General features: G+C 68.0%; 49 protein-coding genes, 1 pseudogene and 1 other annotated feature (2 of these 51 running past the window's edge). Of the genes and pseudogenes, 30 read left to right on the top strand and 20 right to left on the bottom strand.

Annotation, left to right across the window (positions count from 1 at the left end; translation table 11 throughout):
* The 5 genes in view from KGD83_RS16385 to KGD83_RS16365 are tightly spaced (at most 42 nt apart) and all read right to left on the bottom strand, a layout consistent with a single transcriptional unit that may run on beyond the window.
* On the bottom strand, window positions 1-611 hold the beginning of the coding sequence (locus KGD83_RS16385; protein WP_212640026.1) for an AMP-binding protein. Its footprint begins 1,699 nt before the window's first position; 611 of the gene's 2,310 nt are visible here — the first part of the coding sequence; the start codon lies at window positions 609-611; the stop codon falls past the left edge of the window.
* Window positions 612-630: 19 nt separating this feature from the next.
* Complete coding sequence (locus KGD83_RS16380; protein ID WP_212640025.1) at window positions 631-1,731, bottom strand: radical SAM protein; 1,101 nt, start codon at window positions 1,729-1,731, stop codon at window positions 631-633.
* Window positions 1,732-1,773: 42 nt separating this feature from the next.
* Complete coding sequence (locus KGD83_RS16375; protein WP_212640024.1) at window positions 1,774-2,514, bottom strand: PIG-L deacetylase family protein; 741 nt, start codon at window positions 2,512-2,514, stop codon at window positions 1,774-1,776.
* Window positions 2,511-3,422: a glycosyltransferase family 2 protein gene (locus KGD83_RS16370; RefSeq protein WP_212640023.1), complete on the bottom strand. Its 912-nt coding sequence runs from the start codon at window positions 3,420-3,422 to the stop codon at window positions 2,511-2,513. Before KGD83_RS16370 ends, KGD83_RS16375 begins: the two co-directional genes overlap by 4 nt.
* Window positions 3,419-4,579 carry a DegT/DnrJ/EryC1/StrS aminotransferase family protein gene (locus KGD83_RS16365; protein WP_249351899.1) on the bottom strand — a complete coding sequence of 387 codons (1,161 nt, stop codon included), beginning with the start codon at window positions 4,577-4,579 and terminating at the stop codon, window positions 3,419-3,421. The genes KGD83_RS16370 and KGD83_RS16365 overlap by 4 nt, the downstream gene beginning before the upstream one ends.
* 400 nt (window positions 4,580-4,979) lie before the next feature.
* Here KGD83_RS16365 and KGD83_RS16360 point away from each other — a divergent pair, with 400 nt between their 5' ends.
* The 7 genes from KGD83_RS16360 to KGD83_RS16330 are packed head-to-tail and all read left to right on the top strand — an operon-like array spanning window position 4,980 to window position 12,460.
* Window positions 4,980-6,509, top strand: a complete 1,530-nt coding sequence (locus KGD83_RS16360) for an alkaline phosphatase family protein (protein WP_212640022.1) — start codon at window positions 4,980-4,982, stop codon at window positions 6,507-6,509.
* A gap of 44 nt (window positions 6,510-6,553) precedes the next feature.
* Window positions 6,554-6,802, top strand: coding sequence for a phosphopantetheine-binding protein (locus KGD83_RS16355; RefSeq protein WP_212640021.1), 249 nt, complete (start codon window positions 6,554-6,556; stop codon window positions 6,800-6,802).
* A 44-nt stretch (window positions 6,803-6,846) separates the two neighbouring features.
* On the top strand, window positions 6,847-8,187 hold the full coding sequence (locus tag KGD83_RS16350; RefSeq protein ID WP_212640020.1) for an alkaline phosphatase family protein: 1,341 nt from the start codon (window positions 6,847-6,849) through the stop codon (window positions 8,185-8,187).
* Between the two features lie 35 nt (window positions 8,188-8,222).
* Entirely contained in the window at window positions 8,223-9,608 is a 1,386-nt protein-coding gene (locus KGD83_RS16345; protein WP_212640019.1) for an alkaline phosphatase family protein, read from the top strand.
* Window positions 9,605-11,443: a B12-binding domain-containing radical SAM protein gene (locus KGD83_RS16340; RefSeq protein ID WP_212640018.1), complete on the top strand. Its 1,839-nt coding sequence runs from the start codon at window positions 9,605-9,607 to the stop codon at window positions 11,441-11,443. The genes KGD83_RS16345 and KGD83_RS16340 overlap by 4 nt, the downstream gene beginning before the upstream one ends.
* Window positions 11,430-12,230: a DUF4346 domain-containing protein gene (locus tag KGD83_RS16335; protein WP_212640017.1), complete on the top strand. Its 801-nt coding sequence runs from the start codon at window positions 11,430-11,432 to the stop codon at window positions 12,228-12,230. The genes KGD83_RS16340 and KGD83_RS16335 overlap by 14 nt, the downstream gene beginning before the upstream one ends.
* A complete protein-coding gene (locus KGD83_RS16330; protein WP_212640016.1) occupies window positions 12,227-12,460 on the top strand; it encodes a hypothetical protein in 234 nt (77 codons plus the stop codon). Before KGD83_RS16335 ends, KGD83_RS16330 begins: the two co-directional genes overlap by 4 nt.
* 11 nt (window positions 12,461-12,471) lie before the next feature.
* Here the strand turns inward: KGD83_RS16330 and KGD83_RS16325 are convergent, their stop codons facing one another.
* The gene (locus KGD83_RS16325) at window positions 12,472-12,978 is read right to left on the bottom strand and encodes a hypothetical protein (RefSeq protein ID WP_212640015.1); all 507 of its coding nucleotides are present in this window, start codon (window positions 12,976-12,978) and stop codon (window positions 12,472-12,474) included.
* 96 nt (window positions 12,979-13,074) lie between these two features.
* Between KGD83_RS16325 and KGD83_RS16320 the strand changes: the two genes are divergently transcribed.
* The 3 genes from KGD83_RS16320 to KGD83_RS16310 all read left to right on the top strand — a co-directional run bounded on the left by KGD83_RS16320 (window position 13,075) and on the right by KGD83_RS16310 (window position 18,020).
* Window positions 13,075-14,466: an alkaline phosphatase family protein gene (locus KGD83_RS16320; protein WP_212640014.1), complete on the top strand. Its 1,392-nt coding sequence runs from the start codon at window positions 13,075-13,077 to the stop codon at window positions 14,464-14,466.
* Between the two features lie 38 nt (window positions 14,467-14,504).
* Entirely contained in the window at window positions 14,505-16,094 is a 1,590-nt protein-coding gene (locus tag KGD83_RS16315; RefSeq protein WP_212640013.1) for an MFS transporter, read from the top strand.
* A 243-nt stretch (window positions 16,095-16,337) separates the two neighbouring features.
* A complete protein-coding gene (locus tag KGD83_RS16310) occupies window positions 16,338-18,020 on the top strand; it encodes a carbamoyltransferase family protein (protein WP_212640012.1) in 1,683 nt (560 codons plus the stop codon).
* A gap of 29 nt (window positions 18,021-18,049) precedes the next feature.
* Here KGD83_RS16310 and KGD83_RS16305 read toward each other — a convergent pair whose 3' ends face one another.
* Together KGD83_RS16305 and KGD83_RS29295 are read right to left on the bottom strand one after the other, a co-directional pair.
* Window positions 18,050-19,093, bottom strand: coding sequence for a ParB/RepB/Spo0J family partition protein (locus tag KGD83_RS16305; protein ID WP_212640011.1), 1,044 nt, complete (start codon window positions 19,091-19,093; stop codon window positions 18,050-18,052).
* Between the two features lie 401 nt (window positions 19,094-19,494).
* Window positions 19,495-20,394: pseudogene (locus tag KGD83_RS29295) on the bottom strand (IS30 family transposase); the annotation flags it as partial.
* A gap of 77 nt (window positions 20,395-20,471) precedes the next feature.
* On the opposite strand from KGD83_RS29295, the gene KGD83_RS16290 reads away from it, so the two are divergent.
* Window positions 20,472-21,113 carry a transposase family protein gene (locus KGD83_RS16290; protein ID WP_212640008.1) on the top strand — a complete coding sequence of 214 codons (642 nt, stop codon included), beginning with the start codon at window positions 20,472-20,474 and terminating at the stop codon, window positions 21,111-21,113.
* On the opposite strand, the gene KGD83_RS16285 is transcribed toward KGD83_RS16290, so the two are convergent.
* A protein-coding gene (locus tag KGD83_RS16285; protein WP_249351898.1) for an IS3 family transposase occupies window positions 21,075-22,309 on the bottom strand; the annotation gives its coding sequence in 2 pieces (ribosomal slippage) (window positions 21,075-22,030 and window positions 22,030-22,309; 1,236 coding nt in all). The two genes, KGD83_RS16290 and KGD83_RS16285, sit on opposite strands and share 39 nt — an antisense overlap.
* Window positions 21,918-22,031 (bottom strand) — a sequence feature (AL1L pseudoknot). It overlaps the preceding gene by 114 nt.
* 88 nt (window positions 22,310-22,397) lie before the next feature.
* On the opposite strand from KGD83_RS16285, the gene KGD83_RS16280 reads away from it, so the two are divergent.
* The 3 genes from KGD83_RS16280 (at window position 22,398) to KGD83_RS16270 (ending at window position 25,186) form a co-directional block, all read left to right on the top strand.
* Complete coding sequence (locus tag KGD83_RS16280) at window positions 22,398-22,700, top strand: hypothetical protein (RefSeq protein WP_212640007.1); 303 nt, start codon at window positions 22,398-22,400, stop codon at window positions 22,698-22,700.
* A gap of 56 nt (window positions 22,701-22,756) precedes the next feature.
* Window positions 22,757-24,418 (top strand): RHS repeat-associated core domain-containing protein, encoded by a 1,662-nt coding sequence (locus KGD83_RS16275; RefSeq protein WP_249351897.1) that lies wholly within the window; start codon window positions 22,757-22,759, stop codon window positions 24,416-24,418.
* 423 nt (window positions 24,419-24,841) lie between these two features.
* Window positions 24,842-25,186, top strand: a complete 345-nt coding sequence (locus KGD83_RS16270; protein WP_249351896.1) for an RHS repeat-associated core domain-containing protein — start codon at window positions 24,842-24,844, stop codon at window positions 25,184-25,186.
* A 450-nt stretch (window positions 25,187-25,636) separates the two neighbouring features.
* On the opposite strand, the gene KGD83_RS16265 is transcribed toward KGD83_RS16270, so the two are convergent.
* Window positions 25,637-25,789: a hypothetical protein gene (locus KGD83_RS16265; protein WP_157983434.1), complete on the bottom strand. Its 153-nt coding sequence runs from the start codon at window positions 25,787-25,789 to the stop codon at window positions 25,637-25,639.
* Window positions 25,790-25,832: 43 nt separating this feature from the next.
* On the opposite strand from KGD83_RS16265, the gene KGD83_RS16260 reads away from it, so the two are divergent.
* Entirely contained in the window at window positions 25,833-26,123 is a 291-nt protein-coding gene (locus KGD83_RS16260) for a hypothetical protein (RefSeq protein WP_157983433.1), read from the top strand.
* Window positions 26,120-27,130, top strand: a complete 1,011-nt coding sequence (locus KGD83_RS16255; protein WP_212640006.1) for a D-alanine--D-alanine ligase family protein — start codon at window positions 26,120-26,122, stop codon at window positions 27,128-27,130. Before KGD83_RS16260 ends, KGD83_RS16255 begins: the two co-directional genes overlap by 4 nt.
* A 107-nt stretch (window positions 27,131-27,237) precedes the next feature.
* Here the strand turns inward: KGD83_RS16255 and KGD83_RS16250 are convergent, their stop codons facing one another.
* The gene (locus tag KGD83_RS16250) at window positions 27,238-27,543 is read right to left on the bottom strand and encodes a transposase (RefSeq protein ID WP_212640005.1); all 306 of its coding nucleotides are present in this window, start codon (window positions 27,541-27,543) and stop codon (window positions 27,238-27,240) included.
* Window positions 27,544-28,323: 780 nt separating this feature from the next.
* On the bottom strand, window positions 28,324-28,545 hold the full coding sequence (locus KGD83_RS16245; protein ID WP_212640004.1) for a hypothetical protein: 222 nt from the start codon (window positions 28,543-28,545) through the stop codon (window positions 28,324-28,326).
* 220 nt (window positions 28,546-28,765) lie between these two features.
* Here KGD83_RS16245 and KGD83_RS16240 point away from each other — a divergent pair, with 220 nt between their 5' ends.
* Entirely contained in the window at window positions 28,766-29,485 is a 720-nt protein-coding gene (locus KGD83_RS16240) for a hypothetical protein (RefSeq protein ID WP_212640003.1), read from the top strand.
* Window positions 29,486-29,732: 247 nt separating this feature from the next.
* Here KGD83_RS16240 and KGD83_RS16235 read toward each other — a convergent pair whose 3' ends face one another.
* The 3 genes from KGD83_RS16235 to KGD83_RS16225 are packed head-to-tail and all read right to left on the bottom strand — an operon-like array spanning window position 29,733 to window position 36,846.
* Window positions 29,733-32,354 (bottom strand): RNaseH domain-containing protein, encoded by a 2,622-nt coding sequence (locus KGD83_RS16235; RefSeq protein WP_212640002.1) that lies wholly within the window; start codon window positions 32,352-32,354, stop codon window positions 29,733-29,735.
* Between the two features lie 11 nt (window positions 32,355-32,365).
* On the bottom strand, window positions 32,366-35,653 hold the full coding sequence (locus tag KGD83_RS16230) for a hypothetical protein (RefSeq protein ID WP_212640001.1): 3,288 nt from the start codon (window positions 35,651-35,653) through the stop codon (window positions 32,366-32,368).
* A complete protein-coding gene (locus KGD83_RS16225; protein WP_212640000.1) occupies window positions 35,650-36,846 on the bottom strand; it encodes a restriction endonuclease-related protein in 1,197 nt (398 codons plus the stop codon). Before KGD83_RS16225 ends, KGD83_RS16230 begins: the two co-directional genes overlap by 4 nt.
* A 455-nt stretch (window positions 36,847-37,301) precedes the next feature.
* Between KGD83_RS16225 and KGD83_RS16220 the strand changes: the two genes are divergently transcribed.
* Window positions 37,302-38,603, top strand: coding sequence for a GNAT family N-acetyltransferase (locus tag KGD83_RS16220; RefSeq protein ID WP_212639999.1), 1,302 nt, complete (start codon window positions 37,302-37,304; stop codon window positions 38,601-38,603).
* 147 nt (window positions 38,604-38,750) lie between these two features.
* On the opposite strand, the gene KGD83_RS16215 is transcribed toward KGD83_RS16220, so the two are convergent.
* Together KGD83_RS16215 and KGD83_RS16210 are read right to left on the bottom strand one after the other, a co-directional pair.
* Window positions 38,751-38,936, bottom strand: a complete 186-nt coding sequence (locus KGD83_RS16215; RefSeq protein ID WP_212639998.1) for a DUF397 domain-containing protein — start codon at window positions 38,934-38,936, stop codon at window positions 38,751-38,753.
* Complete coding sequence (locus KGD83_RS16210) at window positions 38,936-39,808, bottom strand: helix-turn-helix domain-containing protein (protein WP_248771578.1); 873 nt, start codon at window positions 39,806-39,808, stop codon at window positions 38,936-38,938. Before KGD83_RS16210 ends, KGD83_RS16215 begins: the two co-directional genes overlap by 1 nt.
* A 483-nt stretch (window positions 39,809-40,291) precedes the next feature.
* Between KGD83_RS16210 and KGD83_RS16205 the strand changes: the two genes are divergently transcribed.
* The 6 genes from KGD83_RS16205 (at window position 40,292) to KGD83_RS16180 (ending at window position 45,075) form a co-directional block, all read left to right on the top strand.
* Window positions 40,292-40,603, top strand: a complete 312-nt coding sequence (locus KGD83_RS16205; RefSeq protein WP_249351895.1) for an ATP-binding protein — start codon at window positions 40,292-40,294, stop codon at window positions 40,601-40,603.
* 285 nt (window positions 40,604-40,888) lie between these two features.
* Entirely contained in the window at window positions 40,889-41,101 is a 213-nt protein-coding gene (locus KGD83_RS16200; protein ID WP_212644456.1) for a BldC family transcriptional regulator, read from the top strand.
* Window positions 41,102-41,133: 32 nt separating this feature from the next.
* A complete protein-coding gene (locus KGD83_RS16195; protein ID WP_212639996.1) occupies window positions 41,134-42,291 on the top strand; it encodes a glycosyltransferase in 1,158 nt (385 codons plus the stop codon).
* A complete protein-coding gene (locus KGD83_RS16190) occupies window positions 42,288-42,986 on the top strand; it encodes a hypothetical protein (protein WP_212639995.1) in 699 nt (232 codons plus the stop codon). The genes KGD83_RS16195 and KGD83_RS16190 overlap by 4 nt, the downstream gene beginning before the upstream one ends.
* Window positions 42,983-44,197, top strand: coding sequence for a glycosyltransferase (locus tag KGD83_RS16185; RefSeq protein ID WP_212639994.1), 1,215 nt, complete (start codon window positions 42,983-42,985; stop codon window positions 44,195-44,197). The genes KGD83_RS16190 and KGD83_RS16185 overlap by 4 nt, the downstream gene beginning before the upstream one ends.
* Window positions 44,182-45,075 (top strand): glycosyltransferase family 2 protein, encoded by an 894-nt coding sequence (locus tag KGD83_RS16180; protein ID WP_212639993.1) that lies wholly within the window; start codon window positions 44,182-44,184, stop codon window positions 45,073-45,075. Before KGD83_RS16185 ends, KGD83_RS16180 begins: the two co-directional genes overlap by 16 nt.
* Here the strand turns inward: KGD83_RS16180 and KGD83_RS16175 are convergent.
* Window positions 45,029-45,550 carry an AAA family ATPase gene (locus KGD83_RS16175; RefSeq protein WP_249351894.1) on the bottom strand — a complete coding sequence of 174 codons (522 nt, stop codon included), beginning with the start codon at window positions 45,548-45,550 and terminating at the stop codon, window positions 45,029-45,031. The genes KGD83_RS16180 and KGD83_RS16175 overlap by 47 nt on opposite strands.
* A gap of 24 nt (window positions 45,551-45,574) precedes the next feature.
* On the opposite strand from KGD83_RS16175, the gene KGD83_RS16170 reads away from it, so the two are divergent.
* Window positions 45,575-46,471 (top strand): FkbM family methyltransferase, encoded by an 897-nt coding sequence (locus KGD83_RS16170; protein WP_212639992.1) that lies wholly within the window; start codon window positions 45,575-45,577, stop codon window positions 46,469-46,471.
* Window positions 46,472-49,154: 2,683 nt separating this feature from the next.
* Window positions 49,155-50,633: a tyrosine-type recombinase/integrase gene (locus tag KGD83_RS16165; RefSeq protein WP_212644454.1), complete on the top strand. Its 1,479-nt coding sequence runs from the start codon at window positions 49,155-49,157 to the stop codon at window positions 50,631-50,633.
* A 134-nt stretch (window positions 50,634-50,767) separates the two neighbouring features.
* On the opposite strand, the gene fxsT is transcribed toward KGD83_RS16165, so the two are convergent.
* Together fxsT and KGD83_RS16155 are read right to left on the bottom strand one after the other, a co-directional pair.
* Entirely contained in the window at window positions 50,768-53,371 is a 2,604-nt protein-coding gene (fxsT, locus tag KGD83_RS16160) for an FxSxx-COOH system tetratricopeptide repeat protein (RefSeq protein ID WP_212639991.1), read from the bottom strand.
* The gene (locus tag KGD83_RS16155) at window positions 53,368-53,778 is read right to left on the bottom strand and encodes a hypothetical protein (RefSeq protein ID WP_212639990.1); all 411 of its coding nucleotides are present in this window, start codon (window positions 53,776-53,778) and stop codon (window positions 53,368-53,370) included. Before KGD83_RS16155 ends, fxsT begins: the two co-directional genes overlap by 4 nt.
* 572 nt (window positions 53,779-54,350) lie before the next feature.
* Here KGD83_RS16155 and KGD83_RS16150 point away from each other — a divergent pair.
* The 4 genes from KGD83_RS16150 to KGD83_RS16135 all read left to right on the top strand — a co-directional run.
* Window positions 54,351-54,572, top strand: coding sequence for a hypothetical protein (locus KGD83_RS16150; protein ID WP_212639989.1), 222 nt, complete (start codon window positions 54,351-54,353; stop codon window positions 54,570-54,572).
* A gap of 237 nt (window positions 54,573-54,809) precedes the next feature.
* A complete protein-coding gene (locus KGD83_RS16145; RefSeq protein WP_249351893.1) occupies window positions 54,810-55,136 on the top strand; it encodes a cell envelope biogenesis protein TolA in 327 nt (108 codons plus the stop codon).
* Window positions 55,133-55,468, top strand: coding sequence for a DUF6507 family protein (locus KGD83_RS16140; protein WP_212639988.1), 336 nt, complete (start codon window positions 55,133-55,135; stop codon window positions 55,466-55,468). Before KGD83_RS16145 ends, KGD83_RS16140 begins: the two co-directional genes overlap by 4 nt.
* A 57-nt stretch (window positions 55,469-55,525) precedes the next feature.
* Window positions 55,526-57,671: the 5' portion of a hypothetical protein gene (locus tag KGD83_RS16135; protein WP_212639987.1), read on the top strand. 410 nt of this gene lie beyond the right edge of the window; the window shows 2,146 of its 2,556 coding nt (coding positions 1-2,146); it begins with the start codon at window positions 55,526-55,528; its stop codon lies beyond the right edge, outside the window.

Below are 57,671 nucleotides of genomic sequence, written 5' to 3'. Positions count from 1 at the left end.
TCCGCGGTCGCGCCCAACGCGGTCGGCGGCACGGGCACGACGGCGGAGCCGGAGAGCAGCGCGCCGAACAGCCACCCCAAGGCGTAGGAATGGCTCAACGGCAACGGGATCAGGACCCGGTCGTCCGGCCCGACACCGACGCCGTCCCGGTAGCGCAGACCCTCGGCGACCAGGTCGGACTCGGCGCGGCGCACGAGCGAGGGTCGGCCGGTCGAGCCGGACGTGGCCAGCACGAGCGTGGGTTCCCCGGCCACGGCGTCCCGGGGCGAGGACGCGCCACGGGCGGGGGAGACCGCGCCGGTGGCGGGTTCGAGCCAGCCCTGCCCGCCGGCGTCGCCCAGCAGCCGGTCCGCCTCGGCCGCGGGGGCGTCGGCGCCCACCAACAACGGGTGGGCTCCGGCCTCCACCAGGCCGAGCAGACCGATCACCCACGACGGCCCGTTCTCGGCCCGCAGGCCGATCACCCGGCCCGCCACGTCCCCGGCGCGTTCGCCGACACGCCCGACGGCCTCCAGCAGCGCCCCGGTGGAGAGCACCGTGCCGTCGGCGCCGCGCAGACGACCGGGACGGTCCGGCGCGTCGCGCAGGATCGCGCACAGACCGGAGGTCACGACGGGGGTTCCGGCCGCCTCACCCACGGCGCGTCCGGTCGTAGTCGGCCTTCATCCCGGCCAGCAGCGCGCGGATGGCGGGCGGGGAGTACGTGGGGGCCGAGCACAGCTCGTCGAGCGTGATCTCGTCCTCGAAGTACATCGACAGCGTGTCCCACGGCGTGAAGCAGCCGTGGCAGGCGTCGAGACGCGGTCGCTCCGCGAGCAGCGCCCGGGTCAGCCCGGTCTCCCCGATCTTGTCGGTGGTCGCGATCCAGTCGTCCTCCAGGACGTTGCCCATGTCGGAGAACCAGATGTTGGGGCAGGGCGTGACGACGCCGTCGCTGAAGGTCGAGACCACCAGCCGGGGCAGGTGGCAGCGGAAGGTCCGCCTGCCCTCGCGGTAGAAGCTCAGCAGCCGGTCGAAGTAGGCCCGCGGCGGCAGCACCGCGGACAGCTCGTCGAAGTGGTCCACCAGTTCCTCGACGTGCACGATCTGCTCGGGACGGATCCTGTAGTCGTCGGAGTCGGGTCCGCGCACCGGGAAGGGGTGCAGGCTGACGTGGTCGCCGAACCCCGCCAGGAAACGGGCGAACGCGGTCGTCTCGGAGACGCTGCGGTCGTGCAGCACCTGGTAGATCTCCACCGGGATTCCCGAGACGAGGATGCGCTCGATGGCGGCCATGGTCTTCGCGTGCAGCTTCTCCGACTGCACCCGGTAGCTGTTGCCGCCGTACAGGTGGCTGTCCAACGACACCTGGAGCACCACGTTGCCCCAGGAGCGCAACCGCTCCAGGTGCTCCTCACGCACGAGCACGCCGTTGGTCTGCACGACCAGGACCTCGTGCTTGGCCGCCTCCTGCTCCAGGAAGTCCATGATCCCCCTGATCAGGAAGATCTCCCCGCCGGTCACCTTCAGCAGGGGCATGTCGAACGTCGTGCGCAGCCGGTCGGCGACCGTGTCGACGTTGCGGCCCAACGGCGTGTCCTTGGCGTAGGCGTCGCGCTTGGGCGGCTCGAAGATGAGCTTGAGGTTGTGCCCCTCCTTGAGGTTGCTCTGGCCGGTCAGGCAGTAGGTGCAGCTCAGGTTGCAGGCGTCCTCGTTGATGACGAGGTCGTTGCCCAGGAGGTGGCTCACCATCGTCGCGGTCTCCTTCGTCGTTGATGTCGCGGCGCCGTGTCCTCAGGCACGGACCCAGTGGTGCGCGTGCGGACGGGCGGGGTCGTCCCCCTCGCGGGGGCGTGCCCGCTCGCGCAGCGCGGCGGTGAGGGCGTCCGTGCCGCCGAACAGCGAGCGGGCCTGGCTCGTGTAGCACCGCGCGGCCTCCAACCAGACCTCGGTGTCGGCCTCGGTCAGCGCCGAGGCGCGCCTGGCCAGGCCCTGGCGGTGCCGTGCCCGCACGGTGTAGGGGAAGTCCTCGTACCAGGCCGGCGCCCCGACCCCCGCGCGCTCGACGGCCGCCCGCGTCAGCCTGTGGTCCACGTGGTCCCCGGCCGCGAGCGGCGCGTGGACGAGCGTGCCCCCGTCCCGGTGGCGTGCGATCGCCTCCGCGATCCGGTCCACCAGGGCGGCGTCGTCCGGGTGCGGCGTCGAGAACAGGCGGGTCACCGACGGGTAGCGCGGGACGCCGTCGCTGCGGCGGGCCGCCGCGTCGGCGAGCCCGAGCGAGTGCGGCGCCAGACCCAGGAGCGACAGCGCGGCGCGGTCCTCGGCCCTGCGTGCCGAGGGCGGTGCCGACAGCGCTCGGGAGGCCCCGCCCGGGACGGGGTCCGGGTCCGGTCCGTCGAACACGGTGAGCACCAGGACCCGTGCCCCCTCGCGCCGCCAGCGCGCGATCCGGGCCCCCAGGGACCAGACGGCGTCGTCGGGGTGGGGGGAGAGCACCAGGTGGTCCACGGTCCCCCCGGAGGGCAGTCCGGTCACGGGGCATCCCCCCGGCGCACCGCGTCGACGTACCGGACCGGGTCCCCGTCGGCGCAGAGCAGCTCCGCCAGGTGCGTCACGGCGGGCTCGGGGTGCAGCGCCGCGAAGCGCTCCAGATTGCGGGCGTGCTGCTCCCAGCGGTCGGGGCGGCCGTGGCTGAGGTGAACCCCCAGGGCGTCGGGCACCAGCCGCCGGCGCAGACCGCGCCCGTGCAGACGTCGGCCCAGTTCGAGGTCCTCGCAGCCCCACGTCGTGCCGAAGGACTCGTCGAAACCGCCGACGGCCTCCACCTCGGCGCGGTCCACGGCGAGGTTGGCCCCCACCGAGCCGAGCCACGGGGCGACGTCGGGCACGGTCCCGGCGTCCATCCCCTCCACCGCGCGCTCCAACGCGTTGGTCACCAGACGGCGGCGCGGCGCCCGTGTCCGGCCGGCCCCCAGGGCGCGCCGGGCGTCCCGGGCGTCGGCGGCGTCCCCCTCGGCCAACTCGGCGACCAGGGCGGCGGCCGTGGGCAGCTCGCGCATGCGTCCGTGGCAGAACAGGCTGGGGCCGCGGGCCCGGTGGTGGGCGGCGAGGAAATCCTCGCCGACCAGCACGTCGTCGTCGACGAAGACCAGACGCGGGGCCGAGGCGGCGGCCACGCCGGCGTTGCGTGCCGCCGCCCGACCGCGGCCGGGGCCGCGCACCACCACGAGCGGGGGCGCGCTCCCGACCCCGTCACGGGCAGGCGGGCCGGGAGCGGCGCCCACCTCGGCGGGGACCTCGTCCGCGTCGACGACTACCACCACCTCGTGGGGCGGCGCGTCGCGTTGCGCCGCCAGACAGGCCAGGGTCGGACGCAACCGTTCGGGCCGTCCCCCTCCGGTGGGCACGACGACCGAGATCACGGGTCGGGGCGCCGGACTCACGCCGCCACGGCCTCCCCCACGTGCGCGGCCACGGCGCGCACCGTGTCCGGGTCGGCGAGCAGGACACGGTGGTGCAACCAGACGCACTCACGGCCGATCAGCTCGCTGTTCGGGCAGCGAGCGGCGTCGCTCCCGACGTCCTCGCCCCGCGTGGGGCCCCGCCCCCATCCCTCGGTCCGGTAGATCGGCGGGAAACCGACGAAGGCGGGGACACCACGGTCGACCAGGTTGTCGACCAGCGCGCGGCGACGACGGTCGTCGATCCCGGGGACACGGAACATGGCCATGTAGTGGCTGTGGAGGTCGCACCGCTCGTCGCGGCCGGCCGGCACCACGCCCGGCACCGCGGCCAGCTCCTTCTCCAGCACCTCGGCGCCGCGCTCGCGCACGGACAGGTGCTCGTCGAGGCGGGCGAGCTGTCCGCTCAGCACGGCCGCGACGAACTCGGGCATCCTCTGGTTGGAACCCTGGGTGCGGTGCTCGTAGTGCCGGTCGTCGGCGGGGCGCCCGCAACTGTGGCGGAGGTAGGCGTCCTCGTAGCGTTCGCGGTCCGGGAACAGGATCGCGCCGCCCTCGCCCCCGGTCATCAGCTTGCCGTTCTGGAAGCTGAAGGTGGCGATCCCACCCAGCTCCCCGGCGTGACGGCCGCGCCAACGCGCCCCGTGCGCGTGCGCGGAGTCGTGCAGCACCTCCACGCCCGCCGACCGGGCCAACGCGTCCAGCGCGTCCACGTCGGCGAACTGGCCGGCCATGTGCACGGCCATGATCACCTTCGTGCGGGGGCCGAGGGCCGCGGCCGTCGCGTCGACGTCGAGACAGTAGGTGTCGAGGTCGACGTCGGCGGGCACCGGCACGGCGCCCAGCCGCTGCACCGCGAGCGAACAGGAGATGAAGGTGAACGCGGGGACGACCACCTCGTCCCCCGGGCCGACGCCCATGCTCTCCAGGGCGAGCTCCAACGCCGCGGTCCCGCTGCTCACGGCCAGACAGTACGGTGCGCCGTGCCGCTCGGCGAAGGCGCGCTCGAAGGTCTCCACCCGGCTGCCGGCCTGACGCCACCACCCCGGTTGTTCCAGGACCCCGAGCAGCCCCTCGCGTTCGGCCGCGCCGTACTGGGGCCACGGGGGAAGGTTCAGTTCCTGACGGTCGTGCGGCACGTCGTCCTCCGAGTCGGGGGGGCGAAGGGCACGGCGGGTGTCGGACTCACGCGCCGCGGACTTCTCGTGCTCACCGCGGCGTTCGTCTTTTTCCGGAATCACTCGCCAAAGCGGACTCCCATAACCTTGGGAACCATTCGATTCGCTGTCAAGGCGCGGTGGTCGGGAAATATGGAAGCCGTTCAACCACACGATTTACGCGGCCGTGAACAGCGAGAACGAGGGCGAGTGCGCATCTTGCGCAGTCGAACATGCGTTACCGGTTCACTCGGTCCGGGGTGTTCATTCGAAAAGTCGGAGAACGGTTGACGAATCTCGCGGACGTCATGACGATCGTGATTCACCGGCCTCGGCCGAGCCCGTCCGGTCACCCATGCCCTCGACACCGAAAGGCCGTCCCGTGCCGACCCCACGCGTCCTCGTCATCGGGATCGACGGCGGCAGCTTCGACACCATCGACCCCCTCATCCGACGCGGGGAGCTGCCGCACACGGCCGCGCTGCTGCGGGACAGCGCGAGCGCGGTCACCTCCACGACCTGGCCGGCCCACACCGCGCCGGGGTGGGCCACCATGACCAGCGCGTCCCACCCCGGACGTCACGGCATCTACCAGTTCTTCGACACCCAGCACCCCGCCTACGGGGAGACGCTGGTCGGCGCGCCGGATCTGGGCCGCTCCTCGATGTGGGAGTGGGCGGCGGCCCAGGGCTGGTCCGGCGGGATGATCAACGTCCCCATGTCCCACCCGCCGCGCGACCTGCCCGGCTACCAACTGACCTGGCCGCTGCGGCAGACCCTGCGCTACTGCCGGCCGCCGACGCTGCTGCGCGAGCTGGCGACGGCCGGGGCGCACTTCCAGCCCGACCTCGCCTGCATGTTCCGGGGCGACCACGGCTACATCGACGAGGCGGTCGCCAACGTCGCGGCGCGCGTGCGCTCGACCCGACACCTGATGAGCACCAGGCCCACCGACGTGACCATGGTCGTGATCACCGAGCCCGACCGGGTGGGACACCATTACTGGCACTTCGGCGACCCCGACCACCCCGGGCACGAGACCCCGCCGCCCGGCTCCGGGTGGGACGAGGCGATGACGCGCATCCACCGCGCCGTTGACGACGCCATCGGCGAACTGGTCGGGCTCGTCGACGACGACACCACCGTCGTGCTGGTGTCCGACCACGGGCTCGGGCGCGGACGCCACTCCCTGGGCCTGCACGGCCTGCTGGAGGAGGCCGGCCTGCTCGCCACCGCGGCCTCCGGCGACGGGGACGCGGACCGGGGCGCGCACTGGTTCACCGGCGGCGGACGCACCGTCGACTTCGCCCGCACGTCGGTCTACATGCCCGTGCCGGGCAGCTACGGCCTCAACGTCAACCAGCGGGGCCGCCAGGTGCGCGGTCGCGTCGCGCCGAGGGACCGCGCCCGGTTGCTGGAGGACCTGCAGTCGCTCCTCGACCTGCGCACGCCCACCGGCGACCGGGTCTTCCGCGCGGTCCTGCCGCGCGAGGAGGTCTACCCGGGCCCCTGGACGCACCGCGCCCCGGACTTCGTGCTGCTGCCCGCCGACGAGACCGTCATACCGGTCTGCGACCCCTCGGCCCCGCTCTGGGGGCCGAGCGCCCAGACCGGGCTGCACCGCCACGAGGGCCTCTGGGCGCAGCGCTCGCCCGACGTCGTCCCGGGGCGCCGGACCGAGACCTTCCGCCTGGTCGACACCGTTCCGACGATGTTCGCCGCGCACGGGATCGCCTGGCCCGACGACGTCGACGGCCGCGTCCACGAGGACGCGTTCTCCCGCCCCCCGACCCCGCCGGCGCCGCTGCCCGCGGACCCCGTCACCGGGACCGGCCTCCCCGGGGACGCCGCCGACAAGGACGAGGACCTGGCCTTCACCAGCTCCCGGCTGCGCGCGATGGGCTACCTGTGAAGCAACCCCCGACCGAAACCGACCCCAGGGAAGGGAACGACGACTTGAGCGACGTCAAGGATCGGCTGAAGAAGGTCATGGTCGCCTCCCTCGAACTCAAACGGGATCCGGCCAGCCTCCCCGAGAAGGACATCGTGGACACGCTGGGCCTGGACTCGATCAACACCCTGGAGTTCCTGATCTGGGTGGAGAACGAGTTCGACATCGAGATCGCCGACGAGGACCTCTCGGTGCGCCTCGTCGACGACCTCGACGTCCTCAGCGCCTACGTCAGCGAGCGGCTCTCCGGCTGAGCCGCCGGCCGGACCGGCAGGAGCGCGAGCGACGAGGAGGAGCAGTGCCGAGTGATCGACGCGCGATCGTGGTGGTCACCGAGGGCGCCACACCCCGACTGTTGGACCGATGGTGCGCCGAGGGCCGGCTGCCGGCCTTCGCACGCCTGCGGACCCTCGGGGCGGGGGGAGCGCTGCGGGCCGACGGTGTCCCCTACGAACCACCGGGCCTGCTGAGCCTGCTCACCGGGGCGCGCCCCGGCGACCACGGGTTCCACTCCTACTGGTCGTGCCACAGCCCCGACTACCGTCCGGCGGTGCTGGGTTCCCGGGAACGGCGGCTGCCGCTGCTCTGGCAGCGCCCGGAGTTCGCCGACCTGCGCTTCGCCTCCGTGGGACTGTTCGGCACCCACCCCGCCGAACCGTTCGACGGCTGGCTGATCACCTACCCCATGCGCCCCACACTGCGCGGCTGCCACCCCCGCGAACTCCAACGCGAATTGGACCGGGAGGGCATCCGCCCGGTGCACGACGTGTCGGTGTGGTGGGACGGGGGACCCCGCGCCTCCGTGCTCCAACGTCTGTTGGAGGCCGACCGGCGACGCGCCGCCGCCGCCGAGCACCTGCACGACCGGGGTGCCGACGTCACCGTGGTCAACCTGACGGCCATCGACCGAACCTCGCACATCTTCTGGCAGGAACTCGAACGCGAGGACGCCGACCCCTCCCACAGCGCCGTGTTCGATGCCTACAAGACCGCCGACGACGTGCTCGGACGCATGCTCCGCCGACTCGACGGCCGCACCACCCTCATCGCCTTCTCCGAGATCGGGTTCGGTCCCGTGCGCTCGTACTGCTCGATCAACGACGCGCTGGCCTCGGCCGGGCTCCTGACCCACGACGCCGACGGACGCGTGGACTTCGGGGCGAGCCGGGCCTTCGAGGCGGTCCAGGGCACCCACGGCGTCAACGTCAACCTCACCGGCCGCTACGAGCGGGGCACGGTCTCCCCCGACGACTACGAGACCGCGCGCAAGGACGTCGCCGAAGCTCTGCTCGGCGCGATCAACCCCCGCACCGGCCTGCCCCTGGTCCGTTCGGTGTCCCCCCGCGAGGAGGTCTACCCGGGGTCCGCCACCGAACTCGCCCCCGACCTGGTCCTGGAACCCCACGACTGGCGCTACCTGCCCCTGGGCGACCCGAGCTGGGCCCACCACGTCCACCGCACCTGGCAGAGCGGCTGGCACCGACCCGACTCCTACTGGGCCGCCCTCGGTCCGGACACCGGGACCGCCCTTCCCGGTGCCGCGCCCGCCCGGCCGGTGGACATGGCCGCCACACTGGCCGCGGCCCTGGGCCGCGAGGTCCCGCCGTGGTGCTCGGGGAGGGCCCTCATCACCTGCTGAGCACCCACCACCGGTCGACCCCAGGAAGGAATCCGATGAACCGGGCCCTAGCCGTCGGCCTCGACGGCATGACCCTCGACCTGCTGCACCGGCTCGCCGCCGGGGGCGTGATGCCCACCGCCGCCGCACTGCTGGAGAGCGGCCCGTGCGCGGAACTGGTGGCGCCCCTGCCGGAGATCAGCTCGACGAGCTGGGCGTCGTTCCTGACCGGGGTCAACCCGGCCCGGCACGGTGTGTTCGGGTTCGTGGACCTGCTCCCCGGCGGGTACGACACGTTCTACGCCGACGCGCGCACCCTCGCCGCCCCCACGATGTGGGAGGTCGCGGCACGGGCGGGACTGCGCACCGCCTGCCTCAACGTGCCGGGCACCTACCCGGCGCCGATCCTCCACGGCGCACTTGTGTCGGGCTTCGTCGCCCCGCGCCTGTCCCGCGCGGTGTTCCCGCCACGACTCGCCGACACCCTCTCCGCGCTCGACTACGAACTCGACATGGAGATCGGCGACGTCGCCGCCGACCCGCACGCCTTCCTGGCCCGCGCGGTGCGCGCGCTGCGCGCCCGCGTCCGCGGGTTCGAGGCCGTGCTGGGCCGCGACGGCGCGGAACCCGACTGGGACCTGGGCGTGGCCGTAATCACCGAGACCGACCGCGTGCAGCACTTCCTGTGGGGCCCGCTCGACGACCCCGGCCATCCGCTGCACGACGCCGTCGTCGACTTCTACCGCGAGGTCGACGCAGCCCTCGCACGGCTGGTCGCCCTCGTCGACGACGAGGACGCGCTCTTCCTCGTCAGCGACCACGGTTTCGGGCCGGCGACCTGCCAGTTCGCCCTCAACGGATGGTTGCGCGAGGGCGGTTGGCTGGCCCCGGCTCAGATCACCCCCCGGCTGACCGACCTCGACGCCCGCTCCCAGGCGTTCGCGCTGGACCCGGCACGGGTGTACCTGCACCGCAAGAGCCGCTTCCCATCCGGCTCCCTGAGCGACGAGGACGCCGACGCGGTACGCGACGAGATCGCCGACGAACTGCGCGCCCTGCGCCGCGACGGCACCCGGATCGGCCCCGACGTCGACGGACCGCCGGTGTTCGACGCCGTGGAGACCGCCGCTCAGGTCTACAGCGGCCCGCTGCTGGAACGCGGTGCCGACCTGCTGGCCACGCCCGCCCTCGGGGTCCAGCCCCGGGGCACGTGGGCGCCCGCGGCGACGGTCGGCACCGACGTGTTCACCGGCACGCACACGCGGGGCAACGCGATCTTCCACGCCCGCGGCGCGGACCGGGACCGCTTCCCGGCCCGGGTGGACATGACCGACGTGGCCCCGACCCTTCTCGGCGCACTGGGCGTGGACGCCCCCGACATGGACGGCCGCGCCGCCGACACCGGCCGGCGCGCGCAGCGGACCACTGGAGGTACGGCATGAGCCCCACCGACATCCCCATCACCCCGGTGCGCAGGGAGAAGCCGGGGGCGTTCTCCATCGAGATCGACCCGGAGATCACCGACCCCGCCTCCGTGCGGACCAGCTTCCTCATCCTGCTCGACGGCGACCTGGTGATGTCCCCCGAACACCTGGGCGTGGCCTTCATGGCGAGCGTGCTGCGCGAGGCGGGTTTCACCTGCGAGATCCGCGAGGTGCGACACGGCCTCGACGAGGAGCGCACCATCGCCGAACTCGTCGAGTACGACCCGGCGCTGGTGTGCTTCACCCTGATGAGCCTCAACGTCGTCAGCGCCGCCGCGCTCTCCGAACGCCTCGCCGAGGCGCTCCCGGACGCGGTGATCGCCTGCGGCGGCCCGGCCGGCACCTTCGCCGGGACCGAGGTGCTCCGCCGGATCCCGCACGCCGACGTCGTCGCCGTCGGGGAGGGCGAACCCACCATCCTCGACCTCGTGCAACGCATCGCGCTCGGGGACGACCTCTCCGACTGCCCCGGCATCTGCTACCGCGACGCCCGGGGCAGACCGCGCCAGAACCCGACCCGGCCGCTGGTCCACGACCTCGACGCGCTCCCGCACCCGGCCCGCGACCAACTCGTCTCCCACGGCAACGAGCTGGAGTACGTGCGGGTGAGCACCAGCCGCGGCTGCGTGGCCCGCTGCACGTTCTGCGCGGCCCCGCACACCAACAACCGGGTCCAACAGGGCAAGGCGTGGCGGGGACGCAGCCCGGAGCGGGTGGTGGACGAGATCGTCCAACTGGTGCGCAACCACCGGTTCCGCACCTTCGACTTCATCGACTCCACGTTCGAGGACCCCGACGGCGGCCGTCTGGGCAAGGAACGGGTCCGCAGGATCGCCCAGGGCATCCTCGACGAGGGACTGGACATCTACTTCAACGTCTGCATGCGGGCGGAGAACTGGAAGGACACCCCGGAGGACCACGCGCTGCTGGACCTGCTGGTGCGCGCCGGCCTGGAGAAGGCCAACGTCGGCATCGAGTCCGGCGTCCCCGAGGAGCTGCTGCTCTGGGAGAAGAAGGCGACGGTGCAGGACAACGTCACCGTGATCCGGATGCTGGAACAGCACGGGATCTACCTCGCGATGGGCTTCATCCCGTTCCACCCCTACGCGACGGTCGAGACGATCCTGGAGAACGCGGAGTTCCTGCGGCACAACGCGGGCCACAACCTGCGCCGTATGACCGAGCGGCTGGAGATCTACCCGGGCACCAAGATCGTGCGGAGGATGACCGACGACGGCCTGCTCACCGACGCCTACCTGAACGAACTCGACCCCTACGGCTACACCTACCAGGACGAACGGGTGGAGGTGCTGGCCACCCACTTCGCCTCGCTCTACAACAACGACGACTACCACCGGCGCGGGGTGATCACCGAGCAGTCCTCGGTGTTCGAGTTCGAGACCTTCAACGTCGTCCTCCAAACGTTCATCTCCCGACTCCACCGACGCTTCCACCACGTGCCCGAGGCGATGGAGCGCATCGAGACGTTCAAGGAGAGGATCCGCGCGATCCGCCAGGAGATGTCGCAGCACAACGTCGACTTCTTCCGCAGCAACGTCGACGACGCGCTCTCCGGACGCCTCGACCACGACAAGCGGGCGGCCCAGGTGCTCGACGTCGAACGCTACTTCGACGCCCGGATCGACCAGATGAAGACCGAGCAACTGCGCCTCGGCAAACACCTGCACCGCATGGGCCTGCGCGTGGCGGAGATCAGCTCAACCCTGCCCGACCCCGCCCCCGGCGGGGCGCAGCGTTCCTACACGGGGGAGGGCGCCGGTGCCACCTGGTGACGGCGTCGCCGTCTGCACCCTGACCGACACCGGACTGGCCGACCGCCTCAGGGACCTGTCCGGGGTCGCGGTGGCCGCACCGCTGCGCACGGCCAACATCGGCATCGAACAGATCGTCCGCGCCGTGCTCGCCCGCCCCTCGCTCCGGGCGCTGCTGGTGTGCGGGGCGGACTCGCGCCTGTTCCGCCCGGGACAGAGCCTGATCGCCCTGCTGCGCCACGGCATCGACGGTGACGGCGGCCGCATCCGACGCGCCGAGGGCTACGACGCGCGCCTGCCGGGACTGGGCGTCGCCCAGGTGGAGCGCTTCCGGAACCAGTTGACCTGGCACGACGCGCGCGGCGTCGACGACGAGGGGGAACTCGCGGCGCGGGTGGCGGAACTGCGCGCCGCCGTCCGCCGGGCCCCGGCCCCGCCCGCCGGACCCGTCCCCGAACCGGTCGGGACCGCCGAACCGACGGAGCTGCGCCCGCGGGGCAGACGCCGCGACCTGTCGACCGCCCTCCAGGGGTTCGTGGTGATCACCGCCGACCACGCCGAGGGCGCCGTGCTCCTGCGCGTGTTCGACGCCGACCTCACACCGCGCTACCGCATGCGCGGCCGTCGCGCCGAATCGATGGTGCTCGGCCTGCTGGAGGCCGGAGTGATCACCGACCCGGCCCACACCGGCTACCTCGGCACCGAGCTGGGCAAGGCGGAGACCGCCCTGCGCTGCGGGCTGCGCTACGAGCAGGACCTGCCGCTGCGCCCGGCACGACACGACAGCCACGAAAGGACGCTCGCATGACCCCGACCGAGTTCCGGTCCGTGCTGTACGGCACGTTGGGGGTGACGGGAACCGAACTGGCGCCCGACGTCGCCCTGCGCGACCAACTCGTCGTCGAGTCCTCGCGGATGGTCGAACTGGCGATCCTCCTGGAGCAGGACCTCGGGGCCGACCTCGACGACGACGTCGACCTCGCGGCGCTCTCACCGACCGAGCTGCACCGGCTGGTCGAACCGGGGCCGACCGGATGACCGCCCGCCCGTCAGGGCAGCGAGAGGTCCTCGCGCACGCCCCGGGCCAGGTGCGGGTGGCACACCGCGGGCGGTTCCTGCCCGGCGGGCACCAGCCGCACCACCAGGTCACCGGCGTGCTCCCCGGCCGGAGCCCAGGAGGTCGCCCGCGCACGCTCCTCCTCGGACGCGTCCTCCGCCAGCACCACCGTCACCGGCCGGACGGGGGGCGCGACCGGGTCGGCCAAGACGCCCCCTGCCGAGGCGAGGAACACCCGCGACGGGGCGGGCCCGACCTCCGCGACCCGGGCCACCAGGCCGGGCGCCGCCGCCCCGGAGACGAACAGCGCCCACGGTCGGTCGGCCGGCCAGTCGGCGACGACGGACCCCGGGCCCGCCCCGTCGACAGCCTCCGGGACGGACACCGTGCGCACCTCGACCAGGGGGGAGAGCAGGTCACGCCAGCTCCGGGCCGACACCGACCCGTCCACCACCAGCACCAGACAAGCAGCGGCCCCGACCCTGTCCGGTCCCGTCACGACGGCACCCCTCCCCGGCTCTCATCACTATCCCGCGTCCGGTGGGCAGCCTACAGCGGGTACGCGACCCATCCCGAGGAAAGGAGAACGATCACGATGGCCACACCGCGCCGCGTCGCCGTCATCGGCCTGGACGGGGTCCCCCCGGAACTGCTCTTCGACAAGCACTCCGCGGACATGCCCACCCTCACCCGCCTGAAGGAGAAAGCGGTCTGGGGACCGATGCGCAGCATCGACCCCCCCATCACCATGCCCGCCTGGGCCTGCATGCTCTCGGGCGCCACCCCCGGCGAACTCGGGATCTACGGCTTCCGCGACCGGGCCGACCACGGTTACGGTCCGATGGAGTTCGCGACCGCGCGCAAGATCCGCCGCCCCCGCATCTGGGACCTGGTCTCCGCCGCGGGCGGCACCAGCATCGTGCTGGGCGTACCGGGCACGTATCCCACCACCCCCATCCTGGGGTCGATGGTGTCGTGCTTCATGGCCCCCTCCACCGACGCCCGGTTCACCCACCCGGTCGGTCTCGCCGACGAGCTCGCCGCCCTCACCGGCGGCTACCGGCTCGACGTGGCGAACTTCCGCTCCCCGGAGCCGGAACGGATCTCCCAGGAGATCTTCGACATGAGCGAGCAGCGCTTCGACGTGGCCCGACACCTCGCGACCACCCGGGAGTGGGACCTGCTCACCCTCGTGGACATGGGGCCGGACCGCCTCCACCACGCGTTCTGGAAGCACTGCGACCCCGAGCACCCCCGCCACGAGCCGGGCAACCGCCACGCCGACCTGTTCACGCAGTACTACCGTGCGCTCGACCGCCAGATCGCCGGACTCCTGGAGACCCTGCCCGAGGACACGGCGGTGATGGTCGTGTCCGACCACGGCGCACAACCCATGGTCGGCGGGTTCCGCGTCAACGAGTGGCTGCGCCGCGAGGGCCTGCTGGTGCTGCGGGAGGAACCGGACCACCGGATCCCCCTGGCGAAGGCATCGGTCGACTGGACCCGCACCGTCGCCTGGGCCGAGGGCGGCTACTACGGTCGCGTCTTCCTCAACGTCGAGGGCCGTGAGCCCACCGGCACGGTCCCGGCCGCCGAACACGAGGACACCGCGGACCGGATCGCCCGCATGCTGGAGGCGCTGACCGACGAGACCGGCGCGCCGATGCGCAACCGCGTCCTGCGCCCCCACGAGATCTACCCCGAGGTCAACGGGGTCGCGCCGGACCTGATGGTGTACTTCGGCGACCTGCGACGCCGTGCCCTGGCCACCCTCGGAGGCGGCGAGGACCTGCACACCACCGAGAACGACACCGGTCCGGACCACGCCAACCACGGGGACACCGGTGTGTTCCTGCTCGCCGGGACCGGTGCCTCCCCGGGCCCGCGTCCGGGCCTGTCCCTGTACGACGTAGCCCCTACTCTGGAGTCCCTGTTGGGCGTTGAGTCACCGGTCCGTCACAGCACATCGGCGGGTGTCCTGGCCTGAACAGGTCGTGACGCCCACCACCCCGAGGAGGAACGCCGATGGCCCACCCGGACCGATCCCTGACCCCCCGCCAACGATGGCTGGGACTCACGATCGTCCTCGCCGCCGTCCTGGTCGACCTCATCGACGTCGGCGTCGTCGTCATCGCGGCGCCCCACCTGGCCGCCGGCCTCGGGGCGACACCGGCCGAACTGCAGTGGATCGTGGCCGGCTACGCGCTGGCCTTCGGCGTGCTCCTCGTCCTCGGCGGGCGGCTAGGCGACATCCTGGGACGGCGGCGCACCTTCCTGGCCGGGACCGTGGTGTTCACCGTCGCCTCGGCGGCGTGCGCCCTCGCCCCGGACACCACGACGCTCATCGCGGCACGCGCCGCGGCCGGCCTCGGGGCGGCGCTCATGGTCCCCCAGGTGCTCTCCATCATCCAGACCACCTTCACCGAGAGCGAGCGCCCGCGGGCGTTCGGGGCCTACGGGGCCGTGGTCGCGGTCGGCGCCGGGCTCGCCCCGCCCATCGGCGGGCTGCTGCTCGAACTCGGTCCCGAAGAGCTGTCGTGGCGGATCCTGTTCCTGATCAACGTCCCGATCGGCGTCCTGGCCGTCCTCGGCGGCGCCCGGTACCTGGAGGAGTCGCGCACCGACGACCGTCCGGGCCTGGACCTCGCCGGGACGGTCACGGTCGGCGCCGCACTGCTCCTGGTGCTGTTCCCGCTCGTCACCCTGGGGCACGGGAGCGTCTCACCGTTCGCGCTGGTCGGCGGACTGGCCGGTCTGGCCCTGCTGGCGCTCTTCGTCCGCACCCAGCGCCGCAGGGAGGAGCGGGGCCGCCCGGTGCTGGTGCCCATGACGGTGTTCCGGCGTCCCGAACCCGCCGTCGGCCTCGTCGCCGTCGTCATGGTCTGGTCCGGGATGAGCGCCTACACCCTCGTGCTCACCCTTCAGCTCCAGGACGGGCACGGACTGTCCCCCCTGGCCACTGGCCTGGTCCTGATGGCCTGGCCGATCGGGGTGGGCCTGTCGGCCAACTCGGCCTCCCTGCCCGCCCTCCTCGCCCGCATCGACGGCCGACAGGTCCTTCTCGGGACCGCGCTCCTCACGGCCGGCATGGCCCTGCTGGTCGCCTCGCTGGGCCACGCCCTCGCCACCGGCGGCGCCCTCGGCGGCACCGGCGACATCACCCTGCGCCTGGTGCCCGGCCTCTTCGTCAGCGGCCTCGGCATGGGCCTGTTCGCCCCCGGCATCACCCAGAAGATGATGTCTTGGGCTCCCGAGGAGGCCGTGGGCGGCGTGTCGGGCACCGTGAACGCCGTCATCCAGATCGCCGGCTCGCTCGGCACGGTCGTGGCCGGTTCCCTGTTCTTCCTCGCCCTGCCGCAAGGGGGGACCGGCACGCACTCCCCGGCGGCGGCCGACAGCGCCGGCCTGGTGGCGCTGCTCTACCCGCTCGGCGGGTTCCTCGTCGCCGGCCTCGTCGCGGTGGCGCTGCACCGCCGCGAGCACCACCGGCCCCGCCCCGAGGACCCCGACCGGCCGTCCCCGCCCCCTGAGGGAAGGCGGGGCCGGTCGGGGAGCGCGTCGGCGGCCCCCGGACGGCGACCGCGTCGCCGCGGCCCCTCCCCGGACAGCGGCTGAACGGATGGGCGGGCGGCTCCGGAACGGCACACCGGTCGGGGACACGGCGGTCACGGCGGGACGTCCCCGCCCCGGCCTCGCCGGGGCGGGCCCCGACCCGGCGAACGCCGCCGCAGCCCGAGGACACCACAGACCACCGGCCGCGCCCCGGACCCACCCCTGCGGCGCCGGGGCCGCCCCCGGACCCACCGACGCCACGCCACACGCCCCTTCGGTGGCTGGCCCCACAGAGAGGATGGCTCCATGTCCCGCCCGAACCACCGTCCCACCGTGCTCGGCCTCGGCGGCTCCGGCCACGACTGGTCCGCCGCGGCGATGGACCCCACGCGCATCGTCGCGATCGACGAGGAACGCCTCACCCGCAAGAAGTACGGTGTCGGCTCCGACCTGCTCGCCGGCCTCAGCCGACGCGCCGTCACCGCCCAGCTCGGCACGACCCCCGAGGAAGTCGACCTCGCGGTCGCCTGTGACCTGGTGCCCCCCGCCTTCACCTTCCCGGTCCGCCGCAAGCTGACCGTGATCGACCACCACCTCGCCCACGCCTACAGCACCTTCGCCGGCTCCGGGTTCGACCGGGCCGCGGTCCTGGTCAGCGACAACTCCGGGAGCCTCGTCTCCGGGACCCGTGAGGGGGACGGCCCCCGCGCCGCCGAGACGATCAGCGGGTACGTCGGGGACCAGGACGGCCTGCACCTGGTGACGCGCGTCTCGGGCGAGCACCGCCTCGACGGCTCGGCCGGCGGCTACTACCAGCCCGGCAGCACCGACAACTCGCTCGGACACTTCTACCGCTCGGTGAGCATCGCTTGCGGTCTGGCCTACCGGGGACCGACCGGCACGCACGAGGTCAGCGAGGACGGCAAGACGATGGGGCTGGCCTCCTACGGTGACCAGCGCTTCGTGGACGACCTCGCAGCCCTCGTCGACCTCGGCCCCGGAGGGGAGGTCCGCATCGACGCCGACGCCGTCGACCGCACGTGCGCCGCACTCGTCGCCGGAGGCGACTTCGACACCCGCGCAGCCCTGGCCCACGCCGCGCAGGAGGTCCTGGAACGGGCCATGGTGCACGTCGTCCGGGACCTGCACGCCCGTACCGGCGCCCGCGACCTGTGCCTGGCCGGGGGCACGGCGCTCAACAGCGTCGCCAACGGACGGATCCTGAGGGAGACGCCCTTCGAGCGTCTGTTCGTGGTCCCGGCCGCCGGCGACAACGGCATCAGCCTCGGTGCCGCCTATTACGGCCTGCACGTCGGGTCGGGGGTGCCGATGCGCGAACTGCCCCGCCTCACCGACGCCTACCTCGGTCCCGACCACGGGCACACGGCCGCCGAGACCGCCATCGCCGAGAGCGGCCTCCCGTGCGCGCGCCCCGACGACCTGCCCGGCTCGGTCGCCGGTCTGCTCGCCGAGGGCCGCACCGTCGGCTGGTTCGACGGACGCTCCGAGTTCGGGCCGCGGGCCCTGGGCCACCGCAGTATCCTGTCCGCGCCCTACCCGGCTGCGGTCCGCGACCACCTCAACGACAACGTGAAGTACCGCGAGTGGTTCCGTCCCTACGCGCCGGTCGTGCGCGAGGAGCGCGCCTCGGAGTACTTCGACGTGGAAGCCCCCACCCCGTACATGCTCGTTGTCGCCGGCGTCCGCCGACCGGACGCGGTGCCGGCGGTGACGCACGTGGACGGCACCGCCCGATTGCAGACCCTGGCCCGCGGCACCAACCCGACGCTCCACGACCTGCTGGGGGAGTTCGAAGTCCGCACCGGGTGTCCGGTGCTGCTCAACACCTCGTTCAACGTGGCGGGGGAGCCGATCGTGGAGACACCGGAGGAGGCCGTCGCCGCCTTCGCGCGCATGAACCTCGACCACCTCGTCGTCGACGGACGCCACCTGCTCTCGCGGAGCAGCACGCGGATGGCCACCGCCTGACCCGCGCCCGGTCCCTCGGGCCGGGCGCCTCAGCCGCCCTTCCGGTCGAGGCGCTCGATCTCGCGGGCGAACTCCGCCCAGGACCGCGCCGAGAGCCGGGCGATCTCGGCCATCGCCTCGGCCTGGTGCGCCGGTACGTGGGGGAGGAAGGAGCGCCACCCGTCGTCGGGTATCGCCCCGTGGGTGAACCAGCGCAGCACACGGCGGCCCTGTTCGTTGAAGCGCAGCGCCGGGTCCCGACACAGCGCCTCCAGGAGCGCCCGGGGCGTGCGGTCGGGGGAGGCCGGCGCGGGCGGCGCACCGGGACGGGTGGCGGGCCCGGTCGGTCCTTCCCCCGTGGGCGTCCCGGCCGGGCCCGCGGCCCCGCCGTCAGCCGCCTCCTCGACGGGGCCGGGAGACCGCGTCGGGCCCAGGGCGCGGCGCTGGCGCGGGGGCACGGGGTGATCACCGCGCTGTAGCCGTTTGCGCACGTCGTGCGCGGTTCCCAGGGAGACCCCGGCGTGGGTGGCGACCGTGCGCAGCGGCACGTCGGGGTTGCTCTGGATCATTTTGTGGGCCCGGATCCGGCCCTCTGCGGCGGTCGACGGACGCACCCGACCGTCACGACCCCGGCGACCCCCCTCTCCGTCACCGGCCGTCCCGGACGCCCGCAGCGACCGCACCGTCCCGTCGGAGAGGCCGGTGATGCGCGCGATGGCACGGTTGGAGTACGAGGGGTGGCTCGCGATCAGCCGCGCGGCGGCGGTCTTGCGGTCGGTGAGCGACAGCGGCAGGCCGTGCTCGACGTTCTGCCTGATCGCCTCGACGAACGCCTCCGCCTCGGACCCGTCGAAGAAGCGGGCCCGGATCGTCGTGGCGCCGTTGAGGAGGGCGGCCCGGACGCGGTGGCAGCCGTCGATGACCCGCATGGACGGGTGGTGGACGAGGATCGGCGGCAGTTCGGCCGCGATCCCGGCGAGCAGTCGGACGTGTTCGTCGTCGACGTTGCTCCGAGCGGACTGGACCACCACCACATCCGCTATGTCCACCGTCTCGGTGGTGTCGATGTCGAAAGAACCCTCTTGAGCGACCACGGAACCACCCGATCCCAGGAGTTGGTGCTACGTCATCGCTAAAGGATTTTAAGCGTTTGGTTCACGTATGTCACCCCTGTAGGATATTGATAAAAAAAGAACATGCCGACATGCTTTTGCGTTCATATGGTCGACGATGTGACGTTATTTCGTTCATATAACGACGATTTTGCAACCGTATCCCGTGCCGTTGTGCGGGACGGTGTCCCGGGGCGACGGAGCCCCGGCGCCATGCGCCGCCGGAGGGCCGGCCCCGTCCGCGCGGGGTCCGCGCACGTGGGCCGTGTCGGCGCGGGGGGAGGTCCGCCACCGCCCCTCGGTCGACGACGTCCGGGGGCGGAAAGGGCTTCGGCGGATCGGTCGGTACGCGTTTTTCCGGGGCGGCGCGTGAATCGGTGGTGTCAATTCGTTGAAGCGACACCCTCCTCGTCTGCGCTCCCACCTTCGAGTAGAAGCTTGTGGAATACCTCCTGGGGTGTGTAGAACCCCAGGCACGCCCGAGGGCGGGTGTTGATCTCCTCGGCGATCGCGGTCAAGTACGGCTGATGCCGGACGATGTCGGTGCCCTCGAGCAGGTACTCCCGGATCAACCGGTTGGTGTTCTCGTTCGTGGACCGCTGCCAGGGGCCGTGCGCATCGGCGAAGAACACCGGCAGGTCGGTGGCCACTGTCAGAGCCGCGTGACGGCTCATCTCCGTTCCCTGGTCCCACGTCAGCGGTTTGCGCACCAACTCCGGCGACCCCGACACGTGATCAACGAACACATCGGCCACATGACCTGCTGCCCGCCCCTGGGGAAGGGCCAGGAGCACCGTGAACCGGCTCTAGCGATCGACCAGGGTGATCACCGCGCTCCTGCCCTCCTTGCCCACCACGCGATCGCCTTCCCGGTGTCCAGGGACTCGGCGTCCCAGAGCTTCCTCGGGGCGCTCGCGGATGGAGCGCATGCCCACGATTCGCCCACCGGACAGGCCGTTCTTGCGACGAGGGCGGCGTGTGGTGCGCTTGGAGGGCAGCATGACGCCGATTCGGGCCAGTTCGCCCTTGGTCAGGGCGTAGGTCCAGGCATAGAGCGATTCGTGGCCGATGCGGACACCGCCGGTGGGGATCGAGCCTTCCATGGGCTCCACACTGGTGCGCTCGGCCTCCAGCTTCAACCGGCCCGCTACCTGGCGGGGTGTGTGTCCCCGTCCCAGGTCGGCCAGGACCCGCTGGCGGATCACCGGGTCGGTGTCCATCACGCGGTGTTGGGGGAGGGCCCTACATTCGCGGGCCCGTTTGTGGGCGGTGGTGGTCCGGTGTCTCGTACCGGGTTCTTTACGAGTTGGTGCGTGATAGCGGGTGAGGCTTAGTCGGAGGACCGTGGCATGCTCTGGCCGTGGCGATCAACCTCAACCGCGCAGTCCTGACCCGTCCCTGGTTCACCGGCGTCTCCCGTCACCACCTGGCCGCGCTCGGCGAAGAGCTGGCCCACCCCTGGGAGGCAGCGGTTGAAGACCACCGGGACCAGGTCCGGGGCGGGGCGAGGAAACGGGCCGCCGGGGCGGATGCCCGGCACCGGTTGGTCTGCGTGGACCGTCTTGTGGCCACCCTGATCCACCTGCGCCATGACCTGCCGCACGCCGTCCTGGGCCTGCTGTTCGGGGTCGACCACTCCACCATGACCCGTGCCATCGGCCAGATCCGCCACCTGCTGGCCGAGCGCGGATGCGCGGTCCCGAACCGCCCGGGAGTACGGCTGCGCACCCTGGAGGACGTGTTCGCCTACGCCCACGCCGAGGGTGTGGAACTGCGGCTGGACGCCACCGAGGTCCAGGTCCGTCGGCCACGCGCGGGGCGGGGCGGCCGACGGGCGTTCGTCTCGGGCAAGAAGAAGCAGAACACGATGAAGGCCACCGTCGTGGCCGACCACCACGGGCGCACGTTGTGGACCGACGCCATGCGACCGGGGCGGACGCACGATGCCTGTTTCGTGCCTGGTTTATTGGAGGCTCGGAACCAACGCTTCGTCCTCTGTTGACCCGGCCCGCTGCCCGTAGAAGCCGTCTTCGAACTCGGCCGGCGGGACCAAGCCGATCTCGCCGTGCAGACGGCGGTGGTTGAACCAGTCCACGTACTCGGCCACCGCGATCTCCACTTCGTCCAGGTTCCTCCACGGGCCCCGGTTGCGGATCAGCTCGGCCTTGAACAACGAGTGGAACGCCTCGGCCAGAGCGTTGTCATAGGAGTCGCCGGTGGTGCCGACCGAGGCCACCGCTCCCGCCTCGGCCAGGCGCTGGGTGTAGCGCACCGCCAGATACTGCACTCCGCGGTCGGAGTGGTGAACCAAGCCGTCGATGCGTCGGCCGACATGGGACCGGTTCCACACCGCCATCTCCAACGCGTCCAGGGCCAGGTCGGTGCGCAAGGACTTCGACACCTGCCAGCCCACGACGCGGCGGGAGAACACATCGATCACGAACGCGGCGTAGACCCACCCGGCGAAGGTGCGGATGTAGGTGATGTCGGCGACCCACAACCGGTTCGGAGCGTCCGCGGTGAACGCCCTCTCGACCAGGTCCGGCCTGGTGTCCGGGCCCGGGGCCGGGGTGGTGGTGCGCGGGCTCTTGCCGCGGGTGATGCCCCGCAAACCGGCTTGGCGCATCAGCCGGTGAACGGTGCAGCGGGCCACCCGGTGGCCTTGGCGGTTGAGTTCGGCGTGGACCTTGCGCACCCCGTAGACGGCGTAGTTGTCGGTGTGCACCTGCCGGATCTTGGCGGTGGTGGTCTCATCGGTGCGCGAACGCAGCGACGGGGCTCGGCTCTTGGCCGCGTAGTAGGTGGACGGGGCGATCTGCAACACCTGACAGATCGGCTCGACCCCGAACTCCTGCCGGTACAGGTCGATGTAGGCGACTACCTGGTGTGTGGGCGGTCGAGCTCCGCCGCGAAGAAAGCCGACGCTGACTTCAGGATCGCGTTCGCCCGGCGCAGTTCCCGCACCTCGCGTTCGAGCTCGGCGATCTTGTGGGCCTGGTCGGTGGTGGTGCCGGGCCGGGTCCCCTGGTCGATCTCGGCCTGGGTGACCCAGTTGCGCAGCGTTTCGCGGTTGATGCCCAACTGGTCGGCCACTCGGGCGATGGCCCCGTCGCGGGTGGTCGGGTTGCGGCGGGCGTCCACGGCCATCCGGATCGCTCGTTCGCGCAGCTCAGGCGGGTACTTCCTCGGTGCTGGCATGACTCTCATCCTTCCCAGGTTTGAGAGCCTCCATCACACCCGGCACGAAACAGCCACCGCGGCTCGCACCGAGGGCATCGACGCGTGTTTGCGGCACTTCCCCGAGGTGGAGGTGCTGCTCGACGACGGGTACCTCGGACTACGACGTGGCCACCCGGGGAAGGCCATCACTCCGCCGCGCAAGCCGAACCGGAGTGCCCTGCCCGAGTTCCACGAGCGGTGGAAGCACCACCGCCACGCGCATTCGGCGGATCGGATCACCGTCGAGCGCGCCCTGGCCGACCACAAGCGCTGGAAGCAGTTGATGCGATGGACGCACCGGCGGGAGAACCTCCCGGCCACTTACCGGGCCATCGCCGGGTTGGTCTCCGACCGCACCGCGAACACCTGACCGGCACCACGAGCGGGGCCACCATGCCTCACCCGCTATCACGCACCAACTCGTTAGTGGAGCAGGTCACCGACGCAGGCGGCAACACGACCGACTACTCCTACGACCGCGCCGGGAACATGACGGCGATGGGCGAGCCGGGGCCGATGGGCACCACCGAATACGGCTACGACGCGCTGTCACGGGTCACGGAGGTGACCGACGGCAACGGTGTGACCTTGGAATACGGCTACGACCGCCTCGACCGGATCGTGTCCATCTCCCAGGGCGGCGACCTGCTCCAGGCCATCGCCTACGACGGCAACGGCCGCCAGATCACGACGCACACCGACCAGGCCAGCGTGGAGCACTCCTACAACGGCCGCGGCGACCTGCTCGAAACCGTGCGCACCGACTCGGCCGGGAGCGAGAGGACCACCTACGCCTACGACGCCGCGGGCAACGTCACCGAGATGGTCGAACACGGCCACAGCACGACCTACGGCTACGACGCCGCGTTCCGGCTCACCTCGCTCACTGACCACACCGGGGCCGAGACCACCTTCACCAACGACGCCAACAACCGCCGCACCAGCATCACCCACCCCGACGGAGCCATGGAGGAGCGCACCTACGACGACTCCGGGCGCCTGACGTCCATCACCACCACCGGAGCCGCCGACCAGGCTCTGGTGGAGGCCGTCTACTCCTACGACAAGGACGGCGCCGACAGCGGCCAGCTCCAGTCGCGCACCATCGGCGGTGAGACCGAGACCTTCACCTACGACGGCCTGGACCGGCTCACCGGCGACGGCACCACCGATTACACCTACGACGACGTCGGCAACCTGCTCAGTGCCGGGAATGAGGAGTTCGCCTACAACGACGCCGACCAGCCCACCAGCGCTCGCGGGGCCCAGGTGGGCCACGACGAGGCCGGGAACATGACCTCGCGGGGTGAGTACGTCTACGAGTACTCGGTGACCAACCAGACGCTGCGCTCCAACGACGGTGAGGGCGAACTGGCCTCGTGGCTGAGCTACGACACCACCGACCAGACCCAGATGCGCGGCGTCACCGACGTGCACGAGGGCACCCGGGTGGAGCGGCAGCTGTCGAACACCGCGCTGGGCGTCACCAACATCGCTTCTGAGGGCGAGCGCACCAGCTTCGTGCGCGACCCCAACGGTGAACTGATTTCCATGGTGGCCTGGGACGGTGATGAGCGGTTCCACTACACCCTCGACCAGCAGAACACCGTGCTGGCGCTGACGGCCGAGGGTTCGCAGGCCCAGTCCCCGGACGTGGTCTACGACTACAGCCCCTACGGTGAGCGCACCTCTGAGAGCCTGGAGGGGACCGAGGCGGCGGTGTTGAGCCCGTTCGGGTTCACCGGCGCCTACCAGTTCCAGGACGGCACGGTGCATCTGAACCACCGCTTCCACAGCACGTTCACGATGGGCTTCACCCAGCCGGACCCGTCCCGGCAGGAGTTGAACAACTACGCCTACGCCCAGTGCGACCCCATCAACAACACTGACCCCACCGGGCTCAATTCTTGCAACGAAGCGATCAATGGTTTCATCCTGGGGCTTATCGTCACGGGGCTTTCGTTTCCCTTTCCCGCCACCCCGATGGGGTTTGTCGCTGCGATTGGATCCGGGCTCATCGTGATCAGTCAAGTGCAGGCAATCGATCGGGCATGCGGCGGTCGAATCTCGGCTAGCATGACAACCTAGTATGGTTTCTGCCTCCACCTCTCTTCGGGGAAGTGGAGGCAGAAGCTCCTCTACAAAGGAAGGATGATGTGAAGAAAGAACGAATGCGGAATATTTATCTCGCCTTTGTGGCATTGGCAATACTTGTTCTGTTTTTTATAATAAACTTTAGACAGAGTGGCAATGTCTGGGGGGCTACTTTGGTCACCCTTGGACTATTGGTGGTAATGTCTGTGTCTGGCCTGATATTCTGGGCTGTGCGTGGGGCAATTAGAAAGAATAGAGAATAATGTAATATTCTAATTTTCTGGAACCTGATTTCTCATGTGTGCTGGCGTTGACAGTCGAGGGTTCGGAGACTGATTCCCCCGGACGTGGTCTACGACTACAGCCCCTACGGCGAGCGCACCTCTGAGAGCCTGGGAGGGGACCGGGGCGGCGGCGTTGAGCCCGTTCGGGTTCACCGGCGCCTACCAGTTCCAGGACGGCACGGTGCACCTGAACCACCGCTTCCACAACACGTTCACGCTGGGCTTCACCCAGCCCGACCCGTCCCGGCAGGAACTCAACAACTACAACTACGCCCAGTGCGACCCCATCAACAACACCGACCCCACCGGGCTCCTTACTGACTGCCAGTTGGCATGGTTGGGGTTCGCTGGCAGTGCTGTGGGCATCGTCGTAACAGCTTCCGGAACAGTTGTATCAGGGGGTGCTGCCGTAGGAGGGGTAGTAGCTTCAGGCATAGGTATCGGTACCTCGCTTGAATCTGCTGACCGAGCATGCTGATTCAAAGCGCTTCTGGAACTTGCGATATCCTTAGAAATTAATCAGTAAGGAAAGGCGAGGGGTGCGATGTCGAAATCTCCAGCGGCAGCTAAATCGGGAGCCTTCTGTTTGATAATGATGCTCGTGTTTCTGGCCACGTCGCTCTCTCTGGGTGGCTTGAGCATTGAAGAGGCGTCGGGAGACCTGTTGCACATGACATCGGTTTCGCTTTTTTTCCTAATGGTCGCGGCAACAGTAGCCTCCAGTCTTCGATTCTTGCTACTGGCAAGTCGGAAAAAGAAGTAGATACCCCGCGGTCATAAGTGCTAAATTGAATAGTAATGAACGCGCTAGAATGATCCCCCCTGTCTTTATTTAAGCAGGGAGGGTCATTCCTTTGGAGCTCCCACAGATGCGGACGGCGTTCGCCGCGGCGGTAGCCGCGCGCATACCAGTATGAGGTGCCTGAACTCAGACCCGTTGACTGTCAGCGAGCTGCTGGAGCAGCCGTTCATTATTCACTCGATCAACAACTGCGGGCATGTTGGAATCGCAACTCTGGCTGATCACCTGAACCTCAAATCCGAGCACATACAGAAAATCATTCGCGTTGAGCACTGCCACCTATCGAAGTTCGTGGGCGGGTCGGCGAACTGCTAAGCTCGGCGTGAGTTCAACACGGCACGGTTTCCTTGCTGCGGTCGCCCATGATTTGCAAGTATTCGCTGGAGCAGGACCGTGGCGCGGTCTCGTGATCATGGGCAGTTGCTCGGTGTCGCCCAGCGACTCTTTCTTCCTGGAAGGCAGTCCGTGGGCCGACGAAGCAGCTGTTCTAGCCGACGCCAAGGCCGGGGCTTTGCTGTCTGACCTCGTGGACCCTCGCGCCTCGGCGGCGGGCGATCTCATCGTCGACAGCGTCGATAAATTACGCATAATTCTGTCGAAGGGGCACTCATGAATATTGCCGTCCTGTTCGGAGGGGCCAGTGAAGAGCGAGAGGTGTCGATCGCTTCTGCGTCAAAAGTGGTAAGAGCGCTTCGGGATAAGGGGCACAATGTAACCGCCATAGATAGCGCGACCGGGCGTCTGACATCCGCACAGGATCGCGAGCTGACCGCGCTCTCCGGGGTGCGTGAACAGCCGACCGAAAGCAGCCTCCTGTCCCTTCGCTCACGCTCGAACGCGATAGCGTTCGGGAACGCAATTGGGGAGTTCGATGTCGTGTTCATTGCGTTGCACGGAGGTTCGGGCGAGGACGGTCACGTACAGGCTCTGCTTGAGCTCCTGGGTGTGCCATTCACGGGCTCATCGAGTATCTCCAGCGGGCTGGCGATGGACAAGGATATCTCTAAGCGTCTCGCGGAGCAGGGTGGAGTTCGAACACCGAGCTGGCTCATGAACGAGACGCACTTCCCGACCGTCGCGGCCTCACTGGGCCTCCCGGTAATCGTGAAGCCAAACACCCAGGGTTCCAGCGTCGGCCTGCAGATCGTGCGGGAAGAAAAAGGCTTCTCGTCGGCGATCGCGAACGCGGCTCGGTACGGCGAGGTCATGATCGAAACGTATGTTGCCGGCCGGGAGTTCACAGTCAGCGTCCTGGATGACACTCCGCTCCCAGCAGGAGAGATCATCACGGATAGTGGACGGCTCTTCGACTACGAGTCGAAGTACCAGGCGGCGGGGGCTGCTGAAGTCTTCCCGGCACAGATTAGCGCAGACCTGGCTGCTGAGCTGCAGGCGTCAGCGTTGAAAATCCATCGTTTGTTCAAACTCGACGGATACAGCCGCAGCGACTTCCTCGTAGACGACGAAGGTGTTGTCTGGTTCATGGAAGTCAACACGCTCCCGGGACTTACATCTCAGAGCCTCTTGCCGAAGGCGTTGGATCCCGCCGGAATTTCTTTCGGTGACTTTTGCGACCGTATCGTTGAGCTTGCACTGCTGAAGGCCGGTGACTTCGGGTGATGGTGCCCGATTCGACCCAGACGGCTCGCGAGGCCAAGCCCACGATCACGTTTTCGTGTCAGTTACGGTAATGACCCACCCGCGTGAGCGGCGCCCTTGAAGGTGATTCACGCCGGGACGTCAGCGGTCTTGGTCGTGCGGGTTTCGCGGCGGCCATGGCCCGTGTCGCGCATCGTGCGCGCGGGCACGTACTTCCAGGGCAGGTCCTTGGGCTGGGCGTACAGGTGCTTGTTGTTGGCCTTGACGGTCAAGACGTAGTGGGAGTCCCCGGCGCGGATCGTGGCCGCGGTGTCGGCCTGGGTGTGCACCGCGTCGAGGGTGACGATGGCACCGTCGATGTCGATGACCTGGAGCAGGTGGTCTTGGCGTGAGACGGGTTCGACGGTGAGAGCACTGGGGCTGGACGATGGCATACGCGGGCGTGTTCCTCGGACGGATGGCGGCGTGAAGGACTTCCATCCAACCGGGTCGGACACGCCCGCACCGCTGCCCGACTTTGCCGGAGCCCTGGGTCCAGGGCTGATGCCATCAGGTTATGGCGCGGAATGTCCCATGGGGTGAGGGGTTTCGGTTGGAGCAGCCATATACGGTCGGTGGGGCGACGGGGCGTGTCCAGGGATGTAGCGTTGCGCGGCGGGGCCAGAGTGGCTGTGGGGCGCTGGCGGGCGGACACGGGCGACCCTGGGCACGGCTCACAGGGTCACGGGACGGCAAAGTGCTCCGCGAGGTGGGCCTCCACCTGTACTGGACCCTGCACTGGGGAGCACACGGGGAGCATTTCAGGCCCGGATCCGGGCCGCACGCCTCGCCTGTTCGACTCACGCACCCCTTCTGAACTGGGGTTTTGTGGCGCACCCGGCAGGATTCGAACCTGCGACCATCGGATTAGAAGTTCGCTGGTTTCGTGCCGCCACGTGTCGCTTCGTGCCGCTCCGTCCCCCACCATCCGATCAGCCATGCCGTCGGGTGCCGTGTAGTGACGCCCAGTGTCGCCCCAGTCCAGAACTGCGGAGCACGAACGGAGCACACACCGGCCCCTGGCGGCGTCCGATGGCACCTCGCGAGGTCCTCGTGAGAACGCTACTCCCGCGTCAGAGAAGCCGGTCTCGGTTGTTTTCGGCTTCGATACGAACCAGGGCGACGAACCGCTCGCGGATCTCCTGATCGTAGGCCTCCCAGTCTTCCTGGTCCATTTAATCGTTGTCCGGGTCGGTCTCGGGAAGTTCTATCGGCCCGCCGAAGGTCTCATCGAGTGGGCCTGCGTGTTCGTGGAAGAGCGTTGCACATCCTTCGATCCCGGAGAGGAGGTCCTCCAACAGATCCGGGGCGGGCCGTACCGGGTCCAGCGTGATGGTGCGGATCGAGGCCAGCAGCGCATGCCGCAGACTGGGGTCATCGCTGTGGCGCTGCGCCATCTCCTCGGGTGGGTCTCGGTCTCAACAGCCGTAGGCTTTCAGAACGCGGATGGGTGTGTAATGCTGGGGTTCTGCTCCAAGCGGTTCGGGCTGTACCCGGACTGACACGGGCCAACGGCAACGCGGCGGGCACGTACCTCGGCCGACACGCCTCTTCAGACTTTTCCTCCCTCCATGGGCGTGCTTGTGTGCGCCTGTGTGGCCTACACAGAGGACATTCGTGTACATCGAACGATTCGTTGCCCACCACACCCCGACCAAGGCACGTATCTTCGCGCTCACCATCGACGGCGATCACAGTCTCCGCGCCGTCACCACCTTGTCCGCCGACCAGACTCTGCTCACTGAGGAACTGGTGGATGCCCTCAATCTCCGCCTCTTCGAAGGCCGAGAAGATGATGTGAATGGCGTGCTGGAATGGCTCCCCGCGCCGGTGCAGACTGCCGTCCGTCGTTTCCTCCACGACGTTGGCAAGCCCGACCCCCATGGCTACACCGACATGGGGCCCATCAGTGTCGTCCGCCAGCTCTACTTCAGCGACAATCCCGAGGAACTGGTCGAGTTCCTCGATGCGGCTTACATGATGGGATTCGGGATCCGCGTCTCGAACGAGGTCCGCAGTGACGGAGACATCGGCTGGAGCTTCGAGATGCGCTCGGAAGAGGCGTTCGTTCCGGCCAGCGCTGAGCCACGCAGCTGGCCACTGCCGGAGGGCATGAGGACCATCAGGGCTTGGACCTCGCGCGAACCTACCGGTGGACATCCAGTTCGCGCGGCGCTCGCCATCGCAGACCAGGCATCTCGGCAGGGTAAGTACGTGCGTATCCACACGTTCGCTCACGGGAGCAGCGACGACCCCGAGGGCACACTGACCTCGGAATTCGCCGTCGATGTGTTCGATGCCCCGATCCCCCCGAGGAAGAGGAGTGATAAGGGATAGTAACACAAAGCGAGTACCCGTTTTTAGAGGATGATGGCGGTAGCGGTCGTGGTGATATTCACGGTCCGCATACAGCATTGCGTGCCGGGTTTCTTCGAGACTGGTGTGCCGGGAATGCCTCCCATTGCCGATCCTTCTGCACCCTTTCTAAGTGATCATGCTCTGCCGTCACTAGGGTGACCTGAGATGGCGGAGGAGAGAGAAATTTACGCCGCCTCATAAAACATGATCGGGTGGGCCACTGTGCTTACTCATTGTGCGGGTTGGTGTCATTCAGGGATGGCCCTCGGTATTCGGGATGAGCTCGGTCGACGGCACCAGCGACGTGGAGGGGGTATGGATGGCGGGTACGCCAGTCCCAGGCCGCAGACTGGTGGCACAGCTGTGCGGCAAGGGTCGCCAGTTCCTGTTCCGAGCGTCCTCCACAGTCAGCGATGAGAAACTGAACCGCGGTGAAGCCGTGCCAGTCCTTCTTCAGGTGAACGCGACGGTCTGTATCAGGGAGGGTGAAGCGGGTATAGAGGCCGCCGACACGACCGTCAGAGCCGAAGCCCTGGTAGGTGCGTGAGGCTTGGGCGATGTACCAGGTCGTGACGCCAGTGCTGGAGGTGCGGCGGTAGAGGTAGTCCTGGGGGTTCGCCGGCCGTATGAGGGTCGACCGGCTGCGCGCGGTGTTCTCGACTGGTGCGGGAACCTCGCCGTAGGAGGTGTTGACCGAGACCACCGCGATCGACCTTCCGTTCCTGCGCAGAGGATCACCGGGCAGAGCCCCCTGCCCGAGTGATTGGTGCTGCAAACCGGGCCAGATGGTCCGGCATGCCTCGGCGTCGACGAAGATGATCAGGGGACGGTTGGTCGGTAGGGTGCGCAGTGCCGCCTCGACCTGGTCGCGTACTTTCTCTGCACCTTTCTCATGGCGTGCGTGGCCGTCCTGGCCGATGGGGCCTTGTCCGAAGGCGGCCTCGGCTTTGGCCTGGAGCAGCCAGTCGTTGGTGGTCGGATCGTAGGTCGTGGTTCGCCAAGGGATCTCCGGATGAGCGCTGGTGTGCACAGCGGTGAGGACCTCGACCATTTGTGTCTGGTTGGCTCCCCGCGGAGTGCGGGTGCTCTTGCGCTGTTGGCGTAGGTGGATACCGACCAGGATCGCTTCGTCGTCCATTCGTACGGCTTCGGGCAGCCGGTGGTCTATGGCACCGAGGCGAAAGAGCAGGTCACGCGTTGCGTTGATCGCTGGGTGATCCTTCTTCTCGCGGTTCTTGGCGGCCTCGGAGGTGTCGGTGCCCGACCCGGGGTCGATGGTTTCGGCGGGCTCCTCCTTGGGTTCGGGTGGGTCCTTGCGGGCGAGGAACTGGGAGACGACGCCCTCGCTGTAGAGGCTGCGCCGCAGGTCTCGCTTGTGATCGTGGGGGGCGGTCTTGTCCTCGCGCTGCTTCTTGGTGGGCTTGGGCGTCCACACGGTCTCGACCAGGGCTCCGGTGAGCATGCCGTCGCGGAACAGCGTGCGCAGAGGGGCCAACTCCTTGCGCCACACGACCGGTTGGGGAGAGTCGATCGCTGGTATGCGGCGGAAGTGGGCGTACAGGTTTTCCGAGAGCTGGTGGTCGGTGCGATCAGTGCACTCCACTGGCTGGTCGGGTGTTGAGGTGTAGGCAGCGAGCGCCGTGCTGATGCGCTTGCGAGTGAAGCCCTCGCTATAAAGCACGAGGATTCGGACCTTCTCGTACCCTGTGGCGCGGATGGCGAGCTCGATATCTTCCGGACGCAGTTGCCCGGTCATGGGGCGGACGAGCTTCTTTTTTGAAGCGGGCGCGAAGACCACGGGGGTGATACGGGGGCGCTTGACCGTGTCGGTGATGTGCTCGGAGAGCGTCTTGATGAAGCGTGTTCCCACCCCCTTACCGATGGGGTATTCCTGCGGTCCGGGTAGGAGGACGCGACCTGATCCGCCTAGGACTGCCAGTTCTTCGTTGGAGGGAAGGTCGATCAGTTCCAGCCCGCACTCCTGGACGATCTCGGCGGCGAAGTTGCGTGGGTACGCTTCCCACTGCGGTTTGTCGTTCCCGTCTCGTGGCTCGAGGGGGCGGTGGCCCACCGGGAGCCGTAGCAGGGCTTGCTTGCCCCGGTCGAGCACGACGGTGCGGGTGCGAGCCCAGTGGGTGGCAAGTCGGGTGAACGTCGGAATGACGTGGATGGCGAAGAGTGGCTCCCCAGGCAGAGTGATGACGCGAAAATCTAGCTTGTGCATCGCGAAGCCCACGCGTTTGGGGCGCAGGGTCTCGTTATGCGTTGGCAGATCCCATGACCACAGACTGCCCTGGGTGTCCATCCTCCACGTGACGTTGACGGTCTTTCCCTCGCGGCTGAGGGTGAGGGGTTTTCGGGCGAGGCGTTGGGCGAAGGACCAGGTGGCGACGTGGTAGAACCACCCGGGGGCAACGGGCCTGCCCTCCTGCGAATTCCGGACGAAGGAGGCGAGTTCGTAGCGTTCGATGTCGGCTTCGTTCAGGAGGGGCGCCAACGTGTTGGCGTCGTCTCCCTTGCGTACCAATCGTTCCCAGGTGCGGACCGCGCTGGCCATCAACCGGGGGTCGATGGGGTCGGTGGTGATCGCCACCATGGGGGTGATCTCGTCCGTGTCGACGTGGTGGTAGGTGTTGGGCATCAGCACTACCGGTTGACTGGTGACCGCACTGAGAGCTGAGGCCAGACCAGCGTAGGGCGGCTGTTTGAAGCGCTTCTTGGATCCGGTATCGGTGTCGCTGTAGCCGGGGAGCCTTTGCCAGGCGGCGGAGAAGTCTGGGCTGAGGGGGTAGGCGGTCACGGTCCCCAGACCGGTGCGGGGGAAGAGGTAGGCCAACGTCGTGATCATGGGAACGGCTCTCAGTGGTTGTCGGCGAAGTCGAAGAAGGCGTCGAGCGTGGTGCCGTAGAGCTCCCGCATGAGGGGCAGGGCACCCTTGCTGGCCCAGTCGGCGCGCAATTGCCGGATCAATGAAGGCAGGTCCGAGCGTCCGGAGGAATCGATGAAGGCGTGGTCGACGAGCTTGATCCGACCGGGTGTCCCCCCTCGGCGCGCGCGGCCGACGAGCTGGATCAGGGAGATGACGAGTTCGGCTGCGATGGCCCTCTTCGTCACGTCGGGCAGTGAGCGGAAGTAGCGCTCGTTGGTGACCAACTCCTCGAAGTAGTGCCCGGCCACTTTCCGTCGACGCTGCATCTCCAGCCAGGGTGCGGCGCTGCTGCGTGCGTTGGCCAGGCTGTGGGAGCCGAGGAAGGCGAGAAGTTCATCCGGATCGTCGACGAGCGGAATCGGGCGGATGGCCACCCAGATGGAGCCGATCGCGGAGACATGGGTATCCGGCGCCAGGATGTTGAGCCCGCGCTCGGCTCGGCCTAGCGGAGCGATCAGGATCCTCGCGCCCGGAAGATACGGAAAGCCTTCCAAACGGTCGCCGGGAAGCTCCTGAGAGACTCCCTCGTGGTGTACGACCGAGGCGCCCAGGGCTGGGGTGTACTCACCCGGGCGGACGGCGACGACCAGCGAGTTGGGTTGGGCACCCCCGTGGATCAGTCCTTCGGCGAGGTAGCGGCAACTGTCGTAGGACGTGGAAGCGAGCAGAATCCGATCCTGCACGCCACCGGTCCCGGATTGCTGGAGAACGTCCAACTCGTTGCGGAGCAAGGGCCACAGCCGCTCGCCCATGAGGCGAGTCGCCTCGACACGTTCCTTCCCGGACAGGCCTGAGACACGGACCTGATCCCGCTCGGGTCCGCGCACAGGGACGGACTCGATGTCCACAGCTCCCGGGTTCTGATCGGGAACCCACCAGGTCGGCTCGACATGCACGTGGTGACGATGCGCTCCAGGCGCATACGCGGTCGCTGACAGCCCCAACACCGCCCGGCCTCGCCCGCACCGGGCATAGGAGGTGATATCGCCCAGAGTTGCAACATAGGAGTGAGGGTCACCACCGAACGCGGCCACACTGAGCTTGGTGTCCCCAGATCTGCCATGGCGGATGTCCTCGGTGAAGGCGAACATCAATCGACCGAGAGGACCGTGCGGTATGGCTCGCCACGCGCTGTAGGACCCAAGCACATCGGCGATTTGTCGTACTGATTCCATACCGGCTTGCGTGAACGCCGGAGCCCCGTGCACGAACTGGTACATCAAGAGCCGCAGCGGTTCCAGGAAGGCGCGGCGCAGCAGCCGATCAGTGACGTCAGCGCGCAGGCGCTGCTCAGGAACCCAACGGTGCAGGAGTTCATCGACCAGACGACGGATCTGGTGAGTGTCACCGGAGGGCTGGCGTGGGTGGACGACCTCCCGCAGCAACCGACCCAGTGGGCGCACGTGCTCAGGGAGTTTGTCGACAGCGACATGCTCGTCCGTGAGGTCGCGGAATAGGGAACGATGGTGTGATTGAGGATCGTTCTGCTGTTCACACCCGACGATGAGCTCGGGGTCGTTGGCCATGTAGGCCCGCAGTTGGGTGACGAGCCAGGTATCCCACCGTCGGGGGATGATCCACCGCTTCTCGGCTGGCCGGTGCTGCTTGCTACGGGACTTCTGTCGCGCGGAAGGGCCGAGAGTACCGTCAGCCAGGGCGTTGATGTAGGTCTCCGCCAGCCAACGGGTACTGGCGATCGTGTTGCGCAACCCCTGAGAGAGCCGGGTTGGAAGGCGGCCGAACGCGTCGATGTGCTCAGTGTCCGCATCCAGCAGCGGACGGTCCTCTCGGTGGTCACCCCAAGCCAGGGTCAAGCCACGGCCTTCACTACTGAGCACGTGGGACTGGAAATCATCGATCTCGTCGATGACGATCAACGGACAGCGGCGCATCACCAGTTCTTCGATCGGCAACCGGTCCACGACCAGCCCGTCATCCAGACGGACCGGGACATGTACGCGCCCCTGATAGAAGTTGGCGTGCGTGGTCACGATGACCCTCGCGGTGCAGGCCTGCCTCTGTGGCTCGAACTTCCCACATGTGGACTGGAAGGGGCAGGTCTGCGCACGGGGCGGACTTTTACGACGACGAACGGAAACTTGAACGGGCTCGTCCGGAGCCAGTTTCACACAGGGCTCATTGCCTGCGTCCCAAGTGTCGACTTCACGCTCGGTCGAGGTGGCTGACGGAAGCGCGCAACCGTAGCCGAGTTTCTCCTGAGCCCACAGGCGCAGACCCGAGTCGGGCTCCTGCTCCATGACGCGCTGGAGTTCTCTCATCTGTGCATTGGGCGACATCAGTGGGACGACCAGCCCATGGGGGTCGATTCCCTGACCGCGCAGATCCTCCTCGATTCCGTGCGCCAGCTTGACCACGTCACTGTTGCGAGGAACGACGAGAGCGATGGTGACGTCCTCTTGGATGGCCCAGGACCCGAGTACCCGCATCTTCACGCTTTTTCCGAAACCGGTAGGAGCGTTGAGCACGGACACTCGACCTGACCGAACCCGCAGCACGTCGATGGGGGACCGACTCTCCCGGCTGCGAAGGCGCTTGAACAACTCGGACAGGACCGAAGCCCGGTGCATCCCGTTGGAGGCCTCATCATGCAAGGCCGCCAGTTCCAGCACCTGGCCGAGCTTGATGTCGATGTCCTCCCGAGCCGGTGCCGTGGCAACGTGGGGCGGGGCCGTGACGGCGGCGATGTGGTGGCCTTCGAGTGTGAGATGCGCGGTCACGACGGAGGGCACACGGTCCCCGAGCTGAGGAACCCGCACAGTGGTGACGTAATGTCCGGGCTGGGCAATCGGACGATCGGTCACCGACCCCGCTCGGATCAGATCGATCTCGTTGAGGAGTCCGTCAGCGCAAGCACATGGATCTATCCCATGACGAGGAAGGAGGAGTCCGTCCTCATCGAGCGCATACTGGCACAGGCTGCCGTCGCCGTCGATGAAGCGTTTCAGTTCGCTCTCGAACAGTTCTTTGTTGCTGAGAGGGTTGGCTCGATGGTTGAGCAACCGCCCGAGTTGGCGCAGGTCCTCCTCGGGAAGATGGGGATAGCGGTCCCACGCGTGAAGCTCTCCACTGATCAGAAAGTGAGCCGCTTCGACCGTTGGAGTTGGGAAGTGGGCTTCGGCGAGGGCGCATGCGGCGGCCAAGACCCGTGGCACGATGCGAGGGTCGCCGGAACTCTCGTCGAATGGGGCGCCGATCATGCGTTTTTCACCTTCCGCAACCGCTGCTTGACGTCCTTGACGACATCGCCGGCCAGTACGACCTCGTAGCGGTGACGCGGGTTCAGCAGGTCGGCGAGTTCGTCGCGCTGGGCCTTGCCGCGGTGGTCGGGAAGCACGATGGTCGGCGCTGCCGGAGAATTGGCTGCAATGCGCTCGGCCAAGTGCGCGGCGTGAGTGACGTCCTTGACGTCCAGGTGCTTGGTCCATTGCAGAGCGGGGATGCGTACAGTGATGTCGTACGTGTCCTTACCCGGCCACAAGTCCACCTCCACACCTCGGGAACGCAACCGTTCCAGCTGCCTGAAGAGCTCGATCTCGCTGATACCGGGTACAACGATGAAGCGCCATACCGCTTGTTCGACACACACTGTCTGTTTAGGGCCGTCGGCATGGAAGCGGCGCGTTTTCGGTTGGCGAGGTACGTCCCCATCACGCGGTTGCAGCATGGGCATCCCACGTCGTCGCTCCGTGCGCACGTAGTAGACAGCGTTGTGCGGTGCATACTGGCAACGAACCTCGGTGTCCTGGACGTACATCGGCCACCGGCACACAGGGCACGGCCACCAGAAATCCCCTTCGAACCTGCGCTCTGGCGGAATCAGGACATAGCGCACCTGCCGCTGGTCTCCCCTGACATCGGCGAACTCGTCGACGAGCTGCTGACGTGTGCCACTGGGGTTCTCGACGATGTACTTCCGGTGCGCTGTGTACTCCCGATCAGTGGCGCCCTCCTTGATGGTGGCGAACGCTTGGTGCTCGATGAGTTCGGCACGTGTCCATGCCCACGTCGGCATCCATCCCCTACCACCGGAGCCGTTTTCTCCTTCGAGAAGAGCGACGATGTGCTCACAGCCGTACTCGTAGACGCTGTCGCTGAGCTGGACCTTCTCATGGCGGTCGCCGCCGTGGCAGACAGCCAGATCGCCGACCGGGTCGTCCTCGAAGAGCGCGGGGGCCATCTGGCGGAGCGGTCGGGACAACGCGCGGATCAATGCGCTCGGGGTATTCGGGCCCTGACCCGGGCCGCAGGCGTTCATGATCACGCCTGTCATGCGCGCGAGCTCTAGCCACGCGTCCTTCTCCGCGTCGAACACCGTCCATGCGTATCCGGCTCGGATCGCTCCGGTGACGAGCTTGTCCCTGCGCAGTAGGCGTTCTTCGGTGGGCAGCATAAATAAACCCCATCTCACTTCACATAGTGATCACGACAGAGCTGTCTGTTGTTGAAGAAATTAGCACGTCTTCGTGGTGCGCGTGGGGGCTTTGGGTGATCCGAGGTGCCTGAGCGGGAACCATATCGACAAAACACCCAAAGCTCTTATTTTTTGATATATGGATCAATATCTGGATGGAATAATCGGTCGTCGGTGCTGAAGCAGAGGTTGCGTCAACTCGTTGAAGTAACACCCTTGACTTCGAGCAGGAGCTTGTAAAACAACTCTTGCGGCGTGTAGAACCCCAAGCACACGGGGGGTGATGAGGAACCTGGTGTGTCGGGATCTCGCCCTGCGGGCGGGACAAGTGGTCAGGGTGGGCTCGATGAGTGCCCAGTGGTCGTCGGACAGGGCAGGATCCGAACCTGCGACCATCGGATTGGAAACCTCTGTAGAGCTACGGAGTAGAGCAGATGACCGAGCGGACTACCTTCCTCGATCCTGACCCGCGCGATTGGCGTTCTCGAAAGATTCATGTCCGGCCCTTCCGCTGGTACGCCACAGTCGAGCTCGACCGCGATGGGTACGTCGACGCCGAGAACGCACGGGGACACGGCGCTGATCTGCCCGCTGCCTACAAGGAGGCCGTCGACAGGGCGCTCAGTGTGTCCATGGACCGCATCTGGTATGACGGCTACCCGGGAGGCTTCTCGTGGGGGGACGGCTCGCGTTGGGTCACCCTCTTCGTTCCGTTCTCACATGTCGAGGCAGCGGTCGAGGCGCTCCGTGCAGCCGAGCTCGACCACGACTACAGCAAGCTCCGCACACTCGCCGACCGACTGGCACTTCCCATCGATGACTGGCTTGCCCCCGGCGAGCGGGAGCTGGTTCGCGGTGTCGACTTCACCCCGCCACCCGGCACTTTCCTGCGGTTCCTCCGGGGCAAGGCGAAAAAGTGCGGTGTGCGCCTCAACGGTCGAGCAACCGCCGGAAGCGTGTGGGTTCGCCCGACACCCCCGCCCTATGCGAAGCAGAGGCGGGAAAAGTTTCCTGAGCAGTACCCCGGGTGGGTTGACCGCTGGACCGTACACGTCGAACCGGAAGATGCTCCCTTCCGGCCATGGGTGGGCGGTAGACAGCAGAACCTCAGCGCTGGAGCGACACCTGTTGCGTTTCGCGCGGTGGAGACACCGAGCGGCGGGAAGTGCCCCTGCGGCATGGGCCTGCAGGAACCCGGGGACAACGGCAAGAGGCACGCCACCCATCACGCAGCGTGGACGTTCGGAATCCGAGCACCCAAGAACCTGATGTGGCTGGGCAGCCTGGCCGTCGTGACGACACAGTCGCCCATTGCCTGGCGCAAGCTGGTCTACCAGGTGGCTCGAATGCCGCAGAGGGAGAACCACTACGACCTCAACTCGTGGTCCCACCTGGGGGAGGTCGAGGTAACGCCGGACAATGTGCGGGCGTATCTGTTGAAGGCAAACGGGTACGTCATCGGCTACCTGGCCGCCCACGACACTACCCAGCACCGCCGCTGGGATTTGATCGACAGGTCGGGGCACGGGGAGCAGGACGACACGCTGCGCCCGCGCATCGACCTGGTCTGGGTGGCGAACGTCTATCGCCGGCAGGGGGTTGGCGCCACGCTCGTGCAGGCACTCGCGGACGACTTCGGGTGCAAGGTCACCGATGTGTCGTGGTCCACCCCGATCAGTGACGCTGGCCTTCGCCTTGCTCGTCGGATCTCACCTGAGGGCATCTGGGTCAGTTGACGCGTCAGTATTTCATTCCGGGTGTGGCGAAGCCTCTGGTGCGTGCCGGGATTGCCTCCCGTCACCTGTCCTGGAACGCTCGGGCAGCGAGCTGGACACACGTCGGCCCCCGGTGGGTGTTCCGGGAGCCGACGTGACGCAAGAAGGTTAGCGGCCTTGAACCTTCACCTGACGGAGAAAGGTGTTCCACTCGGGAGAGGGGAAGGCCAGCTGTGCGTCGTCGGGGTGCTGGGAGTCGCGGACGGCGGAACCGGTCGGCAGCTCCGCCACCTCGACGCAGTTCTGCGCTCCTCCTCCGCTGTAGGAGGACTTGCGCCACGACAGGTTGTGCATCAGTGTCCACTCTCTAACGCCGCCAGGACACCCTGGAGGAACTCGCGTGACTGAGCCGGGGTGGACGCCGCGTTGTGCACCGCGTGCCACATGGCGTTGTACCGGGCCAGCTCAGGATCGGTCTCTACGAACAGACTATCCGTAGGAGTTTCGGCGAACCCGATCGAAGGGTCCAGAGGCTCCGGGAAGTCCATGATGACGAAGCTGCCGATGGTCGCGGCGTGCAGTCCCGCGCTGAACGGCAGGACGTGGATGTGGATGTTCGGCCGGGTCGACACCTCCACCAGGTGCTCGAGCTGCTCCCGCATGATGTCGAGGTCCTGGGGTTGGCGGCGAAGGGCGGCCTCGTCGACGACCGCGTAGTACTCCGGTGGATAGAACCGGGTCAGGATCTGCTGCCGTTCCATCCGAGCGTCCACGTGCCGCTTGATCTCGGCGTCGTCCAAGGCCGCGGTTCCCCGGGCGAGCGCGTCCGCGTAGCGCGGGGTCTGTAGCAGCCCGGGCACGACCTGGCATTCGTAGGTGCGGATCACCGAGGCTTCCGTCTCGAAGTCCGGAAGCGCGTGCGTGCCGAACACGTCGCGGTACCGCGACCACCAGCCCCGCTCTCCCGCCTCACGCGCCAAGGAGTGCATGGCTTCGCGGGTTCCCGCGTCGGTGATCTCGTACAGGTCCAGCAGGGCGTCCAGGTCGGTGGCCTTGACGGTCTTCAGGTCGCTGGTCTCGATCCGTCCCAGGCGGCTCTTCGGGATGCGGGTGCTCTGCGCGGCCTGCTCCAACGTCAGCTTGTGCTGGGCGCGTAGGCGGCGCAGCTCGGCGGACAACCGCCGTCGACGCACGCTGGGACTGTGGGTGCGCGGTATCCGTCTCATGACACTGATCCTAACCTTCCCAGTGGGATCATGGATTCCCCTTGACATTTGGGAATCCCTAGTCATGCTTGAAGAGTCAAGGTGGACCGAGCCTCCCAGCTCGTACCCGATACCGCTGCGCCCGCGTGCCATACGTGTGGCCAGAGGGCCGTGGCTCATCGAGAGAAGGCGAGGTTCGCAGGCCACCTCAGACGAGAAAGTCCCGGCGACTGTTACAGCAGCCCCGGGACACGGCCTCACCCACGCGTTCTCGACACTCCAGGTGACAACATGCAGGAGAGTACCCAGCTCGGGACAAGCCGGGGTAACGCCCCCAGCCCTTCCGACGCCTTGCCGCGGCTGCCTCGCCGCATTCGCTGCGCCGACCCCAACACGTGGATCGCCGAGTTCGGACACGAACCGCACCACATCCGCACAGCCGCTCGCTGGCTGTTCCCGCGCTGTAGCTCGCCCGCGAGCCAGCGCAAACGACTGCTCGAGGCTGTGACGATCCTCCACCGCAACGCCTTGGCGCACACCGCCTCCGGCCTGCCGGGCGGGACCGTGCGGATCAGGCTGGAGAAACAGCCCTTCTCCTTCAAACTGGCGGTGACCGACGACGGCCCCCGTCCGAGAACACCGTTGACCTTCCCCGTTCCCACCGAGGCCCCTTGTAGTGAAGGGTGCCCCGAACTGCAGGGGAGCGGGCTACGACGCCTGGCCGAGCTCGCCCTGTACTGGGAGTGGGACGGCTGCGCCGGAGGCCCCGTCACCGTGTGGGGAATCTTCGACCGCCACCTCCCGCCCACGCGATAGCAACCGCACCGCGGCCTGGGACGTCCGCCACGGCCCCGAGCACGACGAGACCGCCCGCGCCCTTCAGCGCGGGCGGGCCACCGCTCGGCCACCGTGCCGACGAGCCCTCTGCGCCCGCTTCCACGGTCCCGAGCACGCGTGCCCGCTGATCGCACTCACCCCCGGCGGCAACGCCACACACCCTGTCTGGCGTCTTCGAGGCTCTTCCCGAAGAACACGAGGACCAGCCGTACAGGCCGTACCCCCGTGCGCCTCACAACCTTCAGAGAGGAAGCCCTGTTGCCTCTGTCCCCTGGACCGACGACACCCGCTCTCCGAACCCTCCGCGTACTCACGCCAGGAGAGGTCGCCCAGACCTTCCGCGTGGACTCCAGGACCGTCTCCCGATGGGCCAAGGAAGGACGGATCACCAGCTTCCGAATCCCGGGTGGCCATCGCCGTTTCCTCAAGCACGAGGTGGACGCACTACTGGTCGCGAGCACCTTCCTCACCCGCTGACCCTGACCCCCGACGACGAAGAAAGCACCCTCATGTCCAGGTCCCTGCTCTACCTGCTCAACGTCTCCAACGCCTCCCGGCTCAGCGCCGACTCCGGGTGGATCTACGCCGACATCCTCACTCCGGCACTCACCGACGCCGGATACGACGTCACGCTGGTGTGCCCCATCCCGGTCACCGACACCCGCGTCCGCCACATGGTGCCCCCGCCCGCGGCCACCAGCAAGTACCGCGTGCGCCTCACCCACGACGTCGGTTACCTCGCCCAGCTCCTGCGCGCCACCCGTCCGGACACCGTCGTGGTCAACCAGATCGAGGCAGCCCCCGCCGTCCGCACCGCGATGCTCGACGCGGGCAGCGACGCCCAGGTCGTCGGCTACTGCCACTACCTGCCCTTCTCCGTCGACGAACACGGGCACCTGGTCAAGGACGCCTCCCTCAGCGACGGCGGCCTCGAAGTCCCCCTCCGCCTGGCCTTCGCCAGCGGCCTGGCCGCCTGCGACCGACTCCTCGTCCACTCCCGCACCGCCCGGGACTGGGTCCTCCAGGCCTCGGCCACCTACCGGGCCGGCGTCGACGACCGGGTCCACATCGTGCCGCCTCCCCGCGATCCCCGCCTGGTCCGCTCCGACGCCACCGCTCCCGAGCACCCGACAGGTCTGTACAACCACCGGCTCTACCGCCACTACGGCACCGGCCACTTCGTCGACATCGCCCAGCGGGTCACCGCCAACGGCCTCGCCCTCCGCGTCATGGACCTCTTCGGACGCCGCGACCCCAGCCGCATCGCCCTGGACCCCAGTCCCGAACACGCCCTCGCCCGACTCTCCGCGACCCCCGGAGTCACCGTCTGCACCGATGGCGGCGACCGCGAACGCTACCGCTCCTTCCTCACCGAGAGCACCCTCGGGTTCGCACCCCTGCGCCCCGGCTGTACCTGGTCCATGTCGATCATCGACCTGCACGCCATGGGCGTTCCCGTCATCGCGCCCCGGATGGCGTGGATGGCCGAGGCCGTCCACCAGGACCTGCTCTTCGACCCCCACGACCTCGACGGAGCCGTCAAGCTCGCCGACCGCCTGGTCCAGGACCCCGCTTTCTGGTCCGCCCACAGCCTCCACGCCCACGACTCCACCCGCCACCTCGCCCTCGAGCACGTGGCCGCCCGCTACCTGGAGGCGATCGCGTGAACCCCCGCCCCGACGCGGTGATGCTCTCCTTCGACGAACCCCTCGCCAACGACCTGCACACCCGCCTGGAACGTGTCCTGGAGCGCCCGGTCAAACGCCTGCACGGCGTGGTCGGCATGCGCCGCGCCTACCGGCTCGCCGCCGAACTGGTCGACACTGACGCCTTCCTCCTCGCTGACGGAGACTTCCACATCCACACCACCTTCACCCTCGAACCCGATGCCCTGGGCGAGGACGTGGCCATGCGGGTGTGGAAGGCCGCCAACCCGGTCACCGGCCGCGCCTACGGCTACGGCGGGATGAAGCTCATCAGCCGTGACGCCCTCCGCCACCTGGGCGAGGCCGTCGACGTCCTCGCCGCCCTCCCCGGGCGGGTGGAGTTCCTCGACCAGGTGGCGGGCACCACCCGTTTCGACCAGAGCCCCTACCACGCCTGGAAGGCCGCCTTCCGGGAGGTCGCGATGCTCACCCGCGGCTGCGAGTACGGGGCCGACACCGACACCACGCGCGAGCAACTCCGCGCCTGGTCCGCCCCGGCCGGAGGCCGCTTCACCCGTTGGGTCCAACGCGGTGCGCGCGACGGCACCGCCTTCGCCCGCAGCACACCCGACGACGCCCCCGCCTGGCAGCGTCTGAACGATCCTGTATGGCTGCGCGCCCGGTTCGACGCGGCCTGTGCCCAGGAGCGGTCGTGAGGCGGGCCGTGGCGCTGGTCGAACCGGCCACCGAACACGCGGGGCACTGGCAGCACGCCCTCACCCACCTCGCCCGTGCCGCCGCCACCGCAGGCCACCAGGTCGCGGTGATCACTCTCAACGGAATGCCAGCCCACGTACACACCCTGCTCCAAGAGCACGGCGTCCGAGTGGCCACACGACCGGAGGGCGTCAAAGCCCGCCTTCTCCTCGCCCTGGGGAAGGGCGCGCAGCGCTCCGCCGCGAGGGCACGGCACCTGCCACACCGGCGACTCCCGCACCAGGTCACCCTGGTCGCCCGATGCCTGACCGAAGCCGCCTCCCTGCACACCGCACGTCACCTGCTGGGCCGCACCCCCGAGACCGCCGTCATCCTTACCGCCAGCGAGGCCCTCCACGACCTGGCCCGCGCGTTGTCCCGGACACCGCACCTGCGCGTGGTCCACGAGGTCAACACCACCGAGGACCGCATCGTGCGGGCACTCGGACGCCTCGCTCCGCCCAGGCGGGTCCTCGCCCTGTGCCCGACGCGGTCCGTGGAGGACGAGGTACGCGAACTCTTCCCCGCGCTCAGGACTGCGGTCCACCCCTTCGCCCTCGCCAACCCCGACGAGCGCATCAGCCCGAGCGAACGCACCCGCGCACGACAGACCCTCGGCCTACCGGAGAGGGAAGCCGTCCTGTGCCTGGTGGGCGGATGGTGGCCGCACAAGGACATGGCGACCGTGACCACCGCTCTGGAACACCTCACCCAGCCCCTTCACGTCGTCGTCGCGGGCAGCCCCACCGATCCGGACCTGCTCGACCGTATGGCCAGAGCACCCGGCGTCGACCTCCGCGCGCTACACGGCCCACTGAACCCCGCGGACATCCGGCAGGTCTACGCCGCCAGCAGCTTCACCGCCGTCATCCGATGCCCAGGAGTGGGCAAGGAGTCCGGGCTTGTCGCGGACTGCGCCCGCTTCGGCGTCCCGCTCCTGCTCTCCGATCACGACCCCGACCTGACCGGGCGCGTCCGGACTTGGGCCACCGTCGTCCCGCCCCAAGACCCCGTCGCGCTCGCCCACGCCATCGATGAGGCCGCGACGCACCCGCCGTTGACACCTCCGCCGACAGCGGTTGAGGACCTCGGGCTGCGCACACCGGCCCGGATGCTCGCGCTTCTCCAGAGCCTGGCCACCGAGGAGGAACAGTCATGCCCCCACCGCTGATCGCCGTCATCGGACCCGTCGAGACACACCTGCTCCACGCCTGGGTCGACCACTACAGGGCGCTCGGAGTCCGCGACTTCCACCTCGCACTCCACCTGCCCGAGCATGCACCGCAGGGAAGCGAACAGCGCCTGCGGGAGACGCTCGACCGCCTGGGCGTCACCCCGGTACTGGTCGAGCACGGAGCCTGGCACGAGACCACCAACGCCAACCTGCGCGACCGTCTTCGGGCCCACGCCGACGCCGAGTGGCACCTGATCGCCGACAGCGACGAGTTCCACACCTTCGCCACCAGCCTCGACGACACCGTGACAGCAGCGAAAACTGCGGGACACACGGTGGTGCGCGGTCTGATGCTCGACCGCGTCACCCGCACCGGACACCTGAACGGATGGCGCCCGCCCGAAGCGGAGACCACGGGAGAGGGCCCGCGAGCACGGTTGGATGCCGCCTACCCCCTGGGCGGCTTGCTCACCCACCGCCTACTGCTGGCGGACCCCCGCAAGATCGTCCTGGCCCGCTCCGGCGTCACCGTCTCCTCGGGCAACCACCGTGCTCCTGGCCACCACCCCGCCCACGGACCGGTCGCGGTGGTCCACCACTTCAAATGGCGGCACGGAACCGACGCCGACCTGCGGCGCCGGATCGACCGCTTCGCCTCCGGCGCCTGGACCGAGACCAGCCCGGCCGTCCGCCACGAGGCAGCCCGACTCCTGGAACACCTGCGTCAGAACGGCGGGCGGATCGACACCGCCGACCCCGTGCTCCGATTCCGTCCCGTCACCCTCGACCACACCCCGCCCGGCTGGCAGGACGAAGCCCACCGGATCCTCACCCGCTGGCGGCCGACCCACACGGAAACGAACCCGGAGCGATGACCTCCTCGCCCTCACCCTCCGGCGGGTCGAACCTGGCCACGAAGTCCGCCAACGCCTCCGGCGTGACCGTCAACGCGTTGGCGTCCTGGCGGCGGTTGCGCTCCGACAACCGCCGCAGCAACTCCTCCTGTTCCACGGGGAAGTACAGCAACCTCCACCGCGCCCCCGCCGACTCCACCAGCTTCTTCCACTCGGCCCGCTCAGCACACCGCCACAGACCGTGGTCCACCACCACGTCACGTCCCTCGGCCACCAGCGAGACCAGACGCTCGCGCACCCACTCCACGACCGGGGCCTGGCGCTCGAAGTACTCCCACTCCGGATAGTCCACCCCGTACCGGCCGTGCCGCCGGTGGACCTCCTCGTCCACCGACAACCGCACCACACCGCGCGGCTCCAGCACGGTCCGCGCGTAGGTGGTCTTTCCCGATCCGGTCAAGCCGACCAGCAGGAACACCACAGGGACCCGTCCCACACGTCCTCCCTCCCGGAGCAGCCGATGCACCGCTTCACCCGAGCAACCCTACGAACAACGATCCGACACACGCCCGAAGTCGTTTCCCCGCGAGCTATCCGGTGGCTGGACCACGAACTCACGCACAGGCCCGTCACCGCCCTCGCCCAGGCACGCTTCGGAGGCCGGTTCCCCGTCACCACCAGCGACATCATCCAGCGCTACCTCTACACCTTCGGCACCTGGGAACCCCACCTGACCGCGTGGATCACCCGCCGCCTCAAACCCGGTCACACCTTCGTGGACGCGGGCGCGAACATCGGCTACTACACGATGCTCGCCTCCCACCTCGTCGGTCCCACCGGGCACGTCGTCGCGATCGAACCCGTTCCGCGCTTTCACCAGCACCTGCGGGCGACCATCCTGCTCAACGGTGCGCGCAACATCCGAACCGTCGCCCAGGCCGTCGCGGCGGAACCCGGATGTGTGGAGATGTTCCTGGCCGACCCAGGCAACCCCGGCGGCACTTCCACGGTCCGGCCGCGTGTCGTGCACGAATCCTTCCACACCAGTGCCGCGCCGCTCACGGGAATCCTCGACCCTGCCGAGGTCCGGAACGCACGGCTGATCAAGATCGACGTCGAGGGGGCCGAAGTCGCAGCGGTGCGGAGCCTCCTGCCCGCGCTCGGAACGCTGCGGTCCGACGCCGAACTGATCATCGAGATCACTCCGCGAGCTCTGGCGAAGCAGGGACTCGACCCGTGCGCCGTGATTGGACCGCTGAGGGAAGCAGGCTTTCACACCTACCGCATCGCCAACGAGTACGACGCGACTACCTATCCCACCGCGATCAGGAGGCCCATCCCGCCGCAGAGGTGGGAGAAACCGGTCGCAGAGATGAGCGACCTGGTGTTCTCCCGGGTCGACGCGGACTACCTCTGAACAGGAACGTAGCTGCCCAGTAGAACACGGTGACTATTTCGATCGGCGGGGTTGAAGGTTCTCGCCCATCCAAGGGAACATCGACCACCCTCAGCGAAAAGGGCACCTATTCGCTGGGCTTTGGGGTGCTTTGCGCATCATTGTGTGGGTTTGTGGGTGAGAAGCGCAGTTTCGGGGCGTACGACCTCGGGGCCATTGACACTCACCCGCAACGTCACAGGAAGAACCGGCCTCGTTTGCGGGGCCGCTGAGAAACATGACGAAGGGTGCCCCGAACCGGTGCTGAGAACACCGGCCCGGGGCGTGATTCCCACCTGACTACACCAGGAGGAAACCATGGAGAAGCATAGCGGGCGGCACCGCAGGCGCCGCCAGGGTTGGGGCGAACAGGTGCGCTGGGTCCTCGGGGAGGTGCTCGCCGCACTGTTCTGCGGCCCCACTGGCCCGAGTGCACGACCGGTCGTCGAGGTTCGCTCACCGCTGCCTTCGAGGCGGGCGCGGGAAGCGCGGGGAGACCGCGAACCGGTTGCGGTGCGTGCTGCGGTCGAGGTGCATGTGGATGTTCCTCGGCCTCGGCATGGAGAGGAGCAGCTGAGGGAGGCTCTGGTGCGGGTGCCGCCACAGCGAACTCCGTACACGGGGCCGCGTGGGTGGTGCGAGGACGACGAAGGGGTGCGCGGGGTGCGCCTCTACCTCGTTCGGCACGAGGACCGCGTCGTCCGTGCCCACAGCAGGGGAGGCGTGCAGGTGAACCGAGGCAGGGAAACGGCGGGTGGTCGAGGCCCGGCGGCATCACTGCCTTCTGCTCCTGGGGGCGGTGGCAAGGATGAGTTCGCTGAGCTGGCCCACTTGGTGCGGCGCTGGCAGGCGATCTCCACCTGAGGGGTAAGAACCCACGCTGGGGGTGGCGCCGCTCCGGTCTCACGTGGCGGAGGCCAGACCCTTGTGTCAGGGTGTGGGCCGTTGGAGGGCCTGTGACTCCGCCTGTGACTCCGCCTTTCCGGGGGCCTGTGACTCCGCCTGTGCCTCCGCCCGTGGGTGGGCCGCTGTGATCGGCCCACCTCGCGGGCGTTATCAGTGCAGGTGGGAGCCGCTGCGGGTGGGCCGTTGGGAAGCCAGACTTATACCCAGTGGGTAGTCCTCTTCACGTAAGCGGGCGGCCCCGCCCCGACAAGCGGAGGCGGACCCGCCCGCCTATAGGTACCTTGACCCCGCCCCACTCGTGGCTGCCTTCCCCCTTCCGCCGGAACTTCCCTCTGGCGGTCTGGTCTGCCCTCTCTTGCTCTCACCAGACCAGGGGCGTGCGAGTTCTGTCACCTGCCACGTGCAGGCTTCTCCTGGCCGAGAAGCCATGGAAGAAGGTCTCTTCTCCTTCTGGATAGCAATCGCGATCCCTTCCCGTGAAGAGTGGCTCTGGTGCGATCGAGGTGGCCGGAGCGCTCTCACCTATCGAGTGGTAAAGCGCGATTTCCTGTGCCTGCGAGAAGCGCATGCGCGCTTTCCCTCTGACTTCCTTGGAAGCGGGAAGGTGGAGTGCGAACCTCCACTGAACCCGAAGTGAACCCCGGGCCAGCGCATGGGCCAACGACTGGGCCAGCGGGTGGGCCACTCTTGGCTGGCCCACCCCTACTCGTGCTGCTGTGCAGGTCAGAGGGCATCTGGGTGGGCCAAGGGGCGTCCAGACTTATACCCCAGTGGGTAGTTCTCGTCACGTAGGCGGGCGGGGCGCCCTCGCTCACGGGCGAGCGCGCCCGCCCCGCCCGCCTCCACGGGCGCTCTGCTCGCGCGGTATCCTTTCTTCCTTCGCCTCTTTCTCAGCGAAAGTCTTTCGGCTTCATCGTGAGAGAAGTATTTAATCCCTTGCTCCTGTGTAGAGTCCAAGATCGTCCAGCTCCGGGCGCTGCATCACAGCGTTTCCTGTTGATTCCTGCCGCGCGTTTTTTCTGTCCCGAGCAGCGCTTCACGCAACCTCGTCTGTCAGCGCTATGCGTTGTCGGAAGCTGAGCCGTGTGAGGCCCTGAGGTCGGGTGTCGCATCTTCATCGGGTGCGTCTTCATAGGGGTTCATCAGGGCGAAGAGGCCCACGGCAACGACGGGGGAGGGTCGAGGCGCGGTGGCGAGGAGAAGCACTGTTCGGGAACGGGACGGTTCGCAGCGGGTTCGAAGCCCATGGTGTGGCCCTGGGACGTGGGCGGGTGGTGTGGGGCTGTTAGCGCCCCGACGTCGGCCCGACCGCGCGGCAGGGCCCCAGGCGTCCTGGGGCGGGCCGGTCGGCGCGGACGGGCCGTGTGGCGGGCTCGGTGGGGCCCGCGTTGTTGACCCCTGGAACGGCTCTGGTCAGGGCGGTGGCAGGAACGGGGCGATGGCGGGCGTATCGGACAGCGGGGCGGGGGTGTGCACCCATCGGACGACGTTCCTGCTGAATCCGCTTGACCACCTCTACGAGGTCGAGCGTGGATGCGTGGTACCCCGCCACACGCGGGGCCGTACGCCGTATCCGTCCAGTTCAGAGGTGGTGAACAGGTGTTCCGTGTGGGTGTGAGTACTCCGGTCACGGTGACCGAGGTCGGCTTGCTGCCGGTGGTGCCCATCACCGGAGTCCTGGACCCCCTCGGAGTGCCGATGAGCGGCAGGTGTGGCGGATGTGGTGTGCGTGGTGAGCGAGACGAAGGTGAGGCCGTGCATGGCCGCGCGTGAGGGGTCCACGTTCAAACGGTGCGGATGCCGTGACGAGAACACCGGTAGGGCGTTGGGGGTGAGGTGTCCGCAGCTCAAGCGCCGGACCGGAGGCTGGAACCCGGCCCATGGGGCATGGGCGTTCCAGTACGAGCTACCCCCGACCAGTCAGGGTGGGCGCCGCCAGGCCCGCCGGGTTGGCCTGCCCTCCCAGGACCAGGCCCGGAAAGGGTTGGAGCACGTCAAGGCGCTCATTGCCCTGGCCGAGAGGGAGCCGGTGGTGGAGGTGCAGATCGCTGACCTGGTCCAGGCGGCGTTGAAGCAGCGCCGCCCACTCCCGGACTTGGAGGAGGTGCGTAGGCGGGTGGCGATGGCGGTGGATGTGCGCGCCGAACCTCCCAACGTTGAGGTGTGGTTGGGGGAGTGGTTGTCGGGCAAGCCCGACCTCGCTGCGGGAACCCGGGCCTCCTATGCCGGGCACATCCGCGCCTACCTCGTCCCGCACCTGGGCCGGCTGCGGGTGGACAAGCTCCAGGCTCGCCATGTCGAAGCGATGTTCGCGGCGATTGAGGAGACCAATGCTCACATGCTGGAGTGCCGCGAGTCCGATGACCCTCAGGTGCGGGCCTCGGTCAGGGGGCGGCGGGTGATCTCGCTGTCGACCAAGCACCGGATCCGCGCGACTCTCCGGAGTGCGTTGTCGGAGGCGGTGCGCCGTCCGGATCTGCCGGTGTCGGTGAACATCGCCTCGCATGTCCGGTTGCCCTCGTGTCCGAGGAAGCGTCCTTTTGTGTGGACTCCGGACCGGGTGCGTCAGTGGAAGAAGGACGGCACGGTGCCGGGGGAGGTGATGGTGTGGACGCCGGAGCAGACTCGCACTTTTCTGGTGCACGCGAGGAGGTATCCGTGGTTGTATCCGATATTCCACCTGATCGCGGTCAAAGGCCTACGCCGAGGTGAAGCGGTCGGGCTGCCCTGGTCCAACACGAGGTTGACGGACGGGCAGATCGACATCCGCGTCCAGGTCGTGCAACTCGCGTGGGAGACGATCACCTCCACCCCGAAGAGCGCGGCGGGCCAGCGCACCATCACCCTGGATGCCGACACCATCAAGGTGCTGCGGGCTTGGAGGAGGTTCCAGAACGAGGCCCGTCTCAAAGCCGGATCAGGCTGGACGGACAGCGGCCTAGCCTTCACCAAGGAGAACGGCTTGGGGTGGCATCCGGGGCAGGTCAGTGACTGGTTCCTGCGCATCGCCAGGGCCGCCGGGCTGCCGCCGATCACGTTGCACGGGCTCCGCCACGGGGCCGCCTCGCTGGCGTTGGCCGCGGGAACGGACGTGAAGATCGTCTCCAGCGAGTTGGGGCACGCGACCACGCACTTCACCCAGGACACCTACCAGTCGGTGTTCCCGGACGTGGCCGAAGCGGCGGCCGAGGCCATCGCCGCGCTGCTGCGCGGCCCGGCTCCGGTGAGGGCCGGGTAGCCGAACCGGCGAGCACACCCCGAGCAACACGGCGCCATCAACCCCAGGCCAGTGCACGGGTTCATCCCGGCTGGCCTGGGGTTTCCTCGTGCCCGGTGCGTGTCCCCCATCGGATCAAAGGCCCCCTGGTCACGTCACCCATTGGGCAGTTCGCCTTGCCAGCGCCGCAGCAGGAACCTACTTCTTTGCGTATCTGGGTGATCGGGACCGAGCATCCGCTCCCGGTCACGGACTAGCTCTCTGAGGAGTTCCATGGCTTTGGCCACGTCACCGGACTTATAGGTCCAGTCGGCGAGGTTGTGGCGGGTGGCAAGAGTGTGGGGGTGGTCGGGGCCAAGGATGCGTAGACGGTCAACGAGGAGTTCTTCGAAGGCGATGGCAGCTCTGAGTGGGTTTTCGGCTTTGCCTTGCCAGTAGGCGAGGCGGCTGCGGGTAGCGAGGGTGTCAGGGTGGTCGGGTCCGAGGACGCGTAGGCGGTCAGTGAGGAGTTCGACATAGGCGCTGACGGCACCGGCCTGATCACCCGATTGGCCACGCCAGTGGGCGAGGTCGCCCCTAGTGGTGAGAGTGTCCGGGTGCTCGGGGCCAAGCACACGCATACGGTCGTTGAGTAGGCGTTCAGATGCTTGAGCAGCCTCGCTTGGGTTGCCCTTTTGTCCTCTCCACAAGGTGATATTCGCTCTGGTAGTTAGTGTGTCGGGATGGTTAGGTCCGAGAACACGAAGTTGCTCTGGGAGAAGTTCTTCTGAAAGGCTTGCTGCTCTGGTCGGGTTTCCTGTCTCTCCGTGCCAGTAAGCGTAGTTTGCCCTGGTGCTGAGCACTTCCGGATGGTCGGGGCCAAGTGTCCTGGGCATTTCGCGAAGAAGTCTCTTGTAAACATTTAGTGCTTCACTAAATCTTCCCAGCTGCCTGAAAACACTGGCTATATTCGCTAAGGTGGAGAAGGTGTAAGGGTGGTTAGATCCGAGAATATTTTCCTGCTGGATTAAAACTTGGTTAAATCCGTTGAGGGATGCGTGTAAATTTCCTGTCCTCCCGATCATGTTGGCGAGATTGGCCAGGGTCATGAGAGTAGATGGATGATCAGGGCCAAGAACTTGCAGTTGGTCCGTTAGAAGGTTCTGAAACATCGTGACTGATTCATTGGGTTTTCCGGATATGCCTATCCAGTAGGCGAGGTTGGCGCGCGCAATAAGAGTGGAAGGCTGTTTGCTCCCCATTCGCTTCTGCGTGTCCGTGACCATGTCTTCCCAGTATTTTACTGTAGTTCTAGCTTGGCCTGTTTGGCCCAAGCTGAGGCCAAGGCGGAAGAGTACGATATGACCCCCGGTTTCCCAGAGCCAGTCTCTTGTGCTTTGAGTTGGTGACGTGCCGTGGCTTTTGAGGGATGTGGTGTTGTCCCTTAGTAGTTGGACTAGAGTCGTGTTGCGTTCGATCTCCGGCCAGACTTCCAATAAAGCATCCCCGAGAGCCCACACACTCTCGCGCGTGGGTTGGGTTGCGGCGTGTTCACGTGTAGCGCGCTGCACCAGCTGATGGGCGCCTACAAGGATGCCTGTGGGATCTGTTTCTCCTGGATCCAGGGGTGGAGTGGTGCGCGTAATGAGGTTCAACCGGTGCAAGCTGGCCAGAGCAGTGCGGGCTTCATGCGCTGTGAGAGGGGATGTGGCCGACTTGGTCGGATCAGGCGTAGCTGGATGTTGGGTGCGGTAGAAAGCGAGGTATGCCAGGACCGCCGGGGCTGTGAGTATGCGTTCGGGGATACCGCTTCCGTCCAGGAGCGCGATCAGTCCCATCAGAGGCCTGGCCACTCCCCTGGGGGCGAAGGTATCGGCTTGTTGTACGGATAGCTCCCAAGTGGCGGCGAGCGGGGTGTGGGTTTCCCAATCAGGGAATACTTCACCCAGAATTCGTACACGGTCACGGAAAAGTTGGAGATAGTCAGCGCACCCCATGCCCAGTTCAGCGATATAGGTAACCGCCTGTCCCAATGCCAGAGGGAGAAACCCCAGGGCGTGGGCGAGATCCACTAATTCCTCGTTGTTGTGGGGGACCCCGGCTTCATTGAGTGCGTGTGTGAGAAAAGCGTGGGCTTCGTCACGGGTATAGATGTCCACATCGAGAAGGCGACGCCCTTGAGTGTTCAGTGAGTGATCACGCCTTCGGGTGGTAACCAGAACCCGTCCGTGAGGCTGGTCATGCGGGGGCCATAGGTCCTTGGCCATGCTTGGGTCGGCCAGGTCGTCCCATACGATTAGCCACCGCCGATCCTGGTGCTTATTAGGGTCCTGTAACCAAGCGAGGAAAAGCCGTGCAGCGTCCTCGGGGTTCTCCGGAACAGTGGTGAACAGCTGCTGGGCGGCTTGGGCGTAGGCAAAGGTGATCTGCTCTCGGCTGGCGGCGTTGGCCCATACCAGCACGTCCACTCTCGCCCTGGAGTCGGTGATACGGGCCAGGGTGCGGGCGTGGTGTGCGGCCAGTTGGGTTTTGCCGACCCCGCCGGTGCCAGAGAGCACTTGGCGGAGTACTACGGCGCCGAAACTGTTCAGGGCGTTGTCGAGGTGTTTGGCGATGGCTCGGTGTTGGTAGTGGCCTGCCTGCTCAGGGATGGCACCAACGCGGATGGGCCAGTCGACCTTGTGGGCCGCATAGTGGTGGTTGACCTGTTTGCCGACCACCTGTCCTCGGAAATCACCGCTGCTGAGGTTGATGTGGTCGTTGCCATAAGGGGTGCTCACCGCTCCGGATCCTGATCTTCATCGTTCGGTGTTGACCAAGGGCGGCTGGTCTGTTTGCCGATTACCGTTCCGTGAAAGGTTCCGCCTCGGAAATCGATGTGGTCGCCGCCGTAGGTGGTGTTTTCCATGTGCATGTCTCGGCCCTGTACGACGGTGCTTTCGGAGACATGACCGTTTACCGTGTTCGCGATGTCGCTTCCATCGCCTGTACGTGGAGGTGGGGCTGGGGTGGCCCAGGCGATGGCGGTGACGATGAGCGCCAGTGTGGTGGTGATGCCCGCTGACCATGAGGCGGCTTCCCAGCCGTCGCGCGTACCGGGGCCGCCGCCGAACCACAGTCCGGCTCCCAACGCGGCGAAGATAGCGACGATTGCCGCTGCCGCCCAGATCCACCTTGCCCTGTTCATACCATCTGATTGTGGTGGGCGAAGACCTGAGGGGTAAGGGCTTTCGGCGGAAACGGCCGTATACGGCCTGTGGGGCGACTGGGCCCAGGTTCCGGGTGTGGGGGCGGCTGTGGGGCGCTGGTGGGCGGACACGGGGGCACCCCGGTGTGGGCCGCCAGGGTCACGGAACGGCAAAGTGCTCCGCGAGGTGGCCCTCCACCTGTACTGGACCCTGCACTGGGGAGCACACATAGAGGATGTCATCCCCCGAACCAGGCCCGGTGCCTCGTCTGTTCGACTCGCACACCCCGTCTGAACTGGGGTTTTGTGGCGCACCCGGCAGGATTCGAACCTGCGACCATCGGATTAGAAGTCCGGTTCTTTCGTGCCTCTACGTGCCACACGGTGCCGTTTCGTCCCTATCCATCCGATCACCGCCATCGTTTCGTGTCAAGAGGTGCCGCCCGGTGCCGTGTCAGTCCGGAACCGCGGAGCATAATCGGAGCACACACGGGCCGGTGGTGGCGTCCGATGGCACCTCGCGAGGTCCTCGCGAGCCGGGAGCCACCTTGCCCTGGCACGGGCTTCATGGTGTGACGCTGCCCGACAGGGCAGGGCTCAACTCTCGTCCATGGTCGCGCCGCTCGTTCGCGAACGCCCAGGCGGGGCCGATCCCGGGCGCGCTCGTCGGCGAGGACGGGGCCCGGGCGGTCTGGTACCCGGTGGTGGAGGACGCCGCGGCGCCCCTGCGAGCCCTGGACCTCATGCGGAGGCAGACGGAGTACCTGTCCGCGGCCTCCGCGAAGAGGGCCTGAGCCTTCCCCGAGGGGGCCCGTCTCCCCTTCCCGGAGCAGGAGTGACGCACGTCACGGCCACTGTTCCCATCTGCGTGTTCTGCTCGGCTCGTCCGGAAGACCCCGCGCCTGACCACCACCGGGGCGGTTCCTCCCGCGGAACCGGGACCGATCGTGGAACGTCACTCCATATGCGCATACTGCTATGGGAGTCTTGCGAAGCGGGCCACGGAATCCACGAGTGAGGGCAGGCATCGGATGAAGTTCGAACTGGTGGAGCCGCCGGACGAGTCGGAGAAGTCGGACGGGAACACCGCCGTCACCGAACCGCGAAACCCGGCGCCCGCCGACGGGATCGCGGTCGTCAGGGAGTCGGACGCGGCCTTCCCCCGGCCCGTGCGGGAACGCAGGGCCAGGGCGGTCGAGGGCGTGCGCGCCTCGCTGGAGATGCTGCAGGCCCGCGTCGCCGAGCAGAACATGGCCGAGGTCCGCGTCCACGCCTCCGACCTCACGGAGGCCGAGGCCGGAGCCCTGTTCCACGCGCACCGGTTCGCCGCCTCCCCGAGGAGAGGAGAGGACCGATGAGCCAGTGGAACATCGACGTCTACGGGGTCTCGCTGGTCCTGGGCGACCTCGGCGGACAACTCGGCCTCGAAGGAGGCGGGTTCTGCGACACCATCGACTCCACCGCCGACGGGATCGAGATGGCGCTGACCAACGCCAAGAGCCCGCCCGTGGAGGCCGCTCTGTCCGGGTTCTTCGAGCACTTCACCGGCGAGACCGACGCCATGTTCACCCGCACCCTGTCGTGTCTGCAGGGCGCCAACGACGCCACGCTGGCCTACAACCAGGGCCAGGAGGAGATGGCCGCCCAGGCCCAGAGCCAGGCGGGCACCGGCGAGAACCTCGACCTCTGACCCGACGCGCCCCCGCACCCCCGACACCCCCGCCCCGCCCCCACGGAAGGCCCCCTGGTGAGTTTCGAGCCCACCGAGCCCCAGAACGGCGTGGACCCCAACCCGTTCACGCTCATCGACCCCGACACCGTCCCCTACCCCCTCACCGACGTCTGGTCCCTCAACTACGCGGCCCAGACCCTGCGCACCGGTGGGGAGGACCTCTTCGGCGGGGCCGAGGACATGTCCTCCACCTGGGGCGGACTCCAAGCCCACTACAGCGCACCGGAGAGCGAGACGCTCTTCGCCGCGATGGACCCCGTCCTCACCCGGGGAGAGGGCATCCAGAGCGACCTGGCCACCGTCGCCGGTGCGTTGGAGGACCTGGCCGAGGCGGCCACGACCGCGCGCCGCTCGCTCAACACCCTGCGCATCGACGCCCAGAGCCTTTGGAACGCCAACCACGACAAGAAGGTGTGGTGGCTGAACAAGGACGACGAGACCGACGAGTGGGCGCTGGCGGAGAACATCCGCATCAAGGACGCGGTCAACGCGGCCTGGTCGACGTTCAACGAGGCCGAGAACGCGTGCGCCAGCCGGATCTCCGCGTTGTTCGGCGGCCCCGCCTACGTGTCCCCGGACCAGGCGGGCGGGGACGGCGCGCTGGTCTACGGGCTGCCCACCGACGCCGGTGAGCGCGACCTGTCCCTGGAACACCACTTGAGTCTCGACGGCGTCAACAGCAACATCAACGACGTCACGGCATGGGCGGGTACCGAGTTCCACCCCTCCCTGCTGGACTGGGGCAACCCCACCGGTCAGGCGCTGTGGGACACGGTGGTCACCGACGTGCTGTGGGGGTCGGCGGTGGGGCTGACGTCCAAGCTCGGGTTCTGGCACCCCGACAACGGGTGGCGGTTCGACCCGCGGGGGCGCTTGGAGAACTTCGGGGCGGCCTGGCGCGACGCGGGCATGGACGCGGCCGCGCTGGTCGGCATCCACGACGAGCACGGGTGGTTGTGGGAGCCGGGCGAGCGCGGCCGGGAGGGCTGGAGCGCCGGATGGGACCGGTGGACCGGCAACGCCCAGGACAGCCTCACCGAGGTCTGGGAGGGGCACACCGCCTGGTCCACACGCGATGACGGTGTCGCCTACTCCAACACCACCATCGGCGCCAACGTCGTGCTGATGACCGGCGGGCTGCCGCTCAAAGCTCTCAAGATCGTCGCCGGAGCGGGGGTGGTCAGCTCCATGGACGCCCCCGGGGGTTCGGGCGACGCGGAGTTCGACGGCTCCGGCTCGGGTTCCGGCGGGGGTTCGGGCACGGGCTCGGACAACTTCACGTCGAGGGGCGGACCGGGAACGCGGGGCTGGCCCAGCAGTCCGCTGCCGGGCGCCGGGGAGGGCCAGCGTCCCACGGGTGAGCGCTTCGAGAACCCGCTCACCGTGCTGAACAACTCACTGCTGGACCCCGACAGGTACCGTCCGCCCGCCTCCACCCCGGCCGCCCCCGTGCCCGACGGCGGCGGGGACCGGCCCTCGCAGAGCCCGCCCGCGCCGCAGCCCCAGGACAGCGGCACACCGTCCCATCGGTCTGGTGAGGACACTCCGCGGCGTTCCGACGAGGACGCGCAGGATGCGTCGAGAGCGCCCGGTGACAGACCCGGGGCCCCCGCTATGACTCCGCGGCCGGACAGCGAGTCCCGGAGCGGCGACACCGACGCGCCCCGCGCCGAGGACGACCCCGGACAGGGTCCCCCACGTCGTGACGAGGACGACGAGAGCGGTCGGAGCGACGAGCGGGAGGGCGCGGGCGGTCGGCGCGAGGAGCCGGAGGCGGAGCGTCCCGAGCCCGCCGCCGGTGGCGGTGGCGGTGGCGGGGGTGGCGACGAGCCCCCCAACGACCGCACCGGCACCGGCGGTGGTGACGGAGACGACTCCCTCCCGGAGCGCCCTGAACCTACTAACCCAAACAACCAGAAACCAGACCATAATGGCCCAATGCCTCCCGAGCTTCGGTCCGAACTCAGGGACATAATCCAGCAGGTGCCCGGATTTAGGCAGTCAGGCTTCAACGACAAGGACTACGCGAGCCTCTTCAACTCCCTGGAGAACAAGAGGTCCACTGTCGGCGCTCAGACTGCGGATATGATCCTGCAAGGACGTCTAGCCAACGTTGAGGGATTCAATGACATGATCGTCTCCCTCAAAAGTAGGGGCGACC

The organism is Nocardiopsis akebiae (assembly GCF_018316795.1).
Taxonomy (GTDB): Bacteria; Actinomycetota; Actinomycetes; order Streptosporangiales; family Streptosporangiaceae; genus Nocardiopsis; species Nocardiopsis dassonvillei.
Note: the sequence above shows the minus strand (reverse complement) of the source record. Positions and strands in the feature narration are given on the sequence as shown.

Excerpts from the sequence above, each read along its gene's own strand:
- KGD83_RS16380 (WP_212640025.1), bottom strand. The coding sequence starts at position 1,731 with ATGGTGAGCCACCTCCTGGGCAACGACCTCGTCATCAACGAGGACGCC.
- KGD83_RS16345 (WP_212640019.1), top strand. The coding sequence starts at position 8,223 with ATGAACCGGGCCCTAGCCGTCGGCCTCGACGGCATGACCCTCGACCTG.
- KGD83_RS16340 (WP_212640018.1), top strand. The coding sequence starts at position 9,605 with ATGAGCCCCACCGACATCCCCATCACCCCGGTGCGCAGGGAGAAGCCG.
- KGD83_RS16330 (WP_212640016.1), top strand. The coding sequence starts at position 12,227 with ATGACCCCGACCGAGTTCCGGTCCGTGCTGTACGGCACGTTGGGGGTG.
- KGD83_RS16320 (WP_212640014.1), top strand. The coding sequence starts at position 13,075 with ATGGCCACACCGCGCCGCGTCGCCGTCATCGGCCTGGACGGGGTCCCC.
- KGD83_RS16315 (WP_212640013.1), top strand. The coding sequence starts at position 14,505 with ATGGCCCACCCGGACCGATCCCTGACCCCCCGCCAACGATGGCTGGGA.
- KGD83_RS16310 (WP_212640012.1), top strand. The coding sequence starts at position 16,338 with ATGTCCCGCCCGAACCACCGTCCCACCGTGCTCGGCCTCGGCGGCTCC.
- KGD83_RS16255 (WP_212640006.1), top strand. The coding sequence starts at position 26,120 with ATGAATATTGCCGTCCTGTTCGGAGGGGCCAGTGAAGAGCGAGAGGTG.
- KGD83_RS16250 (WP_212640005.1), bottom strand. The coding sequence starts at position 27,543 with ATGCCATCGTCCAGCCCCAGTGCTCTCACCGTCGAACCCGTCTCACGC.
- KGD83_RS16245 (WP_212640004.1), bottom strand. The coding sequence starts at position 28,545 with ATGGCGCAGCGCCACAGCGATGACCCCAGTCTGCGGCATGCGCTGCTG.
- KGD83_RS16235 (WP_212640002.1), bottom strand. The coding sequence starts at position 32,354 with ATGATCACGACGTTGGCCTACCTCTTCCCCCGCACCGGTCTGGGGACC.
- KGD83_RS16230 (WP_212640001.1), bottom strand. The coding sequence starts at position 35,653 with ATGATCGGCGCCCCATTCGACGAGAGTTCCGGCGACCCTCGCATCGTG.
- KGD83_RS16225 (WP_212640000.1), bottom strand. The coding sequence starts at position 36,846 with ATGCTGCCCACCGAAGAACGCCTACTGCGCAGGGACAAGCTCGTCACC.
- KGD83_RS16220 (WP_212639999.1), top strand. The coding sequence starts at position 37,302 with ATGACCGAGCGGACTACCTTCCTCGATCCTGACCCGCGCGATTGGCGT.
- KGD83_RS16215 (WP_212639998.1), bottom strand. The coding sequence starts at position 38,936 with ATGCACAACCTGTCGTGGCGCAAGTCCTCCTACAGCGGAGGAGGAGCG.
- KGD83_RS16210 (WP_248771578.1), bottom strand. The coding sequence starts at position 39,808 with ATGAGACGGATACCGCGCACCCACAGTCCCAGCGTGCGTCGACGGCGG.
- KGD83_RS16195 (WP_212639996.1), top strand. The coding sequence starts at position 41,134 with ATGTCCAGGTCCCTGCTCTACCTGCTCAACGTCTCCAACGCCTCCCGG.
- KGD83_RS16180 (WP_212639993.1), top strand. The coding sequence starts at position 44,182 with ATGCCCCCACCGCTGATCGCCGTCATCGGACCCGTCGAGACACACCTG.
- KGD83_RS16170 (WP_212639992.1), top strand. The coding sequence starts at position 45,575 with ATGCACCGCTTCACCCGAGCAACCCTACGAACAACGATCCGACACACG.
- KGD83_RS16165 (WP_212644454.1), top strand. The coding sequence starts at position 49,155 with ATGGCCGCGCGTGAGGGGTCCACGTTCAAACGGTGCGGATGCCGTGAC.
- KGD83_RS16155 (WP_212639990.1), bottom strand. The coding sequence starts at position 53,778 with ATGAACAGGGCAAGGTGGATCTGGGCGGCAGCGGCAATCGTCGCTATC.
- KGD83_RS16145 (WP_249351893.1), top strand. The coding sequence starts at position 54,810 with ATGAAGTTCGAACTGGTGGAGCCGCCGGACGAGTCGGAGAAGTCGGAC.
- KGD83_RS16140 (WP_212639988.1), top strand. The coding sequence starts at position 55,133 with ATGAGCCAGTGGAACATCGACGTCTACGGGGTCTCGCTGGTCCTGGGC.